General features: G+C 29.1%; 69 protein-coding genes and 2 pseudogenes (1 of these 71 only partly in view). 39 read left to right on the top strand and 32 right to left on the bottom strand.

All coding sequences use genetic code 11. From position 1 onward, the window contains the following. Positions 1-274 precede the first annotated feature (274 nt). Positions 275-541, top strand: coding sequence for a hypothetical protein (locus tag G9F71_RS25310; protein WP_164952085.1), 267 nt, complete (start codon positions 275-277; stop codon positions 539-541). A 38-nt stretch (positions 542-579) separates the two neighbouring features. Here G9F71_RS25310 and G9F71_RS25305 read toward each other — a convergent pair whose 3' ends face one another. Next, positions 580-780, bottom strand: coding sequence for a hypothetical protein (locus G9F71_RS25305; RefSeq protein WP_224626884.1), 201 nt, complete (start codon positions 778-780; stop codon positions 580-582). A gap of 470 nt (positions 781-1250) precedes the next feature. Here G9F71_RS25305 and G9F71_RS25300 point away from each other — a divergent pair, with 470 nt between their 5' ends. The 3 genes from G9F71_RS25300 (at position 1251) to G9F71_RS25290 (ending at position 3530) form a co-directional block, all read left to right on the top strand. Continuing rightward, positions 1251-1394, top strand: coding sequence for a hypothetical protein (locus G9F71_RS25300; RefSeq protein WP_224626882.1), 144 nt, complete (start codon positions 1251-1253; stop codon positions 1392-1394). A 42-nt stretch (positions 1395-1436) separates the two neighbouring features. Next, positions 1437-1649 (top strand): hypothetical protein, encoded by a 213-nt coding sequence (locus tag G9F71_RS25295; RefSeq protein ID WP_224626880.1) that lies wholly within the window; start codon positions 1437-1439, stop codon positions 1647-1649. A gap of 927 nt (positions 1650-2576) precedes the next feature. Continuing rightward, complete coding sequence (locus G9F71_RS25290; protein WP_164952084.1) at positions 2577-3530, top strand: lysine exporter LysO family protein; 954 nt, start codon at positions 2577-2579, stop codon at positions 3528-3530. 675 nt (positions 3531-4205) lie between these two features. Here G9F71_RS25290 and G9F71_RS25285 read toward each other — a convergent pair. Further along, positions 4206-4370: a hypothetical protein gene (locus G9F71_RS25285; protein WP_164947745.1), complete on the bottom strand. Its 165-nt coding sequence runs from the start codon at positions 4368-4370 to the stop codon at positions 4206-4208. 866 nt (positions 4371-5236) lie between these two features. Between G9F71_RS25285 and G9F71_RS25280 the strand changes: the two genes are divergently transcribed. Beyond that, a complete protein-coding gene (locus tag G9F71_RS25280) occupies positions 5237-5803 on the top strand; it encodes a GNAT family N-acetyltransferase (protein WP_164947744.1) in 567 nt (188 codons plus the stop codon). A 312-nt stretch (positions 5804-6115) separates the two neighbouring features. On the opposite strand, the gene G9F71_RS25275 is transcribed toward G9F71_RS25280, so the two are convergent. The 3 genes from G9F71_RS25275 to G9F71_RS25265 all read right to left on the bottom strand — a co-directional run bounded on the left by G9F71_RS25275 (position 6116) and on the right by G9F71_RS25265 (position 7963). Continuing rightward, complete coding sequence (locus tag G9F71_RS25275) at positions 6116-6733, bottom strand: nucleotidyltransferase domain-containing protein (RefSeq protein ID WP_164952083.1); 618 nt, start codon at positions 6731-6733, stop codon at positions 6116-6118. A gap of 192 nt (positions 6734-6925) precedes the next feature. Further along, positions 6926-7297 carry a hypothetical protein gene (locus G9F71_RS25270; protein ID WP_164952082.1) on the bottom strand — a complete coding sequence of 124 codons (372 nt, stop codon included), beginning with the start codon at positions 7295-7297 and terminating at the stop codon, positions 6926-6928. 195 nt (positions 7298-7492) lie between these two features. Further along, on the bottom strand, positions 7493-7963 hold the full coding sequence (locus tag G9F71_RS25265; protein ID WP_164952081.1) for a pyridoxamine 5'-phosphate oxidase family protein: 471 nt from the start codon (positions 7961-7963) through the stop codon (positions 7493-7495). A gap of 564 nt (positions 7964-8527) precedes the next feature. Here G9F71_RS25265 and G9F71_RS25260 point away from each other — a divergent pair. The 4 genes from G9F71_RS25260 (at position 8528) to G9F71_RS25245 (ending at position 10299) form a co-directional block, all read left to right on the top strand. Next, positions 8528-8971 (top strand): GNAT family N-acetyltransferase, encoded by a 444-nt coding sequence (locus G9F71_RS25260; protein ID WP_164952080.1) that lies wholly within the window; start codon positions 8528-8530, stop codon positions 8969-8971. Between the two features lie 75 nt (positions 8972-9046). Further along, complete coding sequence (locus tag G9F71_RS25255) at positions 9047-9313, top strand: hypothetical protein (protein WP_164952079.1); 267 nt, start codon at positions 9047-9049, stop codon at positions 9311-9313. A 385-nt stretch (positions 9314-9698) separates the two neighbouring features. Further along, complete coding sequence (locus tag G9F71_RS25250) at positions 9699-9890, top strand: helix-turn-helix transcriptional regulator (RefSeq protein WP_164948025.1); 192 nt, start codon at positions 9699-9701, stop codon at positions 9888-9890. Positions 9891-9903: 13 nt separating this feature from the next. Beyond that, entirely contained in the window at positions 9904-10299 is a 396-nt protein-coding gene (locus G9F71_RS25245) for a DUF2178 domain-containing protein (protein ID WP_164952078.1), read from the top strand. 185 nt (positions 10300-10484) lie between these two features. Here the strand turns inward: G9F71_RS25245 and G9F71_RS25240 are convergent, their stop codons facing one another. Further along, positions 10485-11384 carry a CPBP family intramembrane glutamic endopeptidase gene (locus tag G9F71_RS25240; protein ID WP_164952077.1) on the bottom strand — a complete coding sequence of 300 codons (900 nt, stop codon included), beginning with the start codon at positions 11382-11384 and terminating at the stop codon, positions 10485-10487. 654 nt (positions 11385-12038) lie between these two features. On the opposite strand from G9F71_RS25240, the gene G9F71_RS25235 reads away from it, so the two are divergent. Both G9F71_RS25235 and G9F71_RS25230 read left to right on the top strand, forming a co-directional pair. Then, positions 12039-12215: a hypothetical protein gene (locus G9F71_RS25235; RefSeq protein WP_164952076.1), complete on the top strand. Its 177-nt coding sequence runs from the start codon at positions 12039-12041 to the stop codon at positions 12213-12215. Positions 12216-12433: 218 nt separating this feature from the next. Further along, the gene (locus G9F71_RS25230) at positions 12434-12616 is read left to right on the top strand and encodes a DNA-binding protein (RefSeq protein ID WP_164952131.1); all 183 of its coding nucleotides are present in this window, start codon (positions 12434-12436) and stop codon (positions 12614-12616) included. Positions 12617-12895: 279 nt separating this feature from the next. Here the strand turns inward: G9F71_RS25230 and G9F71_RS25225 are convergent, their stop codons facing one another. After that, a complete protein-coding gene (locus G9F71_RS25225) occupies positions 12896-13090 on the bottom strand; it encodes a transcription initiation factor TFIIIB (RefSeq protein WP_164952075.1) in 195 nt (64 codons plus the stop codon). Positions 13091-13822: 732 nt separating this feature from the next. Here G9F71_RS25225 and G9F71_RS25220 point away from each other — a divergent pair. The 6 genes from G9F71_RS25220 to G9F71_RS25195 all read left to right on the top strand — a co-directional run bounded on the left by G9F71_RS25220 (position 13823) and on the right by G9F71_RS25195 (position 17659). After that, entirely contained in the window at positions 13823-14215 is a 393-nt protein-coding gene (locus G9F71_RS25220) for a hypothetical protein (RefSeq protein ID WP_164952074.1), read from the top strand. Between the two features lie 249 nt (positions 14216-14464). Further along, positions 14465-14923 carry a GNAT family N-acetyltransferase gene (locus G9F71_RS25215; RefSeq protein WP_164952073.1) on the top strand — a complete coding sequence of 153 codons (459 nt, stop codon included), beginning with the start codon at positions 14465-14467 and terminating at the stop codon, positions 14921-14923. 631 nt (positions 14924-15554) lie between these two features. Next, a complete protein-coding gene (locus G9F71_RS25210; RefSeq protein ID WP_164952071.1) occupies positions 15555-16076 on the top strand; it encodes a GNAT family N-acetyltransferase in 522 nt (173 codons plus the stop codon). A 131-nt stretch (positions 16077-16207) separates the two neighbouring features. After that, the gene (locus G9F71_RS25205) at positions 16208-16411 is read left to right on the top strand and encodes a PspC domain-containing protein (protein ID WP_164952070.1); all 204 of its coding nucleotides are present in this window, start codon (positions 16208-16210) and stop codon (positions 16409-16411) included. Between the two features lie 186 nt (positions 16412-16597). Continuing rightward, positions 16598-17257, top strand: coding sequence for a UDP-N-acetylglucosamine pyrophosphorylase (locus G9F71_RS25200; RefSeq protein ID WP_164952130.1), 660 nt, complete (start codon positions 16598-16600; stop codon positions 17255-17257). 57 nt (positions 17258-17314) lie between these two features. After that, on the top strand, positions 17315-17659 hold the full coding sequence (locus tag G9F71_RS25195; RefSeq protein ID WP_224626878.1) for a hypothetical protein: 345 nt from the start codon (positions 17315-17317) through the stop codon (positions 17657-17659). Between the two features lie 190 nt (positions 17660-17849). On the opposite strand, the gene G9F71_RS25190 is transcribed toward G9F71_RS25195, so the two are convergent. Continuing rightward, positions 17850-18137, bottom strand: a complete 288-nt coding sequence (locus G9F71_RS25190; RefSeq protein ID WP_164952069.1) for a hypothetical protein — start codon at positions 18135-18137, stop codon at positions 17850-17852. A 186-nt stretch (positions 18138-18323) separates the two neighbouring features. Here G9F71_RS25190 and G9F71_RS25185 point away from each other — a divergent pair, with 186 nt between their 5' ends. The 12 genes and pseudogenes from G9F71_RS25185 to G9F71_RS25130 all read left to right on the top strand — a co-directional run bounded on the left by G9F71_RS25185 (position 18324) and on the right by G9F71_RS25130 (position 30262). After that, positions 18324-18593 (top strand): methyltransferase domain-containing protein, encoded by a 270-nt coding sequence (locus G9F71_RS25185; RefSeq protein WP_164952068.1) that lies wholly within the window; start codon positions 18324-18326, stop codon positions 18591-18593. An 84-nt stretch (positions 18594-18677) separates the two neighbouring features. Beyond that, positions 18678-18965 (top strand): hypothetical protein, encoded by a 288-nt coding sequence (locus tag G9F71_RS25180; protein ID WP_202018005.1) that lies wholly within the window; start codon positions 18678-18680, stop codon positions 18963-18965. Between the two features lie 12 nt (positions 18966-18977). Beyond that, complete coding sequence (locus G9F71_RS25175) at positions 18978-21035, top strand: hypothetical protein (protein ID WP_164952067.1); 2058 nt, start codon at positions 18978-18980, stop codon at positions 21033-21035. A 140-nt stretch (positions 21036-21175) separates the two neighbouring features. Beyond that, positions 21176-21940: a hypothetical protein gene (locus G9F71_RS25170; protein ID WP_164952066.1), complete on the top strand. Its 765-nt coding sequence runs from the start codon at positions 21176-21178 to the stop codon at positions 21938-21940. 417 nt (positions 21941-22357) lie between these two features. Next, complete coding sequence (locus tag G9F71_RS25165) at positions 22358-22867, top strand: 2'-5' RNA ligase family protein (protein WP_164947958.1); 510 nt, start codon at positions 22358-22360, stop codon at positions 22865-22867. Between the two features lie 514 nt (positions 22868-23381). Next, complete coding sequence (locus G9F71_RS25160; protein WP_164952128.1) at positions 23382-23879, top strand: GrpB family protein; 498 nt, start codon at positions 23382-23384, stop codon at positions 23877-23879. 443 nt (positions 23880-24322) lie between these two features. Continuing rightward, positions 24323-24922 carry a CPCC family cysteine-rich protein gene (locus G9F71_RS25155; RefSeq protein WP_164947960.1) on the top strand — a complete coding sequence of 200 codons (600 nt, stop codon included), beginning with the start codon at positions 24323-24325 and terminating at the stop codon, positions 24920-24922. Between the two features lie 517 nt (positions 24923-25439). After that, positions 25440-25697, top strand: a complete 258-nt coding sequence (locus G9F71_RS25150; RefSeq protein WP_164947961.1) for a hypothetical protein — start codon at positions 25440-25442, stop codon at positions 25695-25697. Between the two features lie 448 nt (positions 25698-26145). Then, positions 26146-27336: a replication initiation protein gene (locus tag G9F71_RS25145; protein WP_164952065.1), complete on the top strand. Its 1191-nt coding sequence runs from the start codon at positions 26146-26148 to the stop codon at positions 27334-27336. A gap of 404 nt (positions 27337-27740) precedes the next feature. Next, positions 27741-28181: pseudogene (locus tag G9F71_RS25140) on the top strand (flavin reductase family protein). A gap of 608 nt (positions 28182-28789) precedes the next feature. Further along, entirely contained in the window at positions 28790-30052 is a 1263-nt protein-coding gene (locus G9F71_RS25135; RefSeq protein ID WP_164952064.1) for a helix-turn-helix transcriptional regulator, read from the top strand. 45 nt (positions 30053-30097) lie between these two features. Continuing rightward, complete coding sequence (locus G9F71_RS25130) at positions 30098-30262, top strand: hypothetical protein (protein ID WP_164947362.1); 165 nt, start codon at positions 30098-30100, stop codon at positions 30260-30262. Positions 30263-30574: 312 nt separating this feature from the next. Here G9F71_RS25130 and ispG read toward each other — a convergent pair whose 3' ends face one another. Next, positions 30575-31624, bottom strand: a complete 1050-nt coding sequence (gene ispG / locus G9F71_RS25125) for a flavodoxin-dependent (E)-4-hydroxy-3-methylbut-2-enyl-diphosphate synthase (protein ID WP_164952063.1) — start codon at positions 31622-31624, stop codon at positions 30575-30577. A gap of 161 nt (positions 31625-31785) precedes the next feature. On the opposite strand from ispG, the gene G9F71_RS25120 reads away from it, so the two are divergent. After that, entirely contained in the window at positions 31786-32655 is an 870-nt protein-coding gene (locus G9F71_RS25120; RefSeq protein WP_164952062.1) for a LysR family transcriptional regulator, read from the top strand. 121 nt (positions 32656-32776) lie between these two features. Here the strand turns inward: G9F71_RS25120 and G9F71_RS25115 are convergent, their stop codons facing one another. The 12 genes from G9F71_RS25115 to G9F71_RS25060 form a co-directional block, all read right to left on the bottom strand. After that, complete coding sequence (locus tag G9F71_RS25115; RefSeq protein WP_164952127.1) at positions 32777-33274, bottom strand: hypothetical protein; 498 nt, start codon at positions 33272-33274, stop codon at positions 32777-32779. Positions 33275-33602: 328 nt separating this feature from the next. Beyond that, on the bottom strand, positions 33603-34058 hold the full coding sequence (locus G9F71_RS25110; RefSeq protein ID WP_164952061.1) for a hypothetical protein: 456 nt from the start codon (positions 34056-34058) through the stop codon (positions 33603-33605). A 385-nt stretch (positions 34059-34443) separates the two neighbouring features. Then, on the bottom strand, positions 34444-34680 hold the full coding sequence (locus G9F71_RS25105) for a DUF2922 domain-containing protein (RefSeq protein ID WP_125006667.1): 237 nt from the start codon (positions 34678-34680) through the stop codon (positions 34444-34446). Between the two features lie 56 nt (positions 34681-34736). Next, positions 34737-34961, bottom strand: coding sequence for a DUF1659 domain-containing protein (locus G9F71_RS25100; protein ID WP_164952060.1), 225 nt, complete (start codon positions 34959-34961; stop codon positions 34737-34739). 68 nt (positions 34962-35029) lie between these two features. After that, positions 35030-35572, bottom strand: coding sequence for a sigma-70 family RNA polymerase sigma factor (locus tag G9F71_RS25095; RefSeq protein ID WP_224626875.1), 543 nt, complete (start codon positions 35570-35572; stop codon positions 35030-35032). Between the two features lie 531 nt (positions 35573-36103). Further along, the gene (locus tag G9F71_RS25090; RefSeq protein ID WP_164952059.1) at positions 36104-37237 is read right to left on the bottom strand and encodes a hypothetical protein; all 1134 of its coding nucleotides are present in this window, start codon (positions 37235-37237) and stop codon (positions 36104-36106) included. A gap of 353 nt (positions 37238-37590) precedes the next feature. Then, positions 37591-38001, bottom strand: a complete 411-nt coding sequence (locus G9F71_RS25085; protein ID WP_224626910.1) for an NUDIX hydrolase — start codon at positions 37999-38001, stop codon at positions 37591-37593. A gap of 90 nt (positions 38002-38091) precedes the next feature. Beyond that, a complete protein-coding gene (locus G9F71_RS25080; RefSeq protein WP_164952057.1) occupies positions 38092-38394 on the bottom strand; it encodes a MazG nucleotide pyrophosphohydrolase domain-containing protein in 303 nt (100 codons plus the stop codon). 413 nt (positions 38395-38807) lie between these two features. Further along, the gene (locus G9F71_RS27675; protein ID WP_224626874.1) at positions 38808-39386 is read right to left on the bottom strand and encodes a CPBP family intramembrane glutamic endopeptidase; all 579 of its coding nucleotides are present in this window, start codon (positions 39384-39386) and stop codon (positions 38808-38810) included. A 293-nt stretch (positions 39387-39679) separates the two neighbouring features. Next, positions 39680-40489, bottom strand: a complete 810-nt coding sequence (locus G9F71_RS25070; RefSeq protein WP_164952055.1) for a MerR family transcriptional regulator — start codon at positions 40487-40489, stop codon at positions 39680-39682. A 194-nt stretch (positions 40490-40683) separates the two neighbouring features. Then, positions 40684-41868, bottom strand: coding sequence for an MFS transporter (locus tag G9F71_RS25065; protein WP_224626872.1), 1185 nt, complete (start codon positions 41866-41868; stop codon positions 40684-40686). A 161-nt stretch (positions 41869-42029) separates the two neighbouring features. Continuing rightward, the gene (locus G9F71_RS25060; protein ID WP_164952053.1) at positions 42030-42515 is read right to left on the bottom strand and encodes a MarR family transcriptional regulator; all 486 of its coding nucleotides are present in this window, start codon (positions 42513-42515) and stop codon (positions 42030-42032) included. A gap of 720 nt (positions 42516-43235) precedes the next feature. Between G9F71_RS25060 and G9F71_RS25055 the strand changes: the two are divergent. Both G9F71_RS25055 and G9F71_RS25050 read left to right on the top strand, forming a co-directional pair. Further along, a pseudogene (locus G9F71_RS25055) lies at positions 43236-43406 on the top strand (DUF1659 domain-containing protein); the annotation flags it as partial. Positions 43407-43627: 221 nt separating this feature from the next. Continuing rightward, positions 43628-43978 (top strand): hypothetical protein, encoded by a 351-nt coding sequence (locus G9F71_RS25050; RefSeq protein ID WP_164952051.1) that lies wholly within the window; start codon positions 43628-43630, stop codon positions 43976-43978. 473 nt (positions 43979-44451) lie between these two features. Here G9F71_RS25050 and G9F71_RS25045 read toward each other — a convergent pair whose 3' ends face one another. Continuing rightward, positions 44452-44670 carry a hypothetical protein gene (locus G9F71_RS25045; RefSeq protein ID WP_318011124.1) on the bottom strand — a complete coding sequence of 73 codons (219 nt, stop codon included), beginning with the start codon at positions 44668-44670 and terminating at the stop codon, positions 44452-44454. A gap of 52 nt (positions 44671-44722) precedes the next feature. Next, a complete protein-coding gene (locus G9F71_RS25040) occupies positions 44723-44872 on the bottom strand; it encodes a hypothetical protein (RefSeq protein WP_224626870.1) in 150 nt (49 codons plus the stop codon). Between the two features lie 327 nt (positions 44873-45199). Between G9F71_RS25040 and G9F71_RS25035 the strand changes: the two genes are divergently transcribed. After that, the gene (locus G9F71_RS25035; protein WP_164952050.1) at positions 45200-45721 is read left to right on the top strand and encodes a GNAT family N-acetyltransferase; all 522 of its coding nucleotides are present in this window, start codon (positions 45200-45202) and stop codon (positions 45719-45721) included. A gap of 279 nt (positions 45722-46000) precedes the next feature. Here G9F71_RS25035 and G9F71_RS25030 read toward each other — a convergent pair whose 3' ends face one another. Further along, on the bottom strand, positions 46001-46381 hold the full coding sequence (locus G9F71_RS25030; RefSeq protein ID WP_164952049.1) for a hypothetical protein: 381 nt from the start codon (positions 46379-46381) through the stop codon (positions 46001-46003). Between the two features lie 138 nt (positions 46382-46519). Between G9F71_RS25030 and G9F71_RS25025 the strand changes: the two genes are divergently transcribed. Further along, entirely contained in the window at positions 46520-46807 is a 288-nt protein-coding gene (locus tag G9F71_RS25025; protein WP_164952048.1) for a hypothetical protein, read from the top strand. A 147-nt stretch (positions 46808-46954) separates the two neighbouring features. Here the strand turns inward: G9F71_RS25025 and G9F71_RS25020 are convergent, their stop codons facing one another. From G9F71_RS25020 to G9F71_RS25005, 4 genes are all read right to left on the bottom strand, one after another. After that, positions 46955-47533 carry a Uma2 family endonuclease gene (locus tag G9F71_RS25020; RefSeq protein WP_224617959.1) on the bottom strand — a complete coding sequence of 193 codons (579 nt, stop codon included), beginning with the start codon at positions 47531-47533 and terminating at the stop codon, positions 46955-46957. Between the two features lie 179 nt (positions 47534-47712). Beyond that, positions 47713-48549 carry an Ig-like domain-containing protein gene (locus tag G9F71_RS25015; protein ID WP_164952047.1) on the bottom strand — a complete coding sequence of 279 codons (837 nt, stop codon included), beginning with the start codon at positions 48547-48549 and terminating at the stop codon, positions 47713-47715. Positions 48550-48570: 21 nt separating this feature from the next. Beyond that, positions 48571-49614, bottom strand: coding sequence for a replication initiation protein (locus tag G9F71_RS25010; protein ID WP_164952046.1), 1044 nt, complete (start codon positions 49612-49614; stop codon positions 48571-48573). Between the two features lie 417 nt (positions 49615-50031). Then, the gene (locus tag G9F71_RS25005) at positions 50032-50265 is read right to left on the bottom strand and encodes a hypothetical protein (protein ID WP_224626868.1); all 234 of its coding nucleotides are present in this window, start codon (positions 50263-50265) and stop codon (positions 50032-50034) included. A 168-nt stretch (positions 50266-50433) separates the two neighbouring features. Between G9F71_RS25005 and G9F71_RS25000 the strand changes: the two genes are divergently transcribed. After that, positions 50434-51468 (top strand): IS1595 family transposase, encoded by a 1035-nt coding sequence (locus G9F71_RS25000; protein ID WP_164952044.1) that lies wholly within the window; start codon positions 50434-50436, stop codon positions 51466-51468. A 135-nt stretch (positions 51469-51603) separates the two neighbouring features. Beyond that, positions 51604-51963, top strand: a complete 360-nt coding sequence (locus G9F71_RS24995) for a DUF3139 domain-containing protein (RefSeq protein WP_164952043.1) — start codon at positions 51604-51606, stop codon at positions 51961-51963. Between the two features lie 76 nt (positions 51964-52039). Here G9F71_RS24995 and G9F71_RS24990 read toward each other — a convergent pair whose 3' ends face one another. The 4 genes from G9F71_RS24990 to G9F71_RS24975 all read right to left on the bottom strand — a co-directional run bounded on the left by G9F71_RS24990 (position 52040) and on the right by G9F71_RS24975 (position 55340). Further along, positions 52040-52267 (bottom strand): hypothetical protein, encoded by a 228-nt coding sequence (locus tag G9F71_RS24990; protein WP_164952042.1) that lies wholly within the window; start codon positions 52265-52267, stop codon positions 52040-52042. Between the two features lie 278 nt (positions 52268-52545). Continuing rightward, positions 52546-53712, bottom strand: a complete 1167-nt coding sequence (locus tag G9F71_RS24985; protein WP_164952041.1) for an AAA family ATPase — start codon at positions 53710-53712, stop codon at positions 52546-52548. 204 nt (positions 53713-53916) lie between these two features. Then, the gene (locus G9F71_RS24980; RefSeq protein ID WP_164952040.1) at positions 53917-54318 is read right to left on the bottom strand and encodes a hypothetical protein; all 402 of its coding nucleotides are present in this window, start codon (positions 54316-54318) and stop codon (positions 53917-53919) included. Continuing rightward, entirely contained in the window at positions 54318-55340 is a 1023-nt protein-coding gene (locus G9F71_RS24975) for a replication initiation protein (protein WP_164952039.1), read from the bottom strand. Before G9F71_RS24975 ends, G9F71_RS24980 begins: the two co-directional genes overlap by 1 nt. 481 nt (positions 55341-55821) lie before the next feature. Here G9F71_RS24975 and G9F71_RS24970 point away from each other — a divergent pair, with 481 nt between their 5' ends. From G9F71_RS24970 to G9F71_RS24960, 3 genes are all read left to right on the top strand, one after another. After that, entirely contained in the window at positions 55822-56166 is a 345-nt protein-coding gene (locus G9F71_RS24970; RefSeq protein ID WP_164952038.1) for an SdpI family protein, read from the top strand. Positions 56167-56297: 131 nt separating this feature from the next. Continuing rightward, a complete protein-coding gene (locus G9F71_RS24965; protein ID WP_164952037.1) occupies positions 56298-57116 on the top strand; it encodes an FtsX-like permease family protein in 819 nt (272 codons plus the stop codon). 371 nt (positions 57117-57487) lie between these two features. Next, positions 57488-57671, top strand: the 5' end (the start) of a protein-coding gene (locus G9F71_RS24960) for an Lsa family ABC-F type ribosomal protection protein (RefSeq protein WP_164952036.1). The gene runs 1295 nt beyond the window's last position; 184 of the gene's 1479 nt are visible here — the first part of the coding sequence; the start codon lies at positions 57488-57490; its stop codon lies off the right edge, out of view.

Raw genomic sequence — 57671 nt, 5'->3', positions numbered from 1 at the left:
TGCTATCGTGATAGCGCCAAAATATATGTTAATACATATATTTACAAAGTAAATTTTGTAAACCTATGTAGGAATTCGGAAACGATTAATATAAAAAATAACTACATGACAAATATTCCCCATAAGTCCCTTTAGCACTTTTGTCACATCAAATAGTGCCAGTACAAAAGGTATAATTTTGTGACAACTTGTATAATTGAATGGTATAATATTCCTGGAAGTTACGTCAAATTGGTAAATTCTATGCAATAAATATATTAAGGAGTAGATAATTATGAGTGAGATTTTCGATATTTATTATAATGACATTGATATCATCAAGGACCTTTGGGAAAAGAACAGGTTGTATCATGATGATAGTTCAGAATACTTTAAAGAATCATATCGATCTATTCGCTTTGATGAAAGAATAAAAGCTTTTTCTATGTTTAATAAAGATACAATGAAGATAACTGTGGCTAAAAACAATGATAAATATATAGGATATTGTATATCAACCATGGTGGATGGAACGGGAGAGCTTCAATCGATTGGAGCCTAAAATGATATCAATCCAGCTCACACTGGTTATTTCAATGTTTATATTTCAGCAATTACCCTGCAAGGAATTCCCGAAAATCCACTGGTATTTATAGGGAAAGTATATACTGTAAATGATTTGCTTGATGCTTCTTTTAATAATAGGTCTAAATTATCAAGATTTTCAATAATAAATACCCCTCTGTCTGCGCAGTACTGATCAGTACGTGGGTGAGCAGGTCCTTTCTTTACTCCACTCATATCTACTCCTATAAAATTCACTCCTTTATCAATGAGGTAATCTATTAGTTCATCGGATAACTCATAAAGTGTTGAAAAATATTCTTTTGTACCATATCCATGTTTTTCTAAAATTCCAGAATAAAATATTACAAAATCATTTTTTCTACAGTACTTAAATCTAAATCTTCTACTTTTACTTCGCCAGTTTTAATATTGCTTATATTAAATACTCGACCTTTTTTATAATGTTCTCTATAGAAAATTCTTTGTTCATAGCATCAAAATGCGTACCTACGTGATTAGTCCTTTCAGGATCCCCCTCCACTTCTCCCAACGATGCTAATATTTTCTCTAATACTTTTTTTCTAATTTAAAACTTAAATCAATTTTCATGCTAAAACCTCCACTAAAATATATTTATTTTCATCAAGATTACAATAACACAATATTGTTTCCTTAGAAACTAACTATAAAAGGAGTTTGAAATTATGAAAATGGATTATGAAAAAATAGAGATAAATATAATAATGAGTAAAATGGTAACCTTAATTAATTATTTAACTAATTATGAAAGTAGTCATAAAAAATTATTAGGAGATTTGTTGACTGAACATTATCATAAAGATTTTTAAATAAAAACTTAATGCTTTCAGAATTTCATGTAATTGATTTTATTGGAAAAAGATTTAATAAAAGGAGCTCATTTAGATAATAATAAAAAAGAAACTTACTATACACTAACAACCCAAGGAAAAGAAGCTTTTGAAATACATGAAAAACTCCATAAAATAGAAAATGAAAAATTTGTAAAAATATTCAATAGATATGATAATGAAAAATTAAATACTATTAACAGTTTTTTAGATGATTTAATAAATCAACTTTAAAAATAGGAGCTATAAGGAGAGCAGGCATCAAAACGCGAAATTTATACTCTAAGGCCTGCTCGCCTTTAAGCAGTTCCAAATGTTACTCTCCTTCCTTCCTCCGGAATTACCCGTTATCTTCAGTACCATGAAAGTAGTAGGCTTCCTACTGGCATTTGCGTTTCTTGCTTCTTCAGTTTGTACTGCATACTTTTCATTTTTAAAAGACCAAATAGGATCTCTTCCGCAGGAGATGATTTAACTCACAAATAAATGTTGCTTTCCACGTACATGAACGTTTCTGCCACATCATTTACTAACTTTTCGAAGCTCAATACCATTCACTGTTCTCACAAATATTAGGCGTAAGTATTGTTTTCTAAAATTCTTCTTTTTCAAGAATTTTAAATATTTCTATTGGAGTTTTATCTTTTAAATCTTTAGCATTGTAACTATATATAACTTAATAGATTATTTTACTTCTTGGAAGTAAGTAAGATTGTCCAAAGCTTCCTTTAGGACCAGGAGCAGTAAAAAAGCTTGTGCCACATCAACTTTTCGCATGAAGTGTGAAGGAGAAGATCTGGACTAGCCTTTGACTGCGACTGATTATTAGGAATACCCAGAAAAAGACCTCGAAGCCCTACCCACAAACCCTTGAGGATTTGGGTGAATTAGTTTCTTAAGACTATTTTACTTACTGTTTACGAAACTATAAGCTACATTACATTCTAAATCAATATAATCTTTTATCTAAAATCATACATTCACTTTTCCATAACCCAATTTACGGTAATAATGGTATAATTAAATAAATTATTACGTCGTAACTGTAGAAAATAGTGAAGCAATAATTATATAATCTTGAGTGGATGAACAGGAGATATTTAAATAGGGATAACATAGCCATTCTAGCTAGTGATAGTATTAATAAATTGGAGGTAGTATATGACTTGGATACCATTTCTGTGTTTAGGAGCAGGTTTATTGCTTGGTATAAGGAAATTGTCGGATAATGTATTAAAACTTGTGGACTGGATAATTAACATTGCTTTGATTGTATTAATGCTTACAATAGGTATGAATATTGGAATAAATGATTCTGTAATGCTTAATTTAGGGACAATCGGTATTAATTGTGCAGTCATCGCTATAAGCGCTATAGCCTTTAGTGTAGCATTAGTGTTACTTGTAGAGAAAACAATTTTGCCGCTTGATATACTTAGAGAAAAACTTTATGCAGAAAACCTTAATGTAAACAAAGAAGTTGATATTGATAAAGAAAAAGAAAAAAAGACATCGCCTTTAGTTTGGATAATGCCTATTAGTATTGTTGCAGGAATTATTGTAGGATATTTCTTGTTGTCGGATAAACAGGTTGGCCTATTAGGTTATACTTTAATGTGGTCACTTATTTTTCTTTATATTGGTGTTGGCATTAGTCTCGGAACTAATCGTAAAGTATTTGGTTATATAAAGATATTAGGCCTTAAAGTTGTATATATTTCAATTGCAATATTTGTTGGAAGCATATTAGGCGGTTTATTATCAGGATTAGTATTACATGTTCCCATACATATCTCTGTAATTTCTGCTAGTGGAATGAGCTATTATAGCATTACAGGCGCATACATGACCCAAGGGTATGGAATAAAAGCTGGTACATATGGTTTTGTAGTAAACGTAATGCGAGAATTTTTTACCGTACTTCTTTTGCCGTTGTTAATTCGAATCAGTAAAGGCAGTCCAATCGCAGGTGGTGCAGCAGGAAATATGGATACTATGTTAGTTCCAGTAACTAAGTTTGTTGGTGCAGAGTTAGGACTTGTAGCTTTGATTACTGGTGTAATACTTACATTTGCTGTTCCATTTATCTTGCCATTTCTTTATGGAATACTATGAACATAATATGTAGATGTATTAATTCACAGTCTTCATATTTTGCGTCACAACGGTATACTGTATCACAAGTAAAATTCTGAATATTTTTATTAGTAGAATTAAATTAACTAATAGTTAATTTTTATGAATAAAAGATGAAAATCCTTCAATTGTTTAAATTATATAGCTTTGATATCATTTAATTAACGAAGTCCTAAGTTAATTAAATGTACAAATAAATGGAGAAGTTAATTTTATGAGAATAAGTGAGGTTATTAGAAATTATAGAAAAAAGGAATTATAAGCATATGAAATTTAATGTAACCAACAGTTGGGGTAAAGGTTACCGCGGATAGGCACGAGTATGTTTTTTACTTTAGACAAATTTACTAACTTCTACTAATACTAAGTAGAAAGATAAATGTTGCGGTGCCTTAATAGAATTTTATATTAAATTACAGTGAGTAAGATTGTCCGAAGCTTCCTTTTGGACCAGGAACAGGGGTATAGGTAGTAATGGAACAGTAATCAGCTATAAATATGTAAATATATGGTTACAATAAACCTAACGTGTTCACAGCAAGCGTTTGATAATACCAATTATTTAATATGAACCTTCGAAAATACAAAAAATAATATATTAAACAAGAGCATTTCTACTCTTGTTGATGAACAATAAAAGAAAAATGCGTCTTATTATGCATTATAACCAATACTTATTACTTTATTACAATGAGGACAAATATAAATAACAGTGGAGGTAAAAAAACCTTTATATAATCGTTCTATTGTATCCAATTGCTTCTCGCAATATGGGCATAAAGGTATTTTGTCTACATCAACAATTTTAATTTTTGCCATATTCTCACCCCTTTTTATTATATTTAGATATTAAATTACTATTTCACAATTGTTCAACAATTTAAGAATAATGTGTATCTAAAAAACAATATAGCTAGTTACTGCTACAGAATATGTTGCACTTTTCTTTTAAGTCACATAGAAACAATAACACATCGTTTCTGTTGTTATATCACTATTATGTATAATGCAGTAAATGAATTTGTTTTTAACACCCTATTATTCAATCTTGAAAGGTCATCGTTCATATAACAAATATCAGTAGTTAGTTCGCGAATTTCTACAATCATGCAACAATTTTAAGCTAATTATACCATTATGTACCATACATTACTATATCTTATAGCTGGTGAATTATAAGATATTTATCGGTTTTATGTCTTAGCGTGGGTTTTGTGGGAAATGTAGCTCTACCCATATACTCTTTAAAAAGGTACACCTCTACGGCTGGCAATTGGTTTTAACATCAAACTATAGTTTGAAATGTATGTAGATAGGCTGTATTAGTTTGTAAAAATGGTGTTTAATGGTATGATGTTTCTAGTGATAAAGCGCAACTGTAAAAAAATGCGAAGTTTTTAAATAATATATTATAAAGATTTATATTATTAACTTTTTATGTTATAGTATATTTGTAAATATTGAAAGGAGTGGTTGCCAGTGATTAAGATAATTAATATGTTAGAATTTAAATATATAACTACTCCAAATATGGTCTTTTAATGTAGTTTTGATGTGTAGCTGGAATAATATTAAAGTTATGACTTCATAATATACAGATAGATTCATTTACCTTGGTGTAGTTAAAAAAGCTATTTCAGGGTATTTTTATGCCCAAATTTTGATTTTATGGAGGCATAGTAAAAATGAATTATGGATTAATTAAAAGAAATGAAATTAAAGAAGCAAGAAGGTTAATAAATTACAATTTAGAAACAGAAAGATTAAAGTTATTGCCATTACAGTCACATCACCTTGCGTTATCAGTAGAGGATTATGGAGAAATGCAAAGTGATTTGGGATTAAGAGTCACTAATATAATTCTTGACGAAGAAATGCAATACGCCATGAAAGTAAGGTTAAGAAAAGTACTTGAGGATGTTGAAAATTATTTATGGTTAACTAATTGGGCTATAGTCCATAAAGAAGAAAATCAAATAATTGGTTTTATAATGCTTAAAGGCTATCCTAATGAAATTGGTGAGGTAATTGTTGGATATGTCATTGAAGAAAAGTATAGAAGAAATGGATATGCTACTGAAGCATTAAAAGGATTAACTGAATGGATTTTTGAAAATCCCAAAGCACTGTGTGTGATTGCAGATACAGAAAAGACAAATATACCTTCACATAAAGTGTTAGAAAATGTAGGTGCTATCAAATATAAGGAAACTGATGAATTAATATGGTGGAAAATCGAAAACAAAAATTGAGAATATACAAATGAATAATATATGATAAGTGAACAATATTCATATATTATTCACCAACCCAAAAGGCAGCAATGCCTTTTTTTCTTTTTCTTAAGATTGATGATAAACAGGTATTAAAATTTTGAATACATTTTTTTACATGCTTATAGCCGTTTTTAGTTCCGTTACTACCCGAACAGTGAAAGAGCTTGTGCCACATCAGATTTTCGCATGAAGGAGAAAATCTGATGTGGACTAGCCTTTGATTGCGGCTCCAATTTACGGTAATAATGATATCATTAAATAAGTTATTTATATCGTAACTTTAGAATATTATGAATTAACAATAAAAGATATTAAGTTCTCTGTTTTTTCAAATGATGAATTAATATTTAAGGCATCATTAAATAATTTATAGGCATGTCCATCATTCTCTTTAAGCCAATGTAAAGATTTTTTTGGACCTAGATACCATAAGCCTTTTATACCAAAATATATTGTCAAACTATCTACTAACATCCAATGATATCTAAAATCACCTTCAACATCACCCTTTTTTGCCCTATTTAGCATTTTCATCAACCAACTTTTATGAAAATTTATCTCTTCTAACATAAGCTTTTTTGCACCCTCATTAAAAAGTTTATCTATATTCGCTAATAATTTGGCACATAAGTCTTTTTTATCTAAAAGAATTTTTCCACCTTTAATATGGAGTAGTTCTTCTTCTTTTGTCATCATATTTGTATTATACATCCATGCATCAAGTTGCCTTCCATTAATTATAGTAGTATCATTTTTTTTAAGGACATTATCACAAAAACAAATAATGTCTATATCGCTTTCATCTGTATAAGTATCATTAACAAACGAGCCATATAATATTATTGAATGGCAGTTATATTGTTCCTTCAAATAGTTCTTTATATTTTCAAGTATACTTTTTTTCATAAATTAATCTCTCCTTTAATTTTGTTAATTAATGATATTAAAGAAATTGATTTTTATGGTTCTATCTGCATTTATAATCCTCCTTTTATAAGAATATATATTTAAATTTAATTTTTTAAATATTAGATTGTTTCATTATATTCTACGATTGTTCATCAATCGTAGTTTTATAATTGAAACGATTTATGAAGGTTACGTCTTACCCTTTATTTTTACTTTCCTATAGATAAGTTGCAAAAATAAAATCAAAGTAATAGAAAAACCTATAATATCAACCACCGTATCATATTTGTGATAGTGATATGTTAATGCCTGTTGCATAGACATAAACCATAGAAACAACAGAATTAACAACAATATCGTATTCATTAGTATATATATAGTTTTTCTTGTATAAAAACTATATATTATAAGAAATAAAACTAACAAACAAGATATTACTACACTACCCTTGTAAGATATTTCAACAGGTATATCACTTGCAACTACCATTTCATATACCCATATTATTAGTATGAACGCACTTAAACCTAAGCCAATAAAAATATCCATTATTTTGTTCATGCGCACTTAAACACTCCTTTCCCTTATTATTAATTATTTTAAAGATAATGAAAGATAAAGTACCATTGTAACGCACTTAAAGAATATTGTGTAATAAATTTGCTGTACTTTATGCACTATACCAACCGCACTTGATTTCACAAATTCTATGGGATGCTGTGTTTTTTTACAGTCTCTTCAATTGAAATCCAGAAATTATGATACTGGTACAATATCATAATCAAATGGAAATTGTTCAACTTCTTTTAGTTGAAAGTTTACTTTATATCCTATTCCATCTTTATAGAAAAATCCTTCCTTAAGTTCAATTTTTACATAACACATATTTTCATCATTTTCATTATTATGTGCGAAATACCAAGGCTCAAAGACTTTAATTAAATTTTCTCTTATCGCTCTATTTTCTAATAATAACGGATGACCAATATTATAAGCATTTCCACTGAAACGATATAAATTATTGCATAGTGAAACTTGACTATTATCTTTCAATTCTTGAACCTTTTGTGACTTTGAATATGTAACTACATAAAATGAACCATCCTCAAAAAAGGTGTCAACAAATCGAACTGATGGTGTATTACCTTTCACTGTAGCCATTGCAAATTGATAATCCTTTGCAAATAATTCATTCATAGTCTGTAAAGCCTTTTCATAAGTATCCATTTTTAATCCCCCTACAAATTCATATTTTTTATTGTTAATAAATATTCTTTACTTCACCATAGATTACCAATCCGACGTAACTCTTAGGAATATTATACCATTATGTGCTTTATATGAAAACTGTCACACTAAGTATATATAACGTGCAAATTGTTTTTACAATTAAAGCAAAATCAAGGTCAATTTTTATTTCTTGATGGTATATTTAATATTATTTTTTTAGTTTTAAACTTATAGAGGGTCTCTGCCTCTATAACTAATATTATTGTATCTACAAATGCTATTGTGATAGCGCCAAATTTTCCGACAAAATATATGTTAATGCATATACTTCCAAAGTGAATTTCATAAACCTATGTAGGAATTCGGAAACTATTAATGTAAAAAACAACCACATGACAAATATTCCCCATAAGTCCCTTTAGCACTTTTGTCACATCAAATAGTGCCAGTACAAAAGGTATAATTTTATGGCAACTTGCATAAACGAATGGTATAATATTCCTGGAAGTTACGTCAAATTGGTAAATTATATGTAATAAATATATTAAGGAGTAGATAATTATGAGTGAGATTTACGATATTTCTTATAATGACATTTATATCATCAAGGACCTTTGGGAAAAGAACAGGTTGTATCATGAGGATAGTTCAGAATACTTTAAAGAATCATATCGCTCTATTCGCTTTGATGAAAGAATAAAGGCTTTTTCTATGTTTAATAAAGATACAATGAAAATAACTGTGGCTAAAAACAATGATAAATATATAGGATATTGTATATCAACCATAGTGAATGAAACGGGAGAACTTCAATCGCTGCATGTTGGTGAGAGTAATCGAGGTACTGGAGTTGGCGGGCAACTTGCATCCCAACACATAGAATGGATGAAGGAAATGAATTGTAAAGTGATTGGAGTAACTGTGTCCCAGGAGAATGAATCAACCATATGTTTTTATAAGAAGCTTGGATTTTATCCTAATACCTTATATATGCAACAAAAATAGAAAAGTTATAAATGAATTATTTATTTGTTTAGAATGGTGAGGGTTTTAAGCCCTGGATTATTTGTATTAGAACTGATGTATATAAGAAAGAAATCAAACCAATTCATAATATTCTTCTTATACAACAATAGAGTAGCAGACCACAAAGGTGTAGTTTCAGAGCTTAAAAAGAGTTATCCTATTTTTCATTCCATGATAAAAAATAGACAAGATTCATATGCGTTTTTTAACAGTACCATTGATGGTGAAAGCATTGAAAACACTGATAATAGTACGGATATAATTACGAGCACGTACACGTTACCGTTTATAGGCACGAGTATGTTATTTTTTTTGCTTTAAACAAGTTTACTGACTGCTACTAATACTAAATAGAAAGATGAATCTTGCGGTATCTTAATAGAATGTTATATTAAATGACAGTGAGTAAGATTGTCCAAAGCTTCCTTTCGGACCAGGAGCCGTGAAAGCGAAAATCTGATGTGGACTAGCCTTTGACTGCGACTCCAATTTACGATAATAATGCTATAATTAAATAAAGGTTTTATGTCTTCTCAGTATAATATTACGAAATAACGCTTATTCATGTGTTTAACATGGATAAGCGTTATTTATGTTACTTAAAAAAATTACAGATAAAAATTTTCGTAAAGCTAGCTTTACATTTACCACATTTTGATGTATGATTTTAATGTAATGTTAACTTTACATTAAAAGAGGTGTTGCTATGAAAAATCGTATAAAGGAATTAAGGGAGGGGCGAAACTTAACACAAGAAGATTTAGCAAAATTATTAGAAACTTCAAGACAAACTATAATATCGCTAGAAAAAGAAAAATATAATCCCTCCATTATGCTCGCTTACAAAATATCAAAAGTATTTAATAAAATAATCGAAGAAATATTTATCTTTGAATAGGAGGTCTATAAAAATGGAAAATAAAAAGAAAACTGAGTCAATAATTATAGGGGCTGGAGTATTTGCAATGTTATTTATAGGCAAAGGAATTTTCGCTTTTGTTACTAAAAAGAATGGCTATTGGGTTCTGCTTGTTATAGGTATCCTATCGCTTTTGTACCTTATATATTTATTGAAGAGAACAAAAGGTAATTTAAACGAAAGGTATGAAGATGAAAGAAAGAAACTTATAAGCGAAAAATCTTCAAGCATTAGTTACAGTATACTTTTTGCAGTTACTCTTATATTTAGTCAACTAATAAATGCAAACAAGATTATTGTTACTACTTATGATGCACTTATGATAATTTTGGGTATTGCACTAATAATAAAACCTATTGCTTATTTGATTTATAAATATAAATATTAATGACGTAAATTAGGATGTACGATTTTATTTGAAACATTACATTCACATTTTCGAATGAAGCCTTGAATTTTTAAATTTAATTTTAATTTCATGGCTACCATCCGTAACACTCCCATCCTCTTAAGATTGGAGATGCCAGCTGATACAGTTATCTAAGACTCAGATTACTATCGTATTCCTCATAATCAAACTCTGCCTGAGTCTAAGCATCTCTTAATGCTATGCATTTTATTTCTAATATTTAACGATAAAATATGTCCTCTTTTGTAATATGAATAAATGCTTAATAACGCTAACAGACTAATTATTATTATTTCTGCAATTATGCATTGACCAGTAACCATGCTCGTATTTATATCTTTGAAATACACTATAAAAACTGAAGCTATTGAAATAAAATAATTCCATAAAACATGTGAAATGAAAGTATATACCACACTTTTTGTCATTACATATATAATTGATAGAAAAATAGACATAACTAGAGTTGCAATAAATCGAGATATACTACTAAAATGATAAAGCCCAAATACTATTGAGGTTAATATAATAAAAATTTTTATATCTTCTTTTTTCTTAACAAAAATTTTATATGCAGTATATCTGAAAAAGATCTCCTCTGCTGCTACTCCAATAGCTACTATAATTATAAAAGCTAATATATCCAAACTACTATTTGTATAAACGTTGTTATCAGAAGCTACAGTTTTGATAAAATAGCCAATGGATTTTGTTTTATCAGGATTAATCATAAAACTTATGTAGTATATTAAAATATTAATGAGTGCAAAAACTGAAGAAAAAAACATTGTAATCAGTAAATTATCCATACAATCGCATTTACTAAGCTTAATCTCTTTAAATAATCCACTATAGTTAACATTGAAAAGTATTTTTCCTATTAATACAAATGATATTAATAATACAAGTACTGAAAATAATTGTCCTAATAAATTCATGCCAAAGAAATTGTGTATTAACCCCACAGCTAACGATACTAGCATACATAAACAACTTAGAAAAAATGCTGTAATTATGGGTGCACCTTTATCTTTCCTGTTATTTAGAAAATCCCCTATTTTCATTTTATACCTCCTAATATTTTACTTTGATTTTATATTTGAATATTATTATTTTTTAATTTTTCACAAAACACCTGAAAAACATCACTTAATTTCACTTCAGTTCTATTCCAAAATTTTTCAATATTATTACTTTCTTTAAAAAATTTTTTTAATTAACTATTTTTATATCGAGAACACAAATATATATTAGAATAATGATAATTTTCCATGAAAAGGTATTTATTTCAGTTTCAGCAATGTGCGAGCAGCTATTAATAATAGATTCATATAAAAATAGTTATTATTGTTTGGATGTGAAAAATTATATAATCCTCTCACTGTAAACGCAGAGAAAATAATTAGCGAAATTATTAAGGATAACTTTTTAACTTTATTGCTGATATATACTAAATCTCCTTTTTATGTTTATAATGTATCATATTATTTGACATTTTGATATAATAAATTGTAAAAAATGGGTGAATAAAAAATTTATTTGCAAAGTATTGTTGTGTTAAGCAACATGATTATAAAGATTTTGGTTGTGGTTGTGGTTGTGCTTGTTTAGCAACAATATGGATTGAAATATCCAATAGTCTATATGCTTTTAAATTCCACAGTTCTCGTATTACTGCTAATAATAACGTGCTAAATTTCTTGAAGAGGAGTGAAAAAATGAAAAATTTTTATAACGGGTTACTTGTTTTTATTATAGGACTTACATTATCAATTTTTATTGGTAGCATTTTAGGAAATAATCAAGACGCTATTGTTGGTGTATTATCAGGGTTGATAGTCTCTGTAATATATCTTTCAGCAATTATATATGTTTCTTGTAGAAGAAAGATTTAGTATGGATTCCTCAATTAGGGGTACGGCAAGGGTACACCCGACATACGTGTAAAACCCGGCCACATAATGGAAGTAATACCCATCATATGGCTATATCTTGTTTCATAGGTATTGAAACAGCCAATGCACAGATCTCCAGTCTTTAATCCAGATGCAATATAGTGAAAATTCGGTTCTGCTTATATAATGACCTTAACATAACTTTTGGAGGATTAAGTATGCTTGATTATATTTCGGTACAGCAGGTAGCCGATAAATGGGGTATTTTAGAACGCAGGGTACAGAAACTTTGCGAGGAAAATCAAATAGCTGGGGCTGTCCGTTTTGGAGATGCGCGGGCAATCCCCAAAAGTACAGATAATCCTGTGGATGCAAGGAAGAAGCTCAAAAGTGATAAATGATGGAGGTCATGGTATGCAAAATAATATTTTGATTATTGATGATGACATAGAACTATGTCAATTACTTAAAAAATGTGTAGAATAATAATACGTATATAACCACGAGCACGTACACGTTACCGTAAATAGGAACGAGTACGTTTTTTTGCTTTAGAGAAGTTTACTGACTGCTACTAATACTAAATAGAAAGAAAGCCTTTGACTGCGACTCAAATTTACGGTAATAATGATATAATTAAATAAATTATTTATGTCGTAACTTATGAAAAAGGTGAATTATTACTTGAATTTTTCTGGTGATAATGCTCTCATATTTAAAATATAACCACATTTTGTACATACCTCTGCACTCACTTCTGAACCATTCATAATTTTGAAAAATGCGTCAATAGGATATATTTTTGCATTAATATCAAGTTTAGCTTGTGCAATTTTTTCACAACCACATTCTGGACATTTCTTTTCTTGTTCCATTATCTTATCCTCCTTAATTTATCTACACTATATTTCTGTAATATTTACTTACATAAGATACTACTATTCAGAAAAATTAATTATTATAACAACGTCAGAATAAATTACCAATCCGACGTAAGCCCTAGGAAAATTATATGCTTTATATGAGAACTGTCACACTAAGTATAGATAACGTGCAAATTGTTTTTACAATTAAATCATCACCTGCGCAGCTGTTTATCTTCTTCGGAGCTGCAATATTAACGACTTCAGAAGGAGATTTACCCCCTTGTAGACCTCTGGAGCAGATAACAATTCTCAATTGCTATCCTCCCACTGAAGTTTTCTTTTTATTTCTTAATGGTATATTTAATATTATTTTTTTAAGTTTAAACTTATAGTATCTAAAAATGCTATTGTGATAGCGCCAAGATTTCCGACGAAATATATGTTAATACATATATTCCCAAAGTAAGTTTTATAAACCCATGTAGGAATGCGGAAACAATTAATATAAAAAACAGCTACATGACAATAATTATCTTTAAATATTGCCACATAAGTCCCTTTAGCACTTTTGTCACATCAAATAATGCCAACACAAAAGATATACTTTTTGTGACAACTTGCATAAATGAATGGTATAATATCCCTGGGAGTTGCGTCAGATTAGAATTAGACAAAGCGCTTAGATATAGGTATAAATAAATTAGTATTGTTATGGTAGCATGAGAAAGATTAGGTTCCAACATGGGGTTATTAAAAATATTGATTGTTTTTCTTGTTGCAATTCCTGTTTTAAGTCTTATTATCCAATATTTAATTAAAACAAATAGGATAAAGCCAAGCAAAGTATCAAGGCTATTTCATGATGATGATGAAACTTTCATTAAATCTTGGAAAAAAGTAAAAGAAAAAGGAATATTGAGATATACTATTAAAATTATTATTTGTTACACCATTATGATGGGTATAATTGGCATAGTTTTTATATTAAACAAACTTAGCATGTACGGATATGAACAAAGCCAAACAGTGTTTGTTGCTTTGATAATGGGTGCTATCTTTGGTTTAATAAATTCTCTAATTGGATGGGTTATAAATAGTGATAGGTATAGCAAATTAAAAAATTTTAAATGTTAGTTCATAGTATTCTTCTTATATGACAATAGAACAACATACCACAAATCTGTAGTTGCAGAGCTTAAAAAGAGTTATCCTGTTTTTCATTGCATGATGATAAAATGGACAAGGTTTAGGTGCATTTTCAAGATTATAATTGATAGTAAAAGCATTGAAAACACAGATAATAGTATAATTAAATAAATGTTTTATGTCGTCTCAGTAAAAAAAGTGCGAACTGAAGATTATAAATATAAGGTGGTGCAAAACATGAAAGTAAGAAAAACGGTTAAAGAGGATATTGACCTCCTCATAAAGATTCGTATGGAATACCTGTTTGCAGAAAAAGGTGTGTCTTCTTCGGAAGAAGTGCAAGATATTAGAACGAGGTTAGAAGAATATTTTACTCAACACCTTAACAAGGGATTTATTGCTATCATTGCCGAAAATGAAAATGAAGTATTAGCAACTGCATTTATGTCAATCGTGGAAAGACCTCCGTTAATAGCGTTTTCATCATATCTTGTCGGTACGGTATACAATGTTTTTACATACCCTCAACATAGAGGAAAAGGCATTGCTACGAAAGTTATGACTGAACTTTTATCAGAAGCAAAGCTATTAGGCGTTGCGGCAGTTGATTTAATGGCGACTGAAAAAGGGAAACCATTATATGAAAATCTTGGATTTCGAGTATCAAATTATACATCAATGAATAAGTTCCTCTAACTCCCGCAAAATAAGCATAATCAGAAGTTATATTAATTCACAATATTCTTAAATTTTGCGTCACAACGGTCTTAAAATATAACTAGTCGATGTTATGATAATAACTATGATTTTAATTATACTTTCACTAATAATGGCGTATTTAGGTCTTATTATAGCAGGGCTGTTTGGGAATGGTGGGGGTTTTAAGCCCTGGATTATTTGTATTAGAACTGATGTATATAAAAAAGGAATCAAACTAATTCATAATATTCTTCTTATAAGACAATAGAACAACATACCACAAATCTGTAGTTGCAGGTTTATTTTCAAGAGTACCATTGATGGTAAAAGCATTGAACACACTGATAATAGTACATATATACCCACGGGTACGTACACGTTACTGTGAATAGGCACGAGTACGTTATTTTTGCTTTGAACAAGTTTACTGACTTCTACTAATACTAAGTAGAAAGATGAATGTTGCAGTACCTTAATAAATTAAATGGCAGTGAATGAGAAAATCTGATGTGGACTAGCCTTTGATTGCGACTCCAATTTACAGTAATAATGTTATAATTAAATAAAGGTTTTATGTCGTCTCAGTATAATATGGCAAATTAGTATATGTAAAAAAGGAGTGTATTTTATGAAAGATTTATTTTTATCTATGCCAAGCAAAGAATATAAAAAGAGTTTTGAAGATTATGTTATAGCATATAAAAATGCAAATGATAATTATTATTTTACTAAATATAAAAAAGGAATGGAAGATTTTAATGAATATGTAGACGATTTATACAAGTATTCTAGAGGAATAGATTTACCTAAAGGATGGGTTATAACCTCAACATTTTGGTTAATTGATAATAATGAAGTTGTTGGAGTAGTAAGAGTTAGGCATCACGATGTAGGTACAGATGGTCATATAGGCTATGATATATCACCAGATTATAGAAAAAAAAGCTATGGTACTCAAATTCTAAAATTAGCATTAGTTGAAGCAGAAAAAATTGGTATAAAAGAGGTAATGGTTACTTGTAACATAGATAATGCATTTTCAAGAAAAATTATTGAAAAAAATAATGGTAAATTATTAGGGACTATTTTTGATGAAGAGGAAGATGAAAACCTATATAAATATAGTATTAGCAAATCTAATGACAAATAATAAAATACTGATTTAAGAGTAACAACATAATTATAATTTCGGAATATTCTTAAAGTGTAAAGTAAAACTAATTTCAATTTACATAGAATTAAGAAAAAATTCTATGTATTACAATAGAAGGTGGTGAGTGTATGCAAAAAGGTCTATACAAATCTTCTACAAATATATTAGCAGATGGAGTTTGTGGTGGTATTGCAGAACGTTTTGAAATTAAGTCAGTATGGGTTAGGTTAGCTTTTATCTCCGTAACATTATTATTCGCATTATTAGGAGCCGGGTCAGGGCTCATATGTTATATAGTGTGTGACATAATAATGCCAAAAAAACAACCATAGTGTCACTGCTATAGATAACATTATTAGCGATGATATTAAAGATGGTAAAACATATAAAAAATTAGGAAGAATAAAGATGGCAAAACACCGCTCAAAGTTTAAACTAATATGCATTAATTATTCGCAATTTTCTTAAGTTGCGTCGCAACTGTAAAAAATGACGAAATAAATTAGGGGAGGATTATGATGAACATTTCCGTTGACGAACTATTAAACATTGAAGAATTAGATACAAGGGCCATATTTGAAGGGGTTAAGTACCCTTGGGAAGCCCTTACAAAAATTAAGAATTTCATTTTTGAATACGCAAAAAATCTGCCAGGCGATTTTGAAAGAATAGAGGAATTTGTTTGGGTTGGCAAAGGTACTACTATCGAAAAAGGTGTTCTTATAAAAGGCCCAGCGATTATCGGTTACAATTGCGAAATCAGGTATTCCGCTTACATTAGAGAAAATGTTATCATTGGTAATGATGTTGTAGTTGGAAACTCAACTGAAATTAAAAATTCAATCCTCTTTAATAAAGTGCAGGTTCCGCATTATAATTATGTTGGTGATTCAATATTAGGGTATAAAGCCCATTTGGGGGCAGGTGTAATAATCTCCAATTTAAAGTCCGATGGAACATTAGTAAAAGTAAAATATGGTACAGATAATATTGAAACTGGTTTAAGAAAATTTGGTGCAATTGTAGGCGATTTATCGGAAGTAGGATGTAATTCAGTTTTAAACCCAGGGACGATAATAGGAAAAGATAGTATTGTTTATCCATTAAGTTCTGTAAGAGGTTATATTCCAGAGAAGAGTATTTTGAAAAATAATGGTGAAATTGTAGAGAGAAAATAAAGTCAAGGAATACAGGAGCCAAAAACAAGAAGCTGTTCGATAATTTTTTATTGTATAATGGGGTTGATTCGTGGAAGTAAATATTGTGATTTTTCTGTAACTGATGATGATGTTGAACTTTCATATAAACTGTGGCCAATAATAAAGGGCATTATAATGACTAATATTGAGAATGGACAACACATCATTATTGAAGAGTGCTATTTACCGCCTGCGCATATTAGGGATTTTGAGCCTGAATATTTAGAACAAAAGGACTGTTATGATTATATGAACCGAGATAATTTTATTAAACTCCATTCTCAAATCAAAGAACTCTGTAGAACGAATAATGCGAAGTTTTTTGAAATCAATAATGATTATGTAGGAGAAATGACTAATGTACACAATTGGATTGATTAACAAGTAGAAGCAAAGTGGCAGTTGCATTTTTCAACAGTACCATTGATGGTAAGCATTGAAACCACTGATAATAGTACGGATATAAACACAAGCACGTACACGTTACCGTGAATAGGCACGAGTACGTTATTTGTACTTTGGACAAGTTTACTTACTGTTGCGGTATTTTAATAGGTTATTTTACTCCTTATCAGTGCCTAAATTTAATACGTAAATCAACCTTTATTAAAGCCCAAGCAATGATTGATATCAAGCAACAACCAAGCCAGACAAAGGATGAGATACCTATTCTTCTTAGATACCTGGGGGGACCGTTTTCATTACTGCTACCTATAATTATATCTTTGCTACCCTTCTCTGTGGTAAGCTGCTTGCTCGTAGCTCCAATACCCTCCTCAACAGCTTCACCTTGAAAATCACTCGGGTATATGTATTCTATATTTTCCAACTTAAAATTATCATTAAGTGGACTAGCCATTGCTACATATACAAGCTTTTTTTTAGATTTATTAAATACTGTACTAATATCTTTATTTATTTACAATTTTTCTCACCTCATAATTACGTAATAGCATAAACTACTATATACTGTAAAGTAGTTTATGCTATATAATTTCACAATAAAAAAACACAGACTTATTAGTAGAATCGGGTGAATTAAAAATTGTTTGTATTCTATACAAACAATAAATTTAGTTCATATGATAATTTTCAAATTATAAATGCTGATTTTGAAACATATGATTTTGGGCACCATCAATTCGATTTTGTTTATTCAGCCGCGAAATTCCAGTGGATACTGGAGGAAATCAACTTTCCAAATGTTTATGATATATTAAAAAGCAATGGAACATTTACGATGATGTTAACTCTAACAGATGAAAAAAGTGCTAATGAATCATTATATTTGAAAATACAAGAAATAAATAGCTAATAGCATTCAAATAAGCCTGCAAATAATGTCTAAATAAATTGACAATAGCAATAATTGAATCTAAAATGTTGTTTATAGTAACTTATGGAAAGTGAGGTTTTTATAATGAATTCTATTTCTGCAGCAGAACTTGAACGTCAGATATTTGAACTTGAAGAAATAAGAGTAGTTATCAGAACTAATAAAACTACACAGTATGGTACCTATGATTACATACGTAAAGCAGCAAGTAATACCAGCATAACAGATTGGTACCTAACAAGATTAAAGCCTATCATTGGTGAGGATGAGGCTACAATAATTGATGGTAATGGGACTTCTCCCCACGGTAGGACAAACATTGAAACAGTTAGAAATAGTTACATACGATAAGGGGTGCTAAATATGAGTGATATAAACATATTATTAATGCAGCAAGAAGGATTACTCACAAAAATTAGAGAAATAGAAGCAACCTGTGAGGGTATTGATAACGAGGATAATGCAAAAATAATTTCTAAGCTCAATATAAAACATGCAAAGTTTTCAGCTGAAAAAATTAGTTTAAGTGTTAAGCTATCTAATTTAGAGGATGATTTAAATAGAATCAGTGAAGAAATCAGAGGTTTATCAGGTACAGGAGTAGATAGAATTCTGCAAGCAATAAAATCACAGCGTTGGTACTTTTTTAAGAATAAACCCAGGGTACTTATGGATAAAGATACAGGTATTCTATGGGCAAACCTAGATTATTTTGATTATGCTACAGTAAATAGATCTCATGAGGAAGCCTTAGAAATCACAAAAACCTTACAAATAGATGGTTATTCAAATTGGGACTTACCTACATATGATGAATTTAAGGATGCGGTATACACTAAAACATTTCCTTTAGGTAATAAAAAAAATTATACAATAAAAGATATGTATGGATTTCATTTAAATAAGGTCTCAGACGACAGCCACTCCATAAATTTAGCTGATTTAACTATGGGAAATTATAATGAGAAAATGGAACCGATTAATAAATCTATAATTACAATTGACTATAAAAACAATATATCCCCTACCAATCTTGTCTATACAGAAATAGAACGCTTACAATTTACACTTAACATTTTTGTGAATAATGAGCTTTGGCCTCTATTTAATGATGATGAAATAACACATCTTTATAAAAAAATTTACTTTGAAAAACCGGCCCTACTAAAAGATTTAAATGAACTACAAGCGCAAATTGATAGCTTACAACATGTAATCTTATTGTCTTCTACCTTTGATTATAATTCACTATTACTAAAATATGATATTAAGGCTATTGACAGCTCCATAATAAAATACCATAGGGCAGTGGTCTCTGTAATTGATGATTTTATGGACAAGCTCCATTATTACGAAGAAATAAAGAGTGAAATAATTCGTGACTTTAATGTGATCGGATTAAAGCTATCTAAAAAATATGATGAAAATCCTAATTTAAGTAAAGATGAAAATACACTCATTGAAAAAAGACAAATCTTTTTCAAAAATCACTTTGAACTTGGTATGAACTCTGTAAATTCTAAACTCCTTGCAATTAAAAGGCAAGCTCAGGATATAGAGGATAGACTTGAAGCGATAAATAGTGGAGATAATGGCCTGAAAGAACTTGCTATTTTAGAAAAAGAAGAGCGTGCTAGCTTTAATTTTATAGTAGAAAATGCTGCAACTATTATAAAAAATGCTCTCCTTAAAATAGAGTACTTTGAGGAAAATAGAAAGTTTGCCAGCAGTGCGGTAACTCTTTGGTATAGTTGGAGCGAGGATTATAAGGTGTTTAAATCTACACTAAAAGATGACTTTAAAAATACTTGTGAGGATGACAGTATAGAAAGTGAAATTTATAATGGTTGGTATGCTGATTGGCAAAAGAAGCGCTTTGTTGTAGAAGAAAGATTTTTACCCCTCATTTCTCGTGGGTTAAACGGCAGTTTAATTGATGTTATGGACAATGAGACAACTGTGAGCGAAAAGGTTATTGCACTACTGCAAGAATATAAAGTTGGAATAGACAAGTTTTATCTTGAAGAAAGAAAACATATCTATCAAAAATTTGCTTTCCAAGCTGGCGGAGATTTGCAAGAAAAATTTGAAGCGGAAAGTGAACTTTACAAGCTTGTTTCAAAGCTACAAAAGGATTTACAAGGTATTATATTTTCTCTTGAAAAATCAGAAGATAGACTTTTTTTACTTAAATGGGCAGAAAAACTGTTAGATTTACAAGTAGATGATATACTTGATTTTGTAAAAAATAAAGAGCTATCAAAAATTTCACTTAATGTTTTAACAGAATTTGCAGATTTGAAACGTAAAAATTTTGAAGTGTATATTTCGGATAGCAAAGCTTATAGCGAGGAACTTCAAAGGCGTGAAAAAGAGTATAACGCTCTTATCTTTAAAATGAGGAAAGAACTTATGAAATAGGTGAGCTAAAGGTTATAATTTAATAACTGTGAATATTTTGCTAATACATGCACATTGGGCAGATTTAGAAGTAAGCAGGTAGATCATTATTCAATGGGCTTATAAATGCTGGTAAACTACCACGACATGGAGGGAAAGATATGGGATTATTAGGTACAATAGGTGGCGCAATTAAAAGTATCTTTGGTGGAGGCACTAGTGGAGGAGGTAGAAGTACATCCTCCACTTCCTCTGAACCAGATAAAGTTAAAGTGGCTGAAATAGAGGCAGATACAAATTTACGTTTAGCAGGTATGGAAAATGAACGTATAGTACTTATGAACAACGCAAGACTTGAATTACTTGAATTTGAAACACAAAGCAATATTGCATTAGAGCAAGCAAAGGCAAAGGGTTTGAATTTTATGGCTCAAACAATTATTGCTATGCAAGACAGATTAACTGAAGTAGCGGAAAAAAGATTGCAAATTATAGAAAAATGTTCATTACAAATAATACGAGAAATAGACTCTTTTTATGATGAACTTGGAGATAAAATTAAGGCAGATGATGATATTTATAATACAGATAAACTACCCCAGCTATTATCTTTGCTTGAAAAATATGAAATAGGAACACCCTCCCATGACCTGTATAGGCGACGAATTGAAGATGATATGATGCTTCAAGCTAAACATTATACTATGCAAATTGATGTGGCATCAAAACGCCAAAGCCAAATTATAGCAGGATTTTTACAAAGCAAAGACCGCATTTTAGAGCAAACTGGGCAAAGCACTACTGAGATACTTAAAAACATTGCAAGCAGTTATGCACCAGTACGATCTTTAAATAGTGGAACCATTGACCAAGCGGTAATAGGTGAAAACAAAGTTAAGATGCTGAAAAGTGGTAATGTTTTATAATCCTAAATTCAACCACGGGCACGTACACGTAACTGTGTACATACACGAGTCCGACTACGGTAACGAACACATATATGGTCATGGGTACGGATTTGATGTTAAATAGTAATGAACAATTTGTAAGGTGTGTGTACATCTCATTCTGATACAAGGTTAAAAGATTTTAAAATTAGAGAAGTAATTTATATTTAATTATGTTAAATATTTGAAAAATTACATTGCTATGTTGTATAATTAAATACAAACACAATAGTATTTCATTATGCATTAGGATATATTATTCCTTTTATTCCTATGAATCTTTAATAGTATTCTTGACTTAATTTGTAAACTCAATGAAATATTTATTTTATTGCATAGGAAAAAATAAAAGATGAATGATTACAGAATTCTACGAATTACAAAGGAGTGATTTAATTGAAAAGGGCAGTAATTTTATTTCCAAAGTTTAATAACATTGATACTATTAACAATATAAGAGGAAAGTACGACCCACTTGCAAATTACATTGGACCTCATATTTCAATCGTTTTCCCATTTGAAAGTGATTTGACAATAAATGAATTAAAAGAGCATTTCAATAAGTCATTGAAAGGCATAAAAAAATTTAACATCATGCTTAATAACATTACAGGTGATTATAGAGATGGATATTTATTTCTTAATGTAAAGAAGGGGAATGATAATATTATTGAATTACATGATAAGTTATATAGTGGATTATTAGAAAAATTTATATTTAGAAAGGTAACATATTGTCCTCATTTAACTGTTGGCAGGGTGGTTGACCAGAAGGAATTTGATGGTGCAGTTGATGAATTAAATTGCCATAATGAAATTTATGAAACAGTAATTGATAAAGTATTTGTAGAAAATATTGGTTCGGATGAAAATTCAATAATTGAGTTTACATTTGATTTAGAATAAATTTTATAATGTTTATAAATTCGATAAAATATAGAATTTATTCTATGATTCTATCTCTTATTTTGCTTCCAAAAGTATTGTCTCTTTAATAATAAGATTTTTACAAATGGGTATATTTATTTTATAGAGTTCTCTTAGCTTGATGTCTATGTAGCGATACCCCTAGAAGATAAGATAAAAAAATAAATGTATTTCAACCACAAATAGTAAAAAAAAGCAAGATTCAGATGCATTTTTCAAGAGTACCATTGATAGTGAAAGCATTGAAAACACTGATAATAGTACATATATATTCACGGTCACGTACACGTTACCGTGAATATGCACGAGTACGTTATTTTTGCTTTGAATAAGTTTGCTGACTGCGACTCCAATTTACGATAATAATGCTATAATTAAATAAATGTTTTATGTCGTCTCAGTATAATATTGTGACAATGAGATTATTATTTATAGAGTACAAAAATTATGGAGGTATACATATGCAAGGCGTTGAGCGATATAAAGTCAGAGTATTAGCCATTGCGAAGAATGGAAAACAGAATTTGAAGATGCGAAAAAACAACTAATTAAAATTTTAGGAAATAATGTTGTTGATGTACAACACATGGGAAGTACCTCAATAAATGGAATTTATGCGAAGCCACTACTTGATATTGCAGTTGTTTTAAAATCTTTTGCAGAAATGAATGTAGAAGGAATGAAAAATGCAGGGTATAGCTATTGTGGTGCTCAAAATGAAGAAAAAGACAGGTATTTGTTTGTTTTAAGAGACGAAGGACAAATTTCATTAAGGCATATACATTGTTATGAACCTAATAATCTTGATTTTTATTATGTAACACATTTTAGAGACTATCTAAATTCACATGAAGAATATGCTAAAGAATATAGCAATTTAAAGAGGAAATTAGCCGAGAAGTATCCTGATGATAGAATTGCTTATACAAATGAAAAAGAAAAATTTGTAAAAATTATATATCAAAAGATAGATGCAGAGAGAGTGCAATAATGACAATGCAATTATGTCGCATTTTTCATAAACTACATCCTAAATAAATGTATAATTTTCCATAAAACATTACATTCATATTTTTGAATGAAGCCTTGATTTATATAGGTTGTTAAGCATTCAGTTAAATTTAACTAAGCAAATATAAAGTTGATTTTAACATATGGGGTAGCATACGCAAAAATGATATTTCCTACGCTAAGAAAAACACAATTCCATAAATTAAAACATTTTAATGGATAAGTTTGTAAATTAGATTGTTTTTATAAATTTCAAGTTTTAAATTCTTATGTAATCATGTAGTCTTTTGACTAAGAGCATAGGTTTATTTTTATATCCAATTTACGGTAATAATAGTACAATTAAATAAATATGAAACCTCATCAAGCAACATCATATTATGATGAAATTTATATTTGAAAATAGCTAATAGGAGATTTTATATGAATAATTTTTTATATGCATGTCCTTGTTGTGGATATAAGACACTATCAGAAAAACCCCCAGGTACTTATGAAATTTGTAGAGTATGTTATTGGGAAGATGATGGACTCCAATATGGTGACCCAGATTGTGAAGGGGGTGCTAATCAAGAATCATTAAGAGTTGCTCAAAAGAATTTTTCAAGTCAATTTGTTGATGAAAATGGTGAGGTTAAAAAATTCCCAAATTCAATAGATGGATATAATTATATAGGTGCAAAAGATGTCAGCAAAATTAGTCGTATGCCAATTTTTGAAATGATTAAAATTTTCATTGCAATAGAATATGATATTGCTAAGATTTTAGACATTTATACTGGAGTTTTGAAAGTAGATAATTCAAATTTCGTTTTTAGTTATGAAGATTTAAATCACTTTCTAACAAATGAAGAATTAAATAATTATTTTGTCTTAGCACAAAGAAATTATTACGAAAATTTTCCAAATGATGAAGGGAAATTTAATGAATTATTAAACTTAAACGATGAAGACGCAAAAATCAGAATGAAAGAAATCAAAACAATATTTGTTAATGAAGTAAGAAATAAATTTAGCAAATAAAATGTTATAGTGAACCAAAATAAAGAACATCTGAGCTTCAGATGTTCTTTCAGTTTTAAAATGTAAAACAATACATTAAATTAATCGGTAATATCTCTCCGTATCAAATACTTTTTACATTCTAATTTACAAAAATCATTAAACATTTTTGTATCTTTGACATTTAGTAGTCCAGAAACTGCAACTCCTAAATATATGACCATAATAATTATAAAAATGATTAGTAACGTTAAACTCACCTCCAAAATACTTGTATGATACAAGTATTTTATGTGCTAGTAAAAAAACAACATAATTATTGCACAATATTTGTATGACATAAATATTGTGCAATGATTATTAACAGCAGTTTAGATTAACTCTTTCAAATAATTTTTGAAAAATGTTTACAGCTATGTTCTTCATACCTCTATAAGTTATTCAAATTAACCCGTAACGTTACATATTTCATAGCGTATAATCATCTATCTCATCGCAACAACCTTTTAAATATTGTTGTGGGAAAAGGGTAGCGGATATGAAGTCCAAGAATTTAATACTCAGGAATGGAGTAAAAAAAACCATAGTGTGCAAATTTAAAAAGTATGACTATCTAGATCATAGCTTACTTGTCCATAGAAGGCTTTTAAGATTAAATAGGTACAAATCTATAATAACATGTAAAAACTACGAGGAGGCCTGCCAGAAGGGTTATAATTCTGGGTACTGCATGGATAATGAGTATTCCAAAAAATTTATAGCTCTAATTGAAGTAAATAAGAGATTTAAACAATAATGCTTTAGTTAATGGCCTAATTACCATAAGCGCAATAAAAAAGCTTCAGGGTATAATAGGAAAATCTATGTACTGCCTATTTGGACCGGAAATATTTATAATATACATATTTTTTTTCTGAAATAGTACGGTATAATATTATTATATTAGTCTAAATTTATAAGTTATCCACAGATTTCTTAAACCACAACAAAAACCTCCTGTAGTAGTTTAAGAAGGTTTAAAAAAGTTTAAAAGAGTTTAAACAGTTTCTTTTCAATCGGAGGCTTGGTATGACTGGCATGAACTGGCGTGTCCACAACAAAAACCTACTAATGTGCAACAAAAACCTACTAAACCACAACAAAAACCTACTAAACCACAACAAAAACCTACTAAACCACAACAAAAACCTACCTATTATCAGAAAATTATAACAATATATAATAAGCTTAGGAGGATTAAAGTAATGATAATAAAAGAAATTGTAAAAAGAGAAATTGTAAAGTCTAATAATCTAATTGAAGGTAGCTACAAACTAACAACATCTGAGAATAGGTTAATAGACCTTGCATTATCAAATCTTGAAGTTGTCATGTTAGATAAAAATTTATCGGCTGAAGATGTAAAGTCACTTATAAAACAAAAGGATTTTGAATTGCTTTATGTGTATGTTTCTGATTACAAAAAAGAATATAATATTAAAAACAATACGATATACGCTGAGCTCGTAGAGACTGCAAATAGGCTATATAACAGGAATATTATATATTTTGAAAACAATGATTTAATTAAGAAAAGATGGGTTATAACCTGTAAGATAGCTGAAGACAGAAATGCAGTTGCGCTCCAGTTTCATCCCGATTTAATTTCAGATTTATTAGTCTTTAAAAGTGATTACACAAGATTCGATTTTGATGTTAAGAAATATATAAGAAGTTATTATGCTTGTAGAATATACGAGTTATTAAAGCAGTATCAAACATTTGGTCAAAGAATATTTGAAGTGGGACAACTCAGATTTTTGCTCGGGATAGAGGATACTGAATATCCTCAGTACTCTAATTTTAAACAAAGAATTTTAAAACCTGCTGTAATTCAGATTAACAAAGTTACAGACTTATATATCGAAATGGATGACAGCCTGTACAAAGTGAATAAAAAAGTTGAGAAGATAAAATTTAAAATGGTAAAACAATCAGTAAACTTCAAAGGTAGGGAACAGATAAGCTTCTTTGATAATCCCGAGGCAGTTCCCGCAAAATACAATGAATACAACGTTGTGAAAGAGTTCAGAGATCTTTTAGGAGTTACAATAAGTCCTAAACAAATTGATAAACTTGTTGAAAAGGCATCTATTTCAATTAAAGAAAATCAGTTGGAGGCATCTATAAGACAGTACATAAAAGAAAAGAAATTAGTAATAGATGAGTATGGTAAGAAAAATGAGATAAAGTCTTATTTAGGTGCTATGATGAGCGCAATAGAAGGAAACTGGACTTTGACATATAAAAAGGCTAAGGGTGGTTTTAATGATTATGAACAAAGAGAATATGATTTTGATGAACTCGAAAAAAAGCTGCTAGGATGGGATATTACCTGTGATGATAAAGGTTCTCAAAGTACCTCATTTGGCGAAGTAGCCTCAGATAAAGAGTAACTGGGCAAAATCTTCGCATTTGTAGGACTCAATAATTTATACACAACAAAAACCTACCTATTCAGCCTCGGATTTGTATTTATTTGAATAGATGATGAAGTAAAAGGGTAGTTTTTTGTTATGTATGACTTGTTTTAATTTGAAAAGGTAGGTTTTTGTTGTGTTAAAATCAAAAAAAAAAGTAAGTTATTGTTATATATGATATAAAAGCGAGGAAACTGTTGTGGATAGAAATTTGTTGAATTTGTTTTTTTTGAATTTCGTATATCTAATTTCTTCTAATTCATCTATAAAATAAAAAACTACGCACATTTACTTAGGGGCATAGACTATTTCTATGCTTTTTTCGATTTTTCTGTATAATTATTGTTGCAACAAATAAATAATTGAATTGGAGAAAGAATATGATAAAGAAAAAAATAGCAAATATCCCTTTTGGACCGTACATTACAGTTTTAGCAGGAGCGATGATCAATGGGAAACCAAACTATGCCACAATTGGTGCATATGGCGTTGTAAGTGAAAAACCTGTATTGTATATTTCATTGAAAAATTCTCACTATACAACTTAAGGTGTAGTGGAAAGTGTTTTTTTTAGTGTGAATATACCATCCTCGGAATCTATTGAAAAAACTGATTTATGTGGGTGTGTATCTGGTAATAAAGTAGATAAATCAAATATTTTTGATTTTACAATGTTTATTGGAGAGATCGTTGCAGCATATGCAAATGAAGATTGTGTGGAAAATGGAAAGCCGAATGCTCTAAACTTAAGGCAACTACTGCACCATCTTTATTTCCGAGGAAAGAAAAAGCGGCTGCACTATAAAGATTTAGTATACTGAGTATAGGGGTAAAGTAATTATTTATTAATAATTTTAAACTAAATCTATAATTATTATGAAACATACTAATACAAACATACAAAAAAATATTAATTTTATGTAATGTTTATAAGGGTTGTTAAGCATTCTGTTAAATTTAACTAAACAAATATAAACTTGAATATGATACATTTAATAAAAACAACAATACTAGTATAATAATATGTTATCTTGAATGCCTTTCTTTTAAAAAATAATACGCATGGGCGTGTTTAAATATAAGTACTAGTATATGGCACCTATGTTATTAATTGTAAAATAACGTCTATAAACTAGATAAAATAAACGATTGTATTATTTTTTTTATACTATTGTAAAATTCATATCAGGAAGAAGTTTTAAGTGCAAAACAGGAGTTTTACAGCTTAAGGCTTCATTATGTTTAATTTCACAGTAATACTAAATTAAACATAATGCAACTATTTTCATAAACATTTGTTGCTTTATATTATATTTGTTTTTATTTTTAATATATTGTAAATAATGATAAAAAAAACTATAAATTAGTTTTAATATGCTTTATAATTATGATAAATTACTATAAAAAGTGTAGTTGAAAGGTGATCTATATGAAGTTCTTAACTCCAAGTGAAAAAATTAAAGAAACAAGAAAATTTTTAAAAATGAAGCAAGAGGATTTACAAGATGAAAATGTCTCTAGAGGCCTAATAAGCATGATAGAAACGGACCAAAGAGCACTAGCTAAAAATGTAGCAATAAAACTTGCTGAAAAATTTAAACAAAAAGCTAAGGAACTGGATATCAGGTTTGAAATAGATGAAAATTTTTTATTACGTTCCCCTGCAGAGGATGCTGAGCTATATTGTTTAAAAAAACTTGAAGGCTCCATTATAAATGAAGAAATCATTGAAATAGCCTGCAAGTTTAATCTATTAGAAATTAAGGCTTCTTTTTATAGTAAGAAAGGAGATTTTTATCTAGCTAGAAAAGATTATGATAATGCGTTTATTAACTATAATAACTCTATGTCTATTTATAATGATAATAAACAACATGAAATTATTCCACACCTTTACTTCCAAATGGGAATTTGTAAAGCAAGAGATTATAAGTACAATGATGCATTGTCGTATTTTGATATTTGTGAGCGTTATTCAGTGATGTACAAGGATACAAAGACACAAAAATTAGTTTTATATGATATAGCTTTATGCTATAAAAAAATTGATAAATTCGATTTAGCATTAAAAACTATTCAAAAGTATTTACTTTTTTCTAACAAAAAAGACAATTTTTATTTTTATGCTAATTTTCTTAAATCAAACTGCTATAAAGCTATTGGTAAATATGATATTGCTATAGAAATTTATAATTCCTTACGTGCAGAGCTTCCAAAACCTGAAGATCCTTTATTAGGATACATATATAATAACTTAGGGGTCCTATATTTAGATAAGGCTGATTTTAAAACCAGTTTGGAATGCTTTGAAAGGGCTGAAAAGATTAGGAATGCTGTTGATAAAAATAATTTATGTCATACACTTATAGATAAGTCAAAAGTCTTTTTTAGTCAACATTTTTATGCTGAGGCAATCAAAATAATAAATTTAGGTTTAATAAGTGCTGAAACTTATAAAGATTATGAATACTTATTGAAGGGTAATTATAGTCTTTTACATATATATGAAAGCATAGATGACATCTCAAATTTAAAAAAGATTTATTTAGTAATTGCTAATTTATTAAAGGATAACAATAATTTTAGTGAACTTACCTTGCTATATACTAAATTGTCGCTTATATATTTAAATGAAAATGATATTGAAAAAGCAAAAAAATGTCTTATTTTGTCACAAAAATTATATGAATAAGTTGCATTGTTCATGTATACTATATATATGGGGGTGAATATTATTATGAAAAATAAATTGGTAAAATTATTAAGCACAGGGATATGTTGTATTATGGTTTCTTTATTAATATCAACATACATACCACAAAATAGTACAGTAGCATTAGGTTCTAATTCAATAGCCAAAAGTAGTGGTACTATTCTTATTGATGATCCACCTTTTCATTAATCTTAAAATAGATAGGATTTATAGTAATTGCCATTAGTAGTTCTATATAATAGTTATTAAGTTGAACTAATAATAAAGTAAGGGTACCAGTTTAATTTAGGTATTCTTATTTTTTTATATATTTTTCAAAACAACAACAAATATAACTTATTTATGGTTATTATCCTTGTTGTTGTTTTATAGGTTTAACAATATTTAATAGGTAATTCTAAGTTAGTCATATCAACGTGTGTACTTAACTACTACATTTTCATACCGAAGTACTACACTGCTTTTTTATTGTAGTAGCATTCACATTTCCTATCATTATATTTATAGCTTTTCAATTTCTTTCATAAGTTCTTCCACTAAATTTTCTTCTTTAACCTTTTTTATTACTTTGCCCTTTTTAAATATCAAACCCTCACCATTTCCTCCTGCTATACCAATATCCGCTTCTCTAGCTTCTCCTGGTCCATTAACAACGCACCCCATTATAGCTACCTTAATATTTTTTTCACAATTAGCTAATCTTTTTTCTACTTCCTCAGCTATTTTTATAAGATTTATTTTTGTTCTACCACATGTAGGACAGGATACAAACTTAACGCCTTCTTCTATATGACCTAAAGCTTTAAGAATTTCACGACCGACCTTAACCTCATCCAACACATCCCCAGTAAGTGAAACTCTTATAGTATCACCAATACCCTCTGATAAAAGAGTTCCTATACCTATGCTAGATTTTATTGTTCCACGCCACAAAGTTCCAGCTTCTGTAACTCCTAGATGAAGAGGATAATTTACTTTTTCAGAAATCATCCTGTAACTTTCTATCATATGCATCACATTTGAAGATTTTATAGAAATACCTATATCATAAAAATTCAAACTCTCTAATATTCTTACATGCCTTAGAGCACTTTCAACCAAGGCTTCTGGGCAAACTTTTGTATATTTTTCTAAAATGTCCTTTTCTAAAGAACCCGAATTTACTCCAATTCTAATAGGTATATTATTATTTTTTGCAGCTTGGGCTACCATTTTTATTTTATCTATGTTTCCAATATTACCAGGATTTATCCTTAATGCAGCTACCCCACTTTCTATAGATTTAAGTGCTAATTTATAATCAAAATGTATATCTGCTACTAGAGGTATATGAATTTGTTTTATTATATCCTTCAAAGCCTCTGCCGATGCTATATCAAGTACAGCACACCTTATAATGTCACAACCCGCTTTTTCTAAGTTAAGGATTTGATTTACAGTAGCATCTACATCTCTAGTATCTGTATTAGTCATAGACTGCACCGATATCCTTGAATCTCCACCTACATAAATATTTCCTAGCTTTATTTTTTTTGTAATTTTCCTATTCATTAATTTCATCTCCTATAATCTAAGGATATTATCAAAAATTAAAAGTAAACTCTTATTAATTTTTTTGAACTTATATATAGTATAACAAAGGGTTTTCAATTTTAAAAACGAATTATATTAATAATAACAATCGAAATAACAGATAGTAATTGGAGGACTTTATGAATATTGAATCAATGGAAACCTTTGTTATCCTCTCAGAGAATGGAAATTTTACAAAGACTGCCGAACTACAATATTTAGTTCAATCAACAATTTCAAATAGAATAAATGAACTTGAAAAATACGTGGGGAAAAAATTATTTGTAAGAAACAATAAAAATGTAACACTCACAAAGTCAGGAGAGGCCTTTCTACCATATGCTAAAAGGATGATTATGTTAAAAAAAGATGGAATAATAAAAGCCAGATCTGTAGGAGTATATGAGGATAGATTAGCATTAGGATTAGTTGATTCTATATATAAGGGTATTATATCGCCAATAATAAAAGAATATTTTTTAACCTTTCCCAGTATTGCGGTAAAACTTAAAGTTAATCATTCAGAAGAAATTATAAGACTATTAGGTGATGGTATATTAGATATTGGATTTGTTTATACAAAATTTAAATCAAGTAAATTTGAAGTTATTGATTTTTTAGAAGATGAAATAATCCTAGTGACAAGTCCTAAAAATAAAATAGTACTTGAAGAAGAAATTCTTTACTCAGATTTAATAGACTTACCTATGCTTTATGCAGATTTAGGAGAAGATTTTTTTGAATGGTTAAGTAAAGTGTTTGGAAATAGTCCTTTATTAAAACTTTCAGTTGATGAACCTTCCTATGTAATTGATTTTGTTAAAGAAGGCTTTGGTTATGCATTTGTTACTAAATCCGCTGTTAATAGTGAGCTAAAATATGGAGAGTTAATACATGTAAAAATAAAAGATTCCATACCACCTAAAAGGCAAATATATATGTTAATTAATAAAAACAAAAAAAATTCTATTGCAATAAAAAGTTGGTTGGGAATAATCAATATTTCATAATTTAAATATTAGTATTAATAAGGAACATTCATTTTACTTAGCCGAAAAAATAAACAAGAGCATTTATTTACACTCTTGTTTATGAATATTATACCTATGTTGTTATTATATATCTTGATAATTAATCAAATAAATCTATATGAGAAACCTTTATAGTATTACTGGCACTTACGCTTATGTTAAAATTACCACTTGCATTTGCGCCGATAATTCTAATAGTATATTTTCCATCTTTAGGTATAGTAAAATTTAGATTCTCATTGTTATTTAACTCATTTTTTTTTGCTATAATATTATATTCTGAATTTAAAATCACAATGTAAAATTTGCCTTTACTGATTTTTGTATTATCATTAATAGATATTTTATTACCTTTGTTGGATGTGAACTGCATTAAATCCCATTTGCCATTAAATTTTTCAAAGTCAAAACTTTGATTATTTTCACCGATTTCATCATTTCCTTTATAGCCAAAACTTTTTTCGGCTAATTTATCATTGCTTGATAAATAATTATTTGAATCAATATTCGGAAAATAATTCTTGTATAACACTGCCCCTATTCCTAAAATTATTATGGTTATTAAGCAAATGATAATTAAAATACTTCTTTTTTTCATTTTTCTAAGCCCCATTTCTAAAGTATTAGGTATGTTTTTAAAAAAACACGTTAAAAATTTCATAAATAATCCCCAACATATTTTACAATTATATCATAACTAACCATTATTTACTATGGTTTAGAGTTGGTGAGCTATAAGCTATTTATTATATGGGTTGTTAAGCTTTAAGTTAAATTTAACTAAAAAATTATCATTTTGAATGTAAAGTCATAAAGTACACTATAAATAGAGGCACAATGAATTGCGCAACCCTTCTACCCGGAGAAATGAGACGTAAGGATACCTACCTACACGACTCATACCAATATCTACAACATGTTACTAACTATTTATTGCTTGATATTAAATCATTTGCAATTTTAGAAAGTGATTTGCAACTATCCTTATCATTGGGATTCTCGCGTATATATGTTAAATATTTATATAGAAGGCTAGCCTTTTCAGTAACAGCTTGCCATCTACTATCCTTTCTATTCATACACCTGGCAAGGTCACTTAGTGCAGTAACTAATGCTTTATTCCTCCCCATATAATTATATGAAGTCAACTGCGATATAGATAGCGCTGTCTTTAAGCCAGAGGATGCCATTAAATAATTAGAATTTTTTTCATCATCACTCATTATATTATAGTTATATACAAAACAAGACTCGTCGGTTTGTAAATTGCTTTTAAACACTTCATTAGCAACTCGTTTTTGTTCCTTTTGAATAAAAAAGTTATAAAATCCAAAAATCAAACTAATTATTAAGGCTATTGTTAATATTTGAGTTTTTTTCACTATGATTCCACCTTTTCATATAAAGTTTGTTTTATATTTTAGACGATAAGCAAATAAAGGTTCTTTTCAGTTTATTTCGTAATTTAAATTCTCAAAAATAAATAGCGTAACTTCAGTTAGTTTTTGATCGGAATAGGTAACTACTCAATTCCTAAAACAAGTTATACAACGAATCATTTCAGTAATTATGTATAAATAATACCATAATCTCTTTATACAGTAAACATGGATAAAATTAGCTAAGGCATTGCTGATCAGTTATAGATAGGATCACATATGTAAATAAACAAATGGGTACTAAGAGCAGTAAATCTACTCCACCTATGGTGGCAATTATTTAAATAAAAAAAGATTTCACCAAGGTAACCTTAGTGAAATCTTTTTACTATGCTATCTCAACTTCATTAGTATCAGTAACAACTATCTTAGCATCTTTCTTGCCAGTTAATTTGCCACTAGCAGATGCAAATATATCTTTTGCAATAACTAAATCCATAAGAGCATTTGTTTGCGCAGACGTTACAGTTGGAACTCCTTTTTCATCAACTTTAATGTCATCTACAGCTAAAGTAAAATACTTACCTTCTACAGATGTTAAAAATCTCATAACTAATTTATTCATATCACTTTTCCTCCTTTTAATTAATTAACTTAATGTTTTTAATTTTCAGCTACCAACTAAGCATTAACTAAGCTGAACTGATCTTCTCTGTCTATTCCGACTAATGGATAATTTTTAATGTCAGAAATAGCTTGTCCTACAGCAAAAATGTCTGCGTCCACTGCAGTAGTTTTTATATTACCCAATTTTTTTGTTCCATGTTTCTCTTTGCCTTTCTTGTCAATACCCACTATCACAGTAAGCTTTAAGGAACTTGCTACCTTTGTTGATTTAACTGCCATGTTAATCACTCCTTTCAATTTGTTTTCACTGAATATATATGCTTATTTCAATTATTTTCTATAATCTTTTAAATATATTTTTTAAGTTTTTTTAAAGCTTTATCTTTAACCTTTCTATAGTGAGTATAACTATTATCACCATCACAGGCTATTTCGCGAAGACTATCATAGCGTAAGTAAAATCTGGCAACAACGGTCCTCTCAACTGGATCTAATTTTTTCAAGGCCTCATAAAGCCTTTGGGCCTCATCAAAAGCTATTACTTCATCCTCTAATGTAAATTCATAATCGCAAGCTACGCCGAGACGTATAGGCTCCGCACTTGGAACCTCTCTATAGTGTTTTATTTCTCCCTTTAAAAGAGCTTTAAAATTAGTTCTAATAGCATGTATACAGTAACCATCAAAAGTATTGCTACCAAGGTTATAAAGATTTACTGCTTTTATAACAGAAAGATATCCATGCTGAACCAGGTCATCAAATTCATAGGAGGGTATGTGGTAACTTCCAGCTAACTTAATTATCAAAAACTTATACCTTTCAATAATATCCATCAAAGATTTTCTGTCCCCATTCTTTGCTTTTTCAACTAAACTCTCCAGTATAAACACCACCCTTTTTATTTCATATATCTATTATACATATTTTGTAACAATTGTTAAATCATTTTTTTAATCTATTTAAAGCTAAGATTAAAGAAATAATAATACATGAAAAATATCTTCTAATAAATAATACCAAATAATGTATTTACATATATTACAAATACAATAGTGGTTTGTAATATATTAGCAATCTGACACAAGCACCTTGTGTCAGATAAGAAATGGCTCAAATACTAATGTTGTAAAAAAATGTAAATTACCAATTAGATCTAATCTGACATATTGGCTATATTTCAAATATTATGTAATATAAAAACTGGGAATTCTAATTTGCGAAAAGATATGATATAAATTTACCTTGAAGTCCTAACATAAACAGCTATATTTAACAATTATATATATTAATTCTATATTTGTTAAATTTGAATTAAATAATCATCACCGCAGATGATTATTTACGAAATACTATAAAAAGGAAGATGTAAAATGAAAACTGTAGAATCTATAAGAGAATTAAAATTTGTAAATAATGCAAAATCATTTACACCCACAGCGTGCCTCTGCATAGGCTTTTCGAAATGAGTCTTCCGTAAGTTTAATTTCTTCATTTAATATCGTGTCCCTAATCTTATTTATAAAGGTAATATCTATAGTTGGAAAGGTATCTTTAAGATTTTCATTCTTATCTAATTTTATTAAAAGTCCAATTATAACTCTATAAATGCTAGGGCAACTTGATTTTATTTTAGAGGAATAAGCCATAAACACCTCCATATACTTTTGGAAGTCATAACAGGTATGATTTTTTCTATCAGTATAAAAAGGAAATCCACTCCCATCATCCCATTCCTGTAGTAATCCCCAAAATGCAGTTAGCGAACCCAGCTTGTATTTATTAGATTTATCATCAAAATGATTATAGTAAGGATATAATAATTTATCACACCATGGCAAGTCAATTATTCCTCCCATTTCATTTATACAATCATACATTGCATCTATTTTTTCATTAATGTTATCAATACTATTCAAATTTTTGTGACAACTATGTCTATCAGATATATCAATCTCGAGCAGCGGGTTAGAGATATTATTGTCTCTTTCACCGTTATAAAGTATGGAGCCATCATTAACATTTTTAGTAATTATATATAATGAATTTATCTTTTTATTCAATATATTTATTTTTTCATGCAATGCACTTATTTCTTCATGCAATGCATTAATTTTTTCATTAATAATACAAGTGCTATTCAAATTTTTATCACCACTATAACTCTTAGATAAATCATCTTCTAACACTGATTTAGTGTCACTATCTTTCCATTCACCTTTATAAAATATAGAGCCATCACCAATATACATAGTACCCAAGCCATCATAGCTATCTTCTTTAAATTCACCTTCATAAGAAATAATTCCCTCAAGATCATAAATAACACCAATTCTATCCATTTTATCATCTTTATATTCACCTTTATAAATTATAGAGCCATCCCTACGATAAAGTGTACCCATTCCATGCCGGTTACCAGCTTTATACTCACCTTTATAAATTACAGAGCCATCAGTACGATAAAGCGCACCCATGCCATCCCATTTATCATCTTTATATTCACCTACATACATTACAGCACAACAGTCACCATAAATATAAATTTTGTCATTCATTTTTAAAAATTCCCTTCTCTTTTTTATTTAAATATTATACTTGGGGGTGTGTGTAATAATGGAACAGAAAATAATTACACAATGTACTTACCCTTGCATAACCTATTATCACAATTCATTACCCCTTTTTAGCATATTTTTTTGACTGTAAGTTTTGACACCGTCCAATCCTTTGATTATAAGTGTTTTATAGGTGTCAATACTGTTAAGTTATTACATTAATATTTTATACATTTTCTTATACATTGGAATTATAGTAACTATTTAATATTAAGAATAAAAAGAGCATTTCTGCTCTTGATGTTGCACAATATATGAAAATTGAGACTTAACTCATTAATAAGTGAAAGTAATCATGCTTGACCTTGAAAACAATAGGTAGAAGAATTATGAATTAACTTACTAATACCACACTTATGATATGGCATTAGCTCATCTGCTCTTGAAATATCTACCCATGTTATTTCAGATATTTCTTCAGGATTGTCAATTAAAATATTGCCTCCAATAATTACTGCTCTAAATGTAATAAAAATAGCATGTTCTTCCTTTTTCTCAAAAAAACATTCATTAACTGCGATTATATCTCTAATCTTAACTAAAAGACCTGTTTCTTCTTTTACCTCTCTTATAGCTGCTTGCTCTAATGTTTCCACTTCTTCAACTTTACCTCCTGGCATAGACCAAGAGTTAACATCTTTATTATGTACCATTAACACCTGTTCAGTTTCTTTATTGTATATTAAACAATATGCTACATTCACTCTTTTCAATTATAACCACCCCTTTATAAATAATAGATTACAGTTGTGACGTAACTTATAAAAAGTACATTTAAGAATATTGCTTAATTCCTATAATTCTGTGACTCTATCCCACCTTATTCTATTAAGTTTTTCTTTTTCATAAGCACAGCTTTCCATATCAACACCATAAATATTTGCTAATGCCAATACATAATACATAACATCATATAATTCTTCATCAATAGTACCTTTAATTCCATTGTTCATGTCTTGCTTTTTATTTCTTCTAATAGCTTCTGATAATTCTCCAACCTCTTCTATAAGCTTTTGAAAGTATCCATTGCTCCATTCTAAATCAAAATCATTAGTTTTTATATATTCCTGAAGATGTCTAATAGTTAGTTCTTTCATTTTTCATATCTCCTTCATTGTTTATATATTACAATTACCGCCAATAAAAAAACATACTTAATCCATCATAAACTACAGATACGTCTTAATATCGAGGAATATTATACCACTACCGATAAGATCCTTATAGTTTTAGATTTAATTGTGTATTCTCTCTCTTAAGGCAAAAAAATGATCTGACATAAAAGTACTCCTACTCGTGGTGGTAACCGCAAAACGCGGATTTTATACGTTGAGACATATATTACCAAAACACCGATATATTAAAAGAGTTCTTTGAATATATCGGTGTTTTAATTACTCTAAAATATATTTTGAACATATTCCCTAAAAATGAAAAACGTAGGATTTGGGTCATATTATCTCTTATATTTCAACTTAATGCAGAGTTTTCTCATACTCCTTATTTTTAATCAAATAAATAAAAGAATAAATGTCCCAATGACATTTGCTAAAAAATGTGAAATAGTACACGAGTAAATATTCTTAGTTTTTTGATAAATCACGCCATAAATAATATTATCTATAAAAATAAAAAACAAGATATAAATAATAAGAGCTGAAATGGAGCCAGCCGAAAAATTTCCTATAGCAAAAAATAATGAAGTAATGATGATAGCCCAAATTGGTTTTATAATATTGCAAAGCTTAGTCTGGAAAAAACCTCTAAATGCTATTTCCTCAGCAAATGCTAAAATCAATAATTTAGGTATCTGTAAAAACGATTTATCAAATGATAACATCGGTTTTTTGTCTAAAACAGACAAGTAGAACTCTGGTAGGACAAATTTAAGCAAACTAACTGATACAATACCCGAAACAACAGGAATCAAAATTAACCACCAATATTTTTTTATATCAGATAAGACGTTTTTTGGAATAAAACCGATGTCTTCCATTTTTCCTTTGTTCCTTTTGTTTTCAATAAATAAATACAATATTGAAAAAAGAATAGTTAATCTTAAGCCAACAACATTATTTATAATCTTCACTTGTCCATATTTTACAATTATATAGTAATTATAACATAATATATAAAATTTGTTTGCAATATAATTACTTACACCTAACATCGGCTCATATTAAATTAAACTCAAAGAAAACACAGGTTTTTAGCCTGTGTTTTCTTGTTTAAATAGTAGATTAATAGCTTATTATATTAGCGTGATTTCATATGATAATGTTAATTATATTTCAGTAAAAGCACTTCAAAATGGGACCCATTACATTTCTACCCTTGTTGATAAACAATACAATAATGTTGCAACATAAATGCAAATGCAGATTATTTTTTTATCAAAGGTATTTGTAACTCGGTAAGCCATTCATCTTCATTTTCTTTATTCCAAATACCATCGATATAGTTTTCTCGTGGACTGTCAACAATTACATATCCATTATCTTCACTCCACTTAAAAGCAAATGCATATGCCTTTGCAAGTCCAGCATATGATCCCTTGTGCATAACGGAAACCGCAGATACACTTTCAATCTTTCTAAATTTAATATCTCCAGTTTCTTTACCCATTTTTTCTACCGCTTCGCAGAATTCAATGTTAATATCTTTATCTTTGTATTCATTGTCAAGATATTTGATGAAGCAATACGCAGGAACAGTACATTTTAATTCAGGATTTGCCGCAGTAATCTCTTCTCCGATTGCCGGTATGAGCTCAAAATATGAGTCATAACTTGGCACTGTCATTCTCTTTGAATAGATGATGCACTCTGGTAATTCTTTTAAAATCGCTTGATAATTCATAATTAACTCATCCTCTTTCCCTTGTAATATAAATTCAATTCGAGAGAGCTGTGCATTACTTTCAAAGATAGTATCTTCAAGTTCACTTTTTCGTTTTTCCAAAATTAATTCTATACAATGTCCAGATATAATCAGCTTAATTTCATCGATTGATAAACCAACTTGGCGAAAAGACTGAATTTTGTGAAGTTTTATTAACTGTTTCGTTGTATAAAAACGATAGTTTGTTTCCTCATCCACAAATTCAGGTTTTAATAAATCAATTTCATCATAATACCTTAATGCTTTTACTGTAGTTTTCGTAAGTTTGGAAAATTCGCCTATTCGAAACATATTCACATCTCCTTTCCTTGTAAATTAAGATTACAGTATCCTCTAAAGGGAGTGTCAATAAGCCTTTTTATATTATTATGTAAATGCAATAATACTTTATCTTTATATACTATAAATACGGAAACTGTAAAATGCCTATCCATACCCTATAACCTTGTTGCATGCAATTTTACTTCTTATATTGTATAAAATTTTTAAGTATATTGCGGTTGTAATTTCGAGAATAAAATGAGTGATCCAATCATAACACAAGTTGCCACTCCATATAGAATGCCGGGACTGAATGAATATATAGCAGCAGCTGCAAGAGGAACAAGAACTCTGTAAGCGGACTGCAAACTTTGATTTACACCCTGTAAATTTCCTTGGCTATTTTCATCTACAGACTTTGAGAGTCGTCCGTTGTAGGACGGATCGAACAAGCCTTCGCCTAGCGTGATACTCATAACCGCAGCAATAATAAGTACTGGAGATGTGATATGAACGCTAAGAATTATTAGACTAAGTCCCAGTACTAGTCCTAAAAGACCAACAATACCAATATTTCGCTCACTGAACTTCTTAAGAAGAAGCGGTAATAACACAGCTCGCGAAATAATATCGCAGGCTCCAATAATAGTAAAGATACCACCGATAAGCGCAGGCCCCCAGGAGAAAATATCTTTTAAGAAGATGCTGAAATTGAATTGATAGATTCCGAGTCCCACATAGAAGAATCCTCCGACGATGATAAGCGATCTGGCCTCTTTCATGGTGAAAATATCCTTGAACTGACCGAAGATATTGAAACTTTTTATGGAAAAATGGGTTGATCGTTTTTCAGGAGACAGTGATTCCAGCAGAAAGAAATAGGTACAAATAGTGGAGAGGAACATTATACCTGCAGTAACGAAAAATGGAAGTGTAATTGAAATGGCGCCAAGCGGACCTCCCAGTGCAGGCCCTATCATGCATCCTATTCCCATGGCAGCACCTATATAGCTAAACCATTTTGTTCGCTCCTGCGGCTCTGTGCTATCAGCAATGTAAGCAAACAAGGTACTGATATTGCCTGCTGTTAATCCATCAATTATCCTGCCCAGAAAGAGCACCCACAGCGCCCCGCCGACACCAAACAGAATATATCCTATAGCAGATCCGAGTAAACTAATGATTAAAATCTTTTTTCTACCGTAGCGATCGCTTAATGCCCCAAATATTGGCGCTGCAAAAAAAGTGCAAGCCGCAAAAACTGATGCCAGGGCACTCATTCCTACAACTATTTGCGAAGCGGGCAAGTAATTGCCGAGTAAAAATGGCAATAGCGGGAACACCACTGTCATCCCGATTCCATTCATAAGTACAATTCCCACAATGATCCACAAAAAATTTTTACGCATTTAAAATTCCACCTCTCTAAAAAAGAATATGTTTCCTAGGAAACATAACTACTTTATCATTTTATTGTTTCTTTGTCAACAATAAAATGGAGCTGTATCATATGCTGATGTTTCAGCGTTTTGATACAGCCCCGTTTAGGCTAATTTTTGATACAAGCCCATTATTCAAAATCATTTCGATTTGTTATATCTATACCTTGCTTCTTTATTTCTTCATCCAAATGCCTATTATACTTTTCCACGAAGCTAAGCATGATATCAAATTGCTTCTCTGTTACCTGCTCAAATACAGCTTTATCCCTCTCTTGAAACTCTTTATGCAGTTCCTCGTGGACTTTGTTAATTACTTTCCCTTGCGAAGTCAAGCTAAAATAGATTTCTTTTTTGTTATTTGGCTTCTGGTAGCTTTCGATAATTCCTTTTTTTATGAGCTTCTTAGTTAGTTTACTTATGGCACCCCTAGTCACATAAAAGGACTCCGCAAGTTTTGTCACGTTGGAATCTACATTTCTTTCAATGTATTCTATGCAATGTACTTCAAAAGAGTTATAACCCTTAAAACGGTCTTTCATCTTAGGCTTATTAAGCGAAACCGTCTTGTTGTATATGTCCCTGAAACCCATTAAAACCTGTTCTTCTTTGTTCATATCTTGTCCTCCCACCTGTTGGTGTATTAACAATATTATAGTACACTTTTGTTTCTATTTCAACAATGTTAAAGTGGTTATTTTAAGAATTGAGCTACATCTCTGAAACATTTTTTTCGTGTAATCATAATACTTCTGAAACAGGCTGGAATCAGGATTACCCTGATCAAACACGAGAATCAGCTTATCCTTAAATTGCTACAGGTTTTCTTGCATATAGGGACTCAAAACCTAAAAATCAAAATGATAATTTATTTAAATAAAACTATACTAAATTTACACAATACCAATTGAGTTACTTTCAGTGTGAGGCTATTATACATTTTAAAACAATTGTAAATATACATAATTTATGGTAATCATGGTATAATCGAATATATATTGTTAGCCTAAATTATAAAATAAGACGGATTAAAGTAGTTAAGGAGAATTAGTATGTATAAAGAAGGAGCTGAATCCTTATCTTTACTAAAAGAACAATGGAATACCAATTTCATCTTATTATTACATAACATTTTTTAATTAATTGTAACATTATTACCCCATACTGGATATTAAAAAAGATTACACGGCACAGAGGCTTTATGAGGCCTTTTAACAATTCTCAATTGTTATCCCCCTACTGAAGTTTTACTTTTGTTATAGTTTGTGACCTCCACTTATAGAAGTGGGAGACTTTCCTCCTGAAATGTCGTTAAATCAACAAAGGTAACAAGTTCCTTAAAGCTTACTGTGATAGTGGGTATTGACAAGAAAGGCAAAGAGAAACATGGAACAAAAAAACTGGGTAATATAAAAACTACTGCAGTGGATGAAGACAGTTTTGCTTCAGTCAGCCTGTTTAGGTTGACATTATCTTATTTGTTGTTTAAATTTAAGAGTGGATACTAACAATTTAAAGGAAAGTACAAGGAGATGAAAACATAAGAAAATTTCAGTAAGAAAGTAGAGAGTTATATAAAGGCAAGATTGCCAGATAAGATGCAAGAAGAATTAGAAATAATAAGATATGGATTAATACGAAGGTTTGCAGGAGTAGTTTATGTTAGAAAAAGCTATAATAGCCTGTGTAGTAATCTATAAAGTATTAAATTTGAAAGGAGTTGTATAACATGTTTCTTAACGTATTAGTTATTATACTAATAATATTTACAATAGTTAACTTAATAATAGGTCTTTATTACTTCTCAAAACAAGAATACAATAGGTTTTCTGTAAGTTTATTATTAAAGAGAGATACGCTAAATTTAATTAAATCAAAGGGAATAAATCAAAAGAATTATAAGAAAATCAAATTTATATTAAATATTCGAACGATATTGATAATAATAATAGGATTACCATCAATAATATTAATTTATACGGTTTTTAAACCAGCTAATATGCCTATTACATATAGCATATTTATTCTAATATTAATAATTCAATTTATATCAAATAAGCTTATTAAAAATTTATTATAAATAACGAGAGTAGAATTTTTTAAAATGTTTAATATTAAAACAACTTCTAACAAATAATACATAGTTATATCCATTAAGCATGAAATTTATATTATTATAATCATGTTTGAACTTACCTATGTCATCTATTAAACTAAACATTATTGTTACTTTACTAATATAATATTACATTAATATTAGTATATTCCATATTATAAAAAAATTCAAATTTAAAATCATATGTGAATAAACTTAACCTAAAATATATTTATACTATATTCTATTTGGCGTGCAGCCAACATTTCCGACAAAACCCACGCTAAGGAATAAAACGTATGGTTTTTTAATAATTCTCCCACGTTAAGCTATAGTGAATCCATATATGGTATAAGTTATTACGGAATAGTAGAACTAAAAAGCACTCTACTAGTGCTTTTTTTATGATACGTAATATTGAGTCTATTATCATCTGCGTAATATCCCATTTTAATTCATTACTTATTATTTTCAGAATAAAATTTTAGAGATTCTCCAATAAATTTAGCTGCGCCATTACCATATTTCTTATCTACAACATTCATATCTTTATTGGCACTTGATAAATAAATATCAGCCATGTTGGATAAAAAAACATTGTTTATACCTAAATCTATTCTATAATGTTCATAATTTCTTTTAGTTGTATCCTCTATTTCCTCAACAATTTGTTGAATCTCTTTTGAAGTAGGGTCTTTACTTACGTCAGCTGCAAGCTTTTCATATAATCTATCTAGGCTGCTTATCGCTTAAATAAATTTTAAAAACTTCTTTAATAAATTTAGCTGCACCTTTTCCATATTTATTATCTACTGCTTCTATCCACTTAGGACCTGTCATGGACATCATATGATACCAATGGTTATCGCCTCTATCCATTTTAAAAATTTGGTTTTTGCTTATAGGGTGATGCCTCCTTTGGGGTTTTGATTTATATATATGGAGGAGGAGAGAGGTTTTTAAGATTTGGAGAAGATTATTTTATTTTTTTGATTAAAGCATTGATTTAGAGGTGTTGTTAAGCAGTCAGTTAAATTTAACTAAGCAATTACTCGGTTGAATGTATTGTTTTTATTCACTATAAGCTTTAGTATATTGTATGTTATTTTATGGCATTAAATGGTACAATCTATCTATAAATTGTTTTGCAGTCGTAGAACAAGGCGAACAGCATATTATTTATAATATAGAGAGGAAGGTATTAAATTGAGTGAATTAATTTTAGTAAACCCATCAAAGGTTTTAGAAGAAAAAATTCTGGAATACAAACAAGAGTATTTAGACTTTGAGGAAACTAATATCAATGGTAGTTGTGGACTAGCCCGTTATAATGATTTTGATGAATGGCTTGAAATTGTTCTTTCAATTGAGAAAGATAAACTTCGCAATAATGTTCATGCCAGCACATTCTTTTCTGTAAGAAAATCTGATAATAGAATTATAGGTACTATTCAACTCCGTCACTTTTTAACTGATGAATTAGAAAAACATGGAGGACAAATAGGCTATGGCATTCGTCCAACTGAACGAAAAAAAGGTTATGGTAAGCAACAATTGTTACTTGTTTTAGAAATTGCAAAAGATATGAAAATTCCAAAAGTAATGATTATCTGTGATAAAGATAATATTGCTTCAAGTCAGACTGCGATGAGTTGCGGTGCTATATTAACAGGCGAAAATTTCCATGAAGGTAAAGAACAACAAATATATTGGATTAACCTCCGCTAAGTTTCTTGCACAATATTCGTAGACTGAAATTATCTACCAATCATATATGTATATAATAATAATAATAGTTAAAAAATATGAAAAAGTCTACTTTAAAATATAATGTACCCTTGTCAAGAATAATATAAAAAAAAGTGCTCGGAGTTTTTTTATAGCTTAGAATATAGAGTACCAGAGAATGTTGCATATATCTTCAAAACAATTCCTGTTCTCCACTGAATATATATTATAGCTGTTTTATATCCATTAGACTTAAGTACACAAAATCAATGTAATATATCATATAAACTCATATATATAATAACCATCTTCTCCTATTATAGAAAAAAACTCTCCATAATTACTTACTCTGATTTTAAACTCACTACCATCTTTCATGTGAATAATTCCTAATCTATCACCTTTCCATATAATCATTTCATCCTTGTAGGTAATTTTAGACAAATAGCATTTAGGGTTATCTATCGTAGAGAACCCTATTTTGGATAATTTTTTTGTATCGTAATTCATTGCAGTTTCAATATCTATTGAATAAATAATAACACTCTCAACTTTATCTAAATAATTTGTCATGTCCCCTTTGTATTTAATAATATATATAGAAACAAAGCCAATTATTAGTATTATTGCTACACATAATAACAAAAGTTTATTTTTCATTAACTATCCTCCTTCGGTTCACCATATTTTACTGAGACGACATAAAACATTTATTTAATTATACCATTATTACCGTAAATCAAAGTCAAAGGCTAGGCCACATCAGATTTTCTTTTTCATGATTCATGCGAAAATCTGATGTGGAATAAGCTCTTTCACTGCTCCTGGTCCAAAAGGAAGCTTTGGACAATACTCGGTGCAAAAGAATTTGATGCCGTATTAATAACGGCTAATGGAAAAAGAATATATTGTGCTGGTTTTCCAATTAGTTCAATGAAATCATGTTTTCCACCTGAATTTATGATTAGTGATTTATCTAAAAACACCATTACTATCACTAAAAATAGTAATGAAATGCAACAGGACTTAAGAGAAAATAAAATAATTTATAAAACACTAAAAGAAGCTGGTGTTTTATCAGAGTAAATAACCTTTTTTTATCTTGTAAAATCAAAAAAACTAACAAAAATATTATTTATCAAAACGCTAATAATATTTTTGTTAGTGACAATATTAAGATATAGAGGGTGTGTAGCAATTCAGCAAAAAGGCAGTAAAATACCACCTTAGAATCTAAATATCATCATCTTCATTATACTCAAACAAATCTATATTTTTTATATCTACAACCAAATCATCAAATCTACTTGATTTTATATCTTGTTCTAAAAATTTATATTCTCCAGCTAATTTATATCTACTGTCTTCTAAATTATATACATATACTTTCTTTGACATAGGGGATGCAATCCAGTATTCGGGAACACCAAAGTTTTCATAAATATCTTTCTTTTTTATTGTATCATCTTCTGAATTACTAGGACTTAAAACCTCTACTACTAATTGTGGTACTCCTAAAAATCCTCTTTTAAATATCTGTTCTTTATCACAATATACTGCAACATCTGGAACCAGTTCTGCACCTTTACCACTTATCAACTCTTTTAGTTTGTTAAGGTCTTTTTTTATATCCTTAGGATTATCCTTTGTTAAGAATAATGCTCCTTCTATAACCACTTTACATTTACCATTAAAATAGGTTTTTAACTTAGAGTATAGTTCACCGTTAATTTCTACATGGTTATATTGAGGTCTTGGTGACATCATAATATTTCCGTTAATCCATTCCTCTTTTATTAAATTATTCTCCATGGTTATCAACTCCAATCTATTTTTTTAATTTAATATTTTTTAGTACCTAAGAACCTTACTGCTTTAGGCCTGTGAGTTTTAGCCAGTCTTTGTTCAAAAAATCTTTTAAACCCTCTACATTTTGACCTATGGTACATTGGGGATTTTCAAAATTTTGTATAAATCAACTTTGTAAAACCTTAATATTCATCCAATACTGCTGGATCATCCCCTAAGTCTTCTATTTGTTTTCCATTTTCATCCACAATATAATAATTATCATAAGCTCCCAAATTAGGGTCATCAGAATATCTATGCTGATTAACAATTAATTTTCCAGAATACTGTCCTTTTTCTATAATTTTTAAATAATTTCCCGAACATACAAATTGTTGATTTTTAGATTTTATCTCTACCACATGTATTGCAGCAGAAGTGGCCCAAGCTTCAGTCATAAAATAAATTTTCTTTTTATCTTGGGTTAATTGAGGATTAAATATTCCTGCAATTATATCTTTAATATCCTCAGCGTCCATAGATTCTACTAATAATTCCTCTTTTCCGTCAGAGTATTTTACCCATAATTCATTATTTAGAGCATCTCCAGCTCCAGTAGAAATCAATGGTTTATCTGTGTCTTTTAATATAATACCTGAGATTACCTCCGTTTCATTTTTTATATTAAAATGAAATTTTATATCCTTCTGTAATTCTTTCCCTGATTTAGAGTGCACTTTACTTCCAATGTTTAATGTATAACTTTCCCCTGGAAGGTAACCACCTTCTTCTGGTGTTATAGTAATAGCCTTAGAATCCTCTGATAAATTCATTGTAGAATTAACTTCGTTTCCATTTATATCCTCTATTTTAATGTGATCTTTTGTTTCATCATTAAACAGCACCTCTTCACCGAAGTTAATAGTCCAACTTTTATTTGAATTTACAGCTTGATTTTCAATAAACTCTGCTGCTTTAACATTGTATGGAAATGTTAATAAAACAATAAAAATACATGGTATTATAAATATCTTTTTCAATTATTTTCTCCCCTTTCCTTATTAATTTTCCCACCCTAGTAGCTTTTTTTCCAGTTCAATAAAATCATATGACCTTTGATCGTAGTCATTGAATGTGCCTACTTTTATTTTACCCTTAGGAAGTGACCAATCTTCTTTTATTGCAGTTATGACAGTTCCAACTAAATTTTTTACATTATTCAATTGCCTAACTATGTTATATTTTTCTATTATTATATTAATATCACCACTAGCAATATTGAAAATTTTAATTGCTTCAAGGTCTTTTATATCCTCGCTTATTATTGCTTTTACAAGTTTAATATTATCAATATTTTTTTGTGGCTGTATTCCAATCTCTTCTCGAAGGACTGCTGATGTTGCTGCAATTTCATTCTTGGCTTTATTGTTTTGATTTTGCTTTATAATAAATTTAATTCCCGTTACTTTTCGACCAATCTTGGTTTCTTCAAATTTAAAAGATATATCACTAAAATTATTTATCTCTTTCATTGCCATGTCTAAAACCTTTATCCTAAAAAAACTATACTTTTCATAACTCTTAGGGCATTGTAGTTTTTTTCTTAATATATCTAAATTATCAATTCTCCACCCTGTATCTTCAAAGCTTTTTAAATAATAATAAACTCTTTTGCTATAAATACTGGTAAAGTTGATAGGATACTCTATTTTATAATAAATTCTTTTTTTCATTTCAAGCAATAATCCTTTAAGTTTGGTTCCTATTTCAAAAGTTATTTTCCCTTCTGACCTTACATATTCGATTGATGCAAACCACACAAAAAAGGTTTCTTTTTCTACACCTTTATCATTATTGGTTAATAAATAGAATCCAGTTCCCTCCATGCCCTTAGTTGCCTTTTCTAAATTTCTATAAATATTGCTTGTATCGGTCTTATACAAATGCTTATAGTCGTTAATATTCAATTCATATAAATAATTGTTATCATCCTCTATCTTTGTTAGTACCATATCCATTATATCATTTTGGCTTACTGATAAGTTATATCTAGCTTCAATAAGCTCGTTTGGTCTTACTGCAATGTGTTTCCCCTTTTTAATCATATAATCATGCCTCCAAGCTATTGTTAAAATATAACTATATAGGGTTACTATATACTTGTCAAGTAACCTATAACCGACATCAAGTAACCCTATGACCGACATTAGGTAACCTTAAACCCTCAATTTGACCGACATCGAGTAACCTTATAACCGACATTAAGTAACCTTAAAACCTATGTACATGTTGGTATAACTTACTTTGGAGCACCCCTACTATACAGTTACTATACAAGTACTTGTACTATACAACAACAAGGGGGGGCTTGTTGTTGTGGAGAATATATGGATGCCAAACTAATCAGAGATAATTATACCTAGGTTGGCATCCATAAGAAAAAGCAGTAAAATTAATTACTGCTCTGCAATCTACTTTCTCATAATAAGACTTATGTCTATTTATTGTAATTTCTTATATATCTAATCAATTTGAGTTATAGGATACATTGAATAATCTTTATTTTCATTCCACTGCTTAATATCAATGATATCATATTTTTCTATTTTGATTTTCCTCGTATATTCAGTATTCCTCAAATCCATTGGGAGAAAAGCATGTAGATCTTCTTTTAATTTACCTCTCTGTTTGCTATCAAAGATATCAAATTGTAAAATAATTATATATCTAATGGGTTTTTCAAAATATTTCTCCATAGCAAAGTGATATAGAAGTGTGTCCTTAAACTTTACACCCATATCACTTAAAAAAGATTTTTTATTGCTTTTTAATTTTTGGCTATGTTAGACATAAATAGTGATATTGTATATATTTCCGCAGAATGTGTTATAATAAGGTAATACATACATTTATGAGGTGGTTACATGCCAAATGTGGGAACTTTAAAGACTGATATAAAAACTCTTTCTGAATTTGCATTACAAGACTTATTTGATTTCATTGGTGAAATAATGACACTTAACTCATTAACCCGCAATCTTCCTAAAGAATGTAGAGAATCCAGATTTGCCAAGGGAGAGGTCTGCCCTCATTGTAATTCAACTCATATTGTTAAGAATGGCAAGTTAAATGGTAAGCAAAGATATAAATGTAGGGGTTGCAATAAGACCTTTAATGATTTCACAAAATCTGCATTATCATGTACCAAATTATCTTTAGAAAAATGGATAGAGTACACTAAATGTATGGTTATAGGGTATAGTATAAGGAAAAGTGCTGAAATTGTAGAAGTAGGCGTTAAAACCTCATTTTTTATGAGGCATAAAATACTTGATTGTATTGGAACATTTATGGGTACAGGACATGTTGATGGCGTTGTTGAAATGGATGAAACCTTTGTAGCCGAGTCGTTCAAAGGCAATCATAAGAAAAGTGGATTTTTAATGCCAAGACATTCTCGTAAAAGAGGTAAAGAAATTAAAAAACGTGGTATAAGCAATGAACAGATATGTGTAGCCACAGCGATAGATAGAAATAACAATATTATTCTTGAAATGGTATGTAAGGGCAGAGTAGGTTATAGAGACCTTGAAAGGCTTTATGATGGTCACATAGACAATAATTCTATTATTTGTACTGATAGCCATAAAAGTTATATTCGGTTTGGTAGAAACCTCAATTTAGACCATAAACGTATTATGAGAGACCATTATAAAAATGGTATTTATCATATTAATCATGTAAATAGTTTGCACAGCCAGTTTAAAAAATGGATGGAGAAATTTAACGGAGTATCAACTAAATTTTTAGCTAATTATCTCCATTGGTTCAAGTGGTTACAATGTTTCAAAGATGATAAAGACATAATAAAAAGCAAAAACATTATAGTTCATAGTACAACAAACTTTGTAGATACCAGAATCGCTACTTACAAAGGTAGAGAACCAATTTTTAGATAATACAATCCCTTATACTTGGAATTTATGTTATTATTAGTGTATAAATAAACTATAATTTAGTAAACGCTTGTAAAATAGTATAACTAAGGATTATAGTTTATTTTTCAAGGTTGAACTATAATGGAGGTGTACAGTATGCAAAATAAAATAAAGTTAAGATTAAAAGTAACAATAATACTTTCTTTATTAGTAGTTGGATTTTTATTATACTTTTATCCTATTCAAAAATATTTAGCAGAAAAATCTTTTGATAAGTATATATCAGTGCAAGGAGTAAGTAAAGATAACATCAAAAGTAAGAGGATATTAAAAGATTATACACAAGATGGATATTTTATTGATATTGTATACAAAGATGATAATGATTATGTATACTCCTATAAGTATTTTGTTGGCAAAAACTCTTTTAGATATAGTATACAATGTATAGTATACAAACAAAACGTAGCAGTAGATACGACTGGATATAAAATAAAGTATCCTCCACTAAGATAAATGAATACTTTAATAATTAGGGAAAAGTTTATTGGCTTGTCTATTTACGACAAGCCAATTTTATATTTATTTATCCTCAATATTGTCTAACATAGCCTAATTTTTCTAACCACTGCTTTGTTTGTTCTTTTGGAGTATTCTTATTGTCAACATTTTTTACTTCTATGAATAAAAATGTTTTTTCGGTTTCAACAATGAAATCAACACTTTTAAGCCATGCTCTTGTTTTATTATCTGCTTTATATGCATTAAGGCTTTCACTAAAATCAAATGAATATTCACCCTCGCTGAAACTCCCACACATAAATGAATGGGGTTCTTGAATACTAAATAACTTCTTTTATACTCTCATTTATAATAAAAACTATAAATTACAACATATAAAAACTAATTATTTTCTTCAAGAATTTCACTATCAAGCATCACAATTGACACATTAACGATAGTATATGGCTCGTTTCAAAACCTAATTATATTATATCGTACTAAAATAACCATGTCTAATGGTATATTTTAGTAGTGATATCAATCCCACACCTAAAGAGAGTGGGCTTTCCGCACAAATTCTTTGTAATAATTTTATCACTCATTTGTATTATCCTCTAAGGCTTTATCTATAACATCATTATATAAGATGGTGTCTGCTTCCTCTAGTGGATTATTTTCAAGATTTGAATAATCACTTGATTCTACATAATTAACAGCATTGTTATCATCTTTAAAAAAGGAATAAAATTTAAGTTTATCACCTGGAGCACTCTTTATATCAAAATATTTTGCATAATTATAGTCATGGGTTGCAATAAAAATTTGAACACCAGCTTTTCTTAGTTTGAGCAACACATCAACTACAATGGGAGCCATGATTGGATTTATATTAGATTCCGGCTCATCCCAAAATAAAACTGACCCCTTGCTTATTGAACCATTACTAATTAATCTATATAAAAGGCCTAACTTCTTGAAACCTTCTGCCTCATAATTAAATTCAATGGTTAAACCACCCTTTTTTTTCACATAAAACTGGTCGCCATCTAGTTCAACTTTTCCACCTATTATTTTTTCAAGAATTTTCAAACATTCATGCATCTCTGGATCAGTCTTTTTTAAATTTCCCTTTTGAGCATTGAGTATAATATCGTAATAAGTTTTATCAAATGCAATCTCTCTAAAATTATATGTTGAAGCGAACCCCTTTGAATGCGAAATTATATCTTTAGCTGGTATGTAAATAAAATTATTCTTTTTTTCATCTGTTATACTTTGTTTATGAGCAATACTAAGTAGATCATCGGACACAAAACCTATTTTAAATGTTTCATTAGTATATTCTAGTGTTATCTGATTATCTACTAGTGTCATTTCTTCTATATCTCCAAATTTATTTTTCAAATTTGTTGTTTCTTTATTTCTAACCAGATTTGAAAATTTGGTATTATTTGAAGAAAAATACTCTATAATAAAGGAACCTTCTGATAATGCAGACGTTACTTCTCTGTCCTTTTCTATAAAACTTTCTATTGCGGGCTCTACATCCAGCAATTTACCATCTGTTATTATTCGTTTGTAGCTATTCTTAAATATATCTGAAAGACGCTTACTATCTTGAGATATAGCATAAAGAATCTTCATTATATGTGTCTTACCAGTTCCATTTTCACCTATAAGTATGTTAATGCCCTGGCTAAATGTTATATCTAGTTTCTCAAACACGGTTATATTCTTAAGATTTATTTTTTCAATAGTCATAAAGGCACACTCCAATTCATCATTTATATTCTCAGTAGAAATGTTTATTGCTAAAATAATTATACCATTAAATCATCTTCTTAAAAGCTACGATATTAAAGACTTCTGCAGGAGATTTATACTCCGTCTTGGTAAACCTTTATCTTGCCAGCAGCAACATTGTTAATTAGAGCTTTATGCAATTCTTTGAACCTCTACACTTTTCTATATTTCTAAAAATTTATCGAAAAACTCTTTAAATTTGTTATGGAATTCCATTTTTATTTCAAAGGAAACTTTTGAAATTTTAACAATGATTGGATATTTAATATATACTTCATCATAGTCATCCTCAAATTGGTTAACAGCATATACTTGAAAAAACATGCTTTTAATTACATTTAATTCAGAATGAAAATTATCAATAGCTATTTCTTCATTATTTAAAATAGAACAATGTGTATCTTTATCATATTTGCTCCATATCATTTCAAATAGTTTTTTTGTATTTTTAGTTGGCAAAATAGCAAAATCAAGCATTGCCGTAGGTGATGTATTCTCACTCATTATCGAATAAATCTTATGCCTTTTTGCCATATTCGATTGAAACATCTTAAGTTTAGCCATTATATATCCCACCCTAATAATTTCTTTTCTAAATCATACATTCTCTGCTTATAGTTGTTGAAGTTATCAATCTTAACTTTGCCTTTAGTTCGCTTATAATCTTTTTTAATTGCATCAATAATCCAACCCACCACATTACCAATTTTAGGTACTGTTTCAGAGTATTTATACTTTTCTTTGATGATATTTATATCTCCATTGGCAATATTTAGTATGTTTTGTGCTTCAATGTCTGATATTTGTTCATGTATAATTTCTTTTACAAGTTTAATATCATAAATACCTTGCTTATCATTTGGTTTAATATCTTCTAAAGTAGCCACTATTTCACTTATGGCTTTATTTTGCTTTATGTAAAATTTAATTGAAGTTACCTTCCTACCTGTCTTTATTTCTTCAAAATCAAAGGATATATCTGTTTTATCTAAATTTATCTCCTTTTGTGCCTGCAACAATACTTTTCTTTTAAAATCGTTATATCTAGAATATTCATAAGGCTCAATACAAAACATAGTTCTTAATGCGTCAATACTTATAGTTATCTTTCCAATTCCTTCATACTGCTTCAACAACTCGTATATTCTACAGGAATAATTGCTATTAAATGTTATTGCTTTATCCAATGATACCTTGGTAAATCTTTCTTTAAGTTGCAGTAAGTAAGGTTTTAATTTATTATCAAAACACAATTCAATACTACCATCTTTAAAATACTCCGCTGATGATAACCATTTTGTTTTTAAAAGAGATTCTTCTTTTATAATTACTAATTCCTTATTTCTTAAACTGTCTATATGCTGGCTTAATTCATTAAAACTAATCTTATGTTTTGATAATATATTGTTTATTTCTGAATGCGTAAATTTATAAGTTGCAAATTCTATATCATCTTTATTTATTTTAGCTGTTAGTATGCAGATTAGTCTTTGCTCTTGTAGACTTAACTTATAGGAGGATTCAATAATGTAATTTGACTTTACCATTAAGTTTTTATATTTTAACAAATCTTTTCTAGTTACCACAGTTAGCACCCCCATATAAATTTTACCATGCGACTATTAAATGCGTCAAGTCGTTTTATCAGTCGCTTTAAGTACGAATCAGCCGTAGCTTCGCACTAATCAATAGTTATGTTGCTCTGCATGAAAGGCTATGAGGATGGAGCCACAATGCCCCAAAAAGCAAATAAACTCAAATAAGAAAAAATATATAGTTATACTTTTCATTTATTATTCATCAACAAGGGTAGAAAAATGCTCTTGTTTTATTTTTGTTGTAGCCTGTAACTCCCACTTATAGAAGTAGGAGACTTTCCTTCTGAAATGTCGTTAAAATTTAATAGATAATATGAGGTCTTTGAGGTAGATATTGCAATAATTTATAAAAATTAGAATTATATTAACTATAATGATATACTAATAAATAGGTCGTAGTTGCAAAATACGACATAATTGTAATTTAACAACGAGGAAATAAATATAAATTAATATAGGGGGAAGACATATGAATTCTGTAATAGTATCAATATTTTCTATTGTATTCGGATTTATCTCAATGAAGTATCCACCAAGTATAAATAGGATGGTAGGGTATAAATCACCTTTAGCATCGAAAAATCAGGACACCTGGAATATATCACAAAAACATAGCGGATTTATCGCAATAGTACTTGGAGTTATTAATGGTATTTTTGGAATTTGGTCAATAATTCAACCAATGGCGATTAATAAAGGACAAATGCAACTGTTATTATTATTAATAAGTGTTGTAGTTCTTGTAGTTATTGAGGAAATACATTTGGCGCATCTATTTCATATGGATGGAAGCAGAAAAAATTTAAATAATTAATAAAAGATATAAAGATATAAATTAGTGGGGAATATTCCTTTTTCACGACATTCAACTAATAAATAATCAATAAAAATTATTTATATTTTAAGAGGAAATTAAAGTATATAGACGAAGGAGTATTTACAATTATGAAGACTAGCACCTTAAATTTATTATTAAAAGATGCTTCAAAAAATCTTAGAAACAATGCTACTACTAGCATTGCCTCCATTGCTACAATAATGTCAACGTTATTTATTTTAGGAATATTTATACTATTCATGTTAAATCTTAAAATGGGAATTATTGGTATATATACCCAATTTGAAGTGCGAGCGACTTTAAAAGATGATATAAAGATTACTGATCAGCAAAATATATGTAAAAAAATAAAAGCGGCAAATGTTGTAACTTATATTACTTTTGAAAAAAATACTCCCCTATCAGCATATATAATTAAAGTGAATGCACCAGATGATATACCTAAAATAATTTCTCAACTTAATGGGTTACAAGGTATAAATAAAATTAACAGTACTCAAAACTTTCCGAGTAAAATTTTGATAATGATTAAAGCAATTCAAGGGATAGGGGTGATACTTTTCCTTATACTTATTGTAGCAACATTTTTTTTAATTAAATCTACAATGAAACTTGCGATACATCCGAGAATTAATGAAATCAGTATAATGCAATATCTTGGTGCAACAGATTGGTTTATTAGATGGCCATTTATTTTTGAGGGAATTATAATTGGATTTATAGGAGCAGTGTCTGCAGTAATAGCAATTTTTTTCTTATATAGTTTTGTATATAGACAAATAAATTCTTATTTTGCAACATTGTTCATTAATTTTATAAATCCGTCTTTTATATTTACAACTATGTCATGGAGTTTTATACTTATTGGAATAATTCTAACTACTATAGGACGTATTTTGGTTATGAAAAAGTTCTTAATAATTTAAAAAAGGCATTACTTAGTGAAAGCCACTAGCAGCTTCACCGAATCCTGCTTATGTGTAAAGAGGTTCATACGGGCTTAAAGCGATGTTTCCTTGTTGAATTTTTAGAATCAGTATGATATACTGCTATTAAATAAAACGATTGGAGGTAAAAAGATGAATAATTTTTCTTGCTAGTTTTTTTAAGCATAATAATCTTATAGAAGCGTTAAATGTCGCTTATTTTATTGTGCCTATGCAAGAAAGTTACTAATTTTTTTAACTCAAACAATATATTTTGTCATGCCTAAAATGGGTTTGGCTTTGCTGTATTTATGAGCTGTAAGAATTGACTTTCTTGCAGCTCATAATTTTTTATACAGGAGGATAAATTTATGTCTTTAATAAACGTTACAAACCTTACATTTGGATATGACGGTAGTTACGACGACATATTTGAAAATGTAAGTTTTCAAATAGATACTGATTGGAAATTAGGATTTACGGGAAGAAATGGTAGAGGTAAAACAACATTTTTCAATTTGTTACTTGGCAAATATGAATACAAGGGTAATATTT

Origin of the sequence: Clostridium sp. FP2 (assembly GCF_011065955.2) — a bacterium.
Lineage (GTDB): Bacteria > Bacillota > Clostridia > Clostridiales > Clostridiaceae > Clostridium_AD > Clostridium_AD tagluense.
Note: the sequence above shows the minus strand (reverse complement) of the source record. Positions and strands in the feature narration are given on the sequence as shown.

Coding starts and splice junctions, on each gene's coding strand:
- G9F71_RS25310 (WP_164952085.1), top strand. CDS start 275: ATGAGTGAGATTTTCGATATTTATTATAATGACATTGATATCATCAAG.
- G9F71_RS25305 (WP_224626884.1), bottom strand. CDS start 780: ATGAGTGGAGTAAAGAAAGGACCTGCTCACCCACGTACTGATCAGTAC.
- G9F71_RS25300 (WP_224626882.1), top strand. CDS start 1,251: ATGAAAATGGATTATGAAAAAATAGAGATAAATATAATAATGAGTAAA.
- G9F71_RS25290 (WP_164952084.1), top strand. CDS start 2,577: ATGACTTGGATACCATTTCTGTGTTTAGGAGCAGGTTTATTGCTTGGT.
- G9F71_RS25285 (WP_164947745.1), bottom strand. CDS start 4,370: ATGGCAAAAATTAAAATTGTTGATGTAGACAAAATACCTTTATGCCCA.
- G9F71_RS25280 (WP_164947744.1), top strand. CDS start 5,237: ATGAATTATGGATTAATTAAAAGAAATGAAATTAAAGAAGCAAGAAGG.
- G9F71_RS25275 (WP_164952083.1), bottom strand. CDS start 6,733: ATGAAAAAAAGTATACTTGAAAATATAAAGAACTATTTGAAGGAACAA.
- G9F71_RS25270 (WP_164952082.1), bottom strand. CDS start 7,297: ATGAACAAAATAATGGATATTTTTATTGGCTTAGGTTTAAGTGCGTTC.
- G9F71_RS25265 (WP_164952081.1), bottom strand. CDS start 7,963: ATGGATACTTATGAAAAGGCTTTACAGACTATGAATGAATTATTTGCA.
- G9F71_RS25260 (WP_164952080.1), top strand. CDS start 8,528: ATGAGTGAGATTTACGATATTTCTTATAATGACATTTATATCATCAAG.
- G9F71_RS25255 (WP_164952079.1), top strand. CDS start 9,047: ATGTATATAAGAAAGAAATCAAACCAATTCATAATATTCTTCTTATAC.
- G9F71_RS25250 (WP_164948025.1), top strand. CDS start 9,699: ATGAAAAATCGTATAAAGGAATTAAGGGAGGGGCGAAACTTAACACAA.
- G9F71_RS25245 (WP_164952078.1), top strand. CDS start 9,904: ATGGAAAATAAAAAGAAAACTGAGTCAATAATTATAGGGGCTGGAGTA.
- G9F71_RS25240 (WP_164952077.1), bottom strand. CDS start 11,384: ATGAAAATAGGGGATTTTCTAAATAACAGGAAAGATAAAGGTGCACCC.
- G9F71_RS25235 (WP_164952076.1), top strand. CDS start 12,039: ATGAAAAATTTTTATAACGGGTTACTTGTTTTTATTATAGGACTTACA.
- G9F71_RS25230 (WP_164952131.1), top strand. CDS start 12,434: ATGCTTGATTATATTTCGGTACAGCAGGTAGCCGATAAATGGGGTATT.
- G9F71_RS25225 (WP_164952075.1), bottom strand. CDS start 13,090: ATGGAACAAGAAAAGAAATGTCCAGAATGTGGTTGTGAAAAAATTGCA.
- G9F71_RS25220 (WP_164952074.1), top strand. CDS start 13,823: ATGGGGTTATTAAAAATATTGATTGTTTTTCTTGTTGCAATTCCTGTT.
- G9F71_RS25215 (WP_164952073.1), top strand. CDS start 14,465: ATGAAAGTAAGAAAAACGGTTAAAGAGGATATTGACCTCCTCATAAAG.
- G9F71_RS25210 (WP_164952071.1), top strand. CDS start 15,555: ATGAAAGATTTATTTTTATCTATGCCAAGCAAAGAATATAAAAAGAGT.
- G9F71_RS25205 (WP_164952070.1), top strand. CDS start 16,208: ATGCAAAAAGGTCTATACAAATCTTCTACAAATATATTAGCAGATGGA.
- G9F71_RS25200 (WP_164952130.1), top strand. CDS start 16,598: ATGAACATTTCCGTTGACGAACTATTAAACATTGAAGAATTAGATACA.
- G9F71_RS25195 (WP_224626878.1), top strand. CDS start 17,315: ATGGGGTTGATTCGTGGAAGTAAATATTGTGATTTTTCTGTAACTGAT.
- G9F71_RS25190 (WP_164952069.1), bottom strand. CDS start 18,137: ATGGCTAGTCCACTTAATGATAATTTTAAGTTGGAAAATATAGAATAC.
- G9F71_RS25180 (WP_202018005.1), top strand. CDS start 18,678: ATGGAAAGTGAGGTTTTTATAATGAATTCTATTTCTGCAGCAGAACTT.
- G9F71_RS25175 (WP_164952067.1), top strand. CDS start 18,978: ATGAGTGATATAAACATATTATTAATGCAGCAAGAAGGATTACTCACA.
- G9F71_RS25170 (WP_164952066.1), top strand. CDS start 21,176: ATGGGATTATTAGGTACAATAGGTGGCGCAATTAAAAGTATCTTTGGT.
- G9F71_RS25155 (WP_164947960.1), top strand. CDS start 24,323: ATGAATAATTTTTTATATGCATGTCCTTGTTGTGGATATAAGACACTA.
- G9F71_RS25150 (WP_164947961.1), top strand. CDS start 25,440: ATGAAGTCCAAGAATTTAATACTCAGGAATGGAGTAAAAAAAACCATA.
- G9F71_RS25145 (WP_164952065.1), top strand. CDS start 26,146: ATGATAATAAAAGAAATTGTAAAAAGAGAAATTGTAAAGTCTAATAAT.
- G9F71_RS25135 (WP_164952064.1), top strand. CDS start 28,790: ATGAAGTTCTTAACTCCAAGTGAAAAAATTAAAGAAACAAGAAAATTT.
- G9F71_RS25130 (WP_164947362.1), top strand. CDS start 30,098: ATGAAAAATAAATTGGTAAAATTATTAAGCACAGGGATATGTTGTATT.
- ispG (WP_164952063.1), bottom strand. CDS start 31,624: ATGAATAGGAAAATTACAAAAAAAATAAAGCTAGGAAATATTTATGTA.
- G9F71_RS25120 (WP_164952062.1), top strand. CDS start 31,786: ATGAATATTGAATCAATGGAAACCTTTGTTATCCTCTCAGAGAATGGA.
- G9F71_RS25115 (WP_164952127.1), bottom strand. CDS start 33,274: ATGAAAAAAAGAAGTATTTTAATTATCATTTGCTTAATAACCATAATA.
- G9F71_RS25105 (WP_125006667.1), bottom strand. CDS start 34,680: ATGAATAAATTAGTTATGAGATTTTTAACATCTGTAGAAGGTAAGTAT.
- G9F71_RS25100 (WP_164952060.1), bottom strand. CDS start 34,961: ATGGCAGTTAAATCAACAAAGGTAGCAAGTTCCTTAAAGCTTACTGTG.
- G9F71_RS25090 (WP_164952059.1), bottom strand. CDS start 37,237: ATGAATGACAAAATTTATATTTATGGTGACTGTTGTGCTGTAATGTAT.
- G9F71_RS25080 (WP_164952057.1), bottom strand. CDS start 38,394: ATGAAAGAACTAACTATTAGACATCTTCAGGAATATATAAAAACTAAT.
- G9F71_RS25070 (WP_164952055.1), bottom strand. CDS start 40,489: ATGTTTCGAATAGGCGAATTTTCCAAACTTACGAAAACTACAGTAAAA.
- G9F71_RS25065 (WP_224626872.1), bottom strand. CDS start 41,868: ATGCGTAAAAATTTTTTGTGGATCATTGTGGGAATTGTACTTATGAAT.
- G9F71_RS25060 (WP_164952053.1), bottom strand. CDS start 42,515: ATGAACAAAGAAGAACAGGTTTTAATGGGTTTCAGGGACATATACAAC.
- G9F71_RS25050 (WP_164952051.1), top strand. CDS start 43,628: ATGTTTCTTAACGTATTAGTTATTATACTAATAATATTTACAATAGTT.
- G9F71_RS25040 (WP_224626870.1), bottom strand. CDS start 44,872: ATGGATAGAGGCGATAACCATTGGTATCATATGATGTCCATGACAGGT.
- G9F71_RS25030 (WP_164952049.1), bottom strand. CDS start 46,381: ATGAAAAATAAACTTTTGTTATTATGTGTAGCAATAATACTAATAATT.
- G9F71_RS25025 (WP_164952048.1), top strand. CDS start 46,520: ATGTGGAATAAGCTCTTTCACTGCTCCTGGTCCAAAAGGAAGCTTTGG.
- G9F71_RS25020 (WP_224617959.1), bottom strand. CDS start 47,533: ATGGAGAATAATTTAATAAAAGAGGAATGGATTAACGGAAATATTATG.
- G9F71_RS25010 (WP_164952046.1), bottom strand. CDS start 49,614: ATGATTAAAAAGGGGAAACACATTGCAGTAAGACCAAACGAGCTTATT.
- G9F71_RS25005 (WP_224626868.1), bottom strand. CDS start 50,265: ATGGAGAAATATTTTGAAAAACCCATTAGATATATAATTATTTTACAA.
- G9F71_RS25000 (WP_164952044.1), top strand. CDS start 50,434: ATGCCAAATGTGGGAACTTTAAAGACTGATATAAAAACTCTTTCTGAA.
- G9F71_RS24995 (WP_164952043.1), top strand. CDS start 51,604: ATGCAAAATAAAATAAAGTTAAGATTAAAAGTAACAATAATACTTTCT.
- G9F71_RS24990 (WP_164952042.1), bottom strand. CDS start 52,267: ATGTGTGGGAGTTTCAGCGAGGGTGAATATTCATTTGATTTTAGTGAA.
- G9F71_RS24985 (WP_164952041.1), bottom strand. CDS start 53,712: ATGACTATTGAAAAAATAAATCTTAAGAATATAACCGTGTTTGAGAAA.
- G9F71_RS24980 (WP_164952040.1), bottom strand. CDS start 54,318: ATGGCTAAACTTAAGATGTTTCAATCGAATATGGCAAAAAGGCATAAG.
- G9F71_RS24970 (WP_164952038.1), top strand. CDS start 55,822: ATGAATTCTGTAATAGTATCAATATTTTCTATTGTATTCGGATTTATC.
- G9F71_RS24965 (WP_164952037.1), top strand. CDS start 56,298: ATGAAGACTAGCACCTTAAATTTATTATTAAAAGATGCTTCAAAAAAT.